This is a genomic window from Nocardia sp. SYP-A9097 (genome assembly GCF_009649815.1).
Lineage (GTDB): Bacteria > Actinomycetota > Actinomycetes > Mycobacteriales > Mycobacteriaceae > Nocardia.
Map to the genome: position 1 here is coordinate 228,438 of NZ_WJIC01000009.1, position 57,047 is coordinate 285,484.

The 57,047-nt window shown below is 66.5% G+C and carries 55 protein-coding genes and 1 tRNA gene (2 of these 56 cut by a window edge); 20 read left to right on the forward strand and 36 right to left on the reverse strand.

The features are described from left to right. Both GFY24_RS20400 and GFY24_RS20405 read right to left on the reverse strand, forming a co-directional pair. On the reverse strand, positions 1–33 hold the 5' end (the start) of the coding sequence (locus tag GFY24_RS20400; protein ID WP_309231100.1) for a pyridoxamine 5'-phosphate oxidase family protein. It extends 849 nt beyond the left edge of the window; 33 of the gene's 882 nt are visible here — the first part of the coding sequence; the start codon lies at positions 31–33; its stop codon lies off the left edge, out of view. A gap of 75 nt (positions 34–108) precedes the next feature. After that, on the reverse strand, positions 109–561 hold the full coding sequence (locus tag GFY24_RS20405) for a VOC family protein (RefSeq protein ID WP_153806649.1): 453 nt from the start codon (positions 559–561) through the stop codon (positions 109–111). Positions 562–715: 154 nt separating this feature from the next. Here GFY24_RS20405 and GFY24_RS20410 point away from each other — a divergent pair, with 154 nt between their 5' ends. Further along, positions 716–1,240: a CGNR zinc finger domain-containing protein gene (locus tag GFY24_RS20410; protein ID WP_309231089.1), complete on the forward strand. Its 525-nt coding sequence runs from the start codon at positions 716–718 to the stop codon at positions 1,238–1,240. A 4-nt stretch (positions 1,241–1,244) separates the two neighbouring features. Here the strand turns inward: GFY24_RS20410 and GFY24_RS20415 are convergent, their stop codons facing one another. The 15 genes from GFY24_RS20415 to pgsA all read right to left on the reverse strand — a co-directional run bounded on the left by GFY24_RS20415 (position 1,245) and on the right by pgsA (position 14,909). Beyond that, complete coding sequence (locus GFY24_RS20415; protein WP_309231090.1) at positions 1,245–1,436, reverse strand: DUF3046 domain-containing protein; 192 nt, start codon at positions 1,434–1,436, stop codon at positions 1,245–1,247. A gap of 144 nt (positions 1,437–1,580) precedes the next feature. Continuing rightward, positions 1,581–2,741 carry a nucleotide disphospho-sugar-binding domain-containing protein gene (locus GFY24_RS20420; protein WP_309231091.1) on the reverse strand — a complete coding sequence of 387 codons (1,161 nt, stop codon included), beginning with the start codon at positions 2,739–2,741 and terminating at the stop codon, positions 1,581–1,583. A 280-nt stretch (positions 2,742–3,021) separates the two neighbouring features. Then, a complete protein-coding gene (locus GFY24_RS20425; RefSeq protein WP_153806651.1) occupies positions 3,022–3,729 on the reverse strand; it encodes a PIG-L deacetylase family protein in 708 nt (235 codons plus the stop codon). Positions 3,730–3,751: 22 nt separating this feature from the next. After that, entirely contained in the window at positions 3,752–4,903 is a 1,152-nt protein-coding gene (locus GFY24_RS20430; protein WP_153806652.1) for an ROK family transcriptional regulator, read from the reverse strand. 139 nt (positions 4,904–5,042) lie between these two features. Continuing rightward, positions 5,043–6,455, reverse strand: a complete 1,413-nt coding sequence (locus GFY24_RS20435) for a sugar ABC transporter permease (protein WP_153806653.1) — start codon at positions 6,453–6,455, stop codon at positions 5,043–5,045. Between the two features lie 17 nt (positions 6,456–6,472). Continuing rightward, positions 6,473–7,246, reverse strand: coding sequence for an ATP-binding cassette domain-containing protein (locus GFY24_RS20440; protein WP_153806654.1), 774 nt, complete (start codon positions 7,244–7,246; stop codon positions 6,473–6,475). A gap of 30 nt (positions 7,247–7,276) precedes the next feature. Then, on the reverse strand, positions 7,277–8,434 hold the full coding sequence (locus GFY24_RS20445; RefSeq protein ID WP_228566473.1) for a sugar ABC transporter substrate-binding protein: 1,158 nt from the start codon (positions 8,432–8,434) through the stop codon (positions 7,277–7,279). A gap of 108 nt (positions 8,435–8,542) precedes the next feature. Next, complete coding sequence (locus tag GFY24_RS20450; protein ID WP_153806655.1) at positions 8,543–9,490, reverse strand: NADP-dependent oxidoreductase; 948 nt, start codon at positions 9,488–9,490, stop codon at positions 8,543–8,545. Between the two features lie 120 nt (positions 9,491–9,610). Then, complete coding sequence (locus GFY24_RS41145; RefSeq protein ID WP_169812638.1) at positions 9,611–9,784, reverse strand: hypothetical protein; 174 nt, start codon at positions 9,782–9,784, stop codon at positions 9,611–9,613. 128 nt (positions 9,785–9,912) lie between these two features. After that, positions 9,913–10,869, reverse strand: coding sequence for an NADP-dependent oxidoreductase (locus GFY24_RS20455; RefSeq protein WP_228566474.1), 957 nt, complete (start codon positions 10,867–10,869; stop codon positions 9,913–9,915). Positions 10,870–10,905: 36 nt separating this feature from the next. Continuing rightward, the gene (locus GFY24_RS20460) at positions 10,906–11,727 is read right to left on the reverse strand and encodes a hypothetical protein (RefSeq protein WP_309231092.1); all 822 of its coding nucleotides are present in this window, start codon (positions 11,725–11,727) and stop codon (positions 10,906–10,908) included. 459 nt (positions 11,728–12,186) lie between these two features. Then, entirely contained in the window at positions 12,187–13,005 is an 819-nt protein-coding gene (locus GFY24_RS20465; protein ID WP_153806656.1) for a PspA/IM30 family protein, read from the reverse strand. A gap of 205 nt (positions 13,006–13,210) precedes the next feature. Beyond that, the gene (locus tag GFY24_RS20470; protein WP_153806657.1) at positions 13,211–13,624 is read right to left on the reverse strand and encodes a helix-turn-helix domain-containing protein; all 414 of its coding nucleotides are present in this window, start codon (positions 13,622–13,624) and stop codon (positions 13,211–13,213) included. Between the two features lie 81 nt (positions 13,625–13,705). Further along, positions 13,706–14,251, reverse strand: coding sequence for a CinA family protein (locus GFY24_RS20475; protein WP_375336068.1), 546 nt, complete (start codon positions 14,249–14,251; stop codon positions 13,706–13,708). Beyond that, on the reverse strand, positions 14,241–14,909 hold the full coding sequence (pgsA, locus tag GFY24_RS20480) for a CDP-diacylglycerol--glycerol-3-phosphate 3-phosphatidyltransferase (protein ID WP_375336072.1): 669 nt from the start codon (positions 14,907–14,909) through the stop codon (positions 14,241–14,243). The genes GFY24_RS20475 and pgsA overlap by 11 nt, the downstream gene beginning before the upstream one ends. A 119-nt stretch (positions 14,910–15,028) precedes the next feature. On the opposite strand from pgsA, the gene GFY24_RS20485 reads away from it, so the two are divergent. Beyond that, a complete protein-coding gene (locus GFY24_RS20485) occupies positions 15,029–15,571 on the forward strand; it encodes an amino-acid N-acetyltransferase (RefSeq protein ID WP_153806660.1) in 543 nt (180 codons plus the stop codon). A 29-nt stretch (positions 15,572–15,600) separates the two neighbouring features. Beyond that, positions 15,601–15,885 (forward strand): YciI family protein, encoded by a 285-nt coding sequence (locus GFY24_RS20490; RefSeq protein WP_309231093.1) that lies wholly within the window; start codon positions 15,601–15,603, stop codon positions 15,883–15,885. A gap of 3 nt (positions 15,886–15,888) precedes the next feature. Here the strand turns inward: GFY24_RS20490 and GFY24_RS20495 are convergent, their stop codons facing one another. The 3 genes from GFY24_RS20495 to GFY24_RS20505 all read right to left on the reverse strand — a co-directional run bounded on the left by GFY24_RS20495 (position 15,889) and on the right by GFY24_RS20505 (position 18,108). Continuing rightward, positions 15,889–16,389, reverse strand: coding sequence for a Gfo/Idh/MocA family oxidoreductase (locus tag GFY24_RS20495; protein WP_153806661.1), 501 nt, complete (start codon positions 16,387–16,389; stop codon positions 15,889–15,891). A gap of 133 nt (positions 16,390–16,522) precedes the next feature. Continuing rightward, positions 16,523–17,434 (reverse strand): NAD-dependent epimerase/dehydratase family protein, encoded by a 912-nt coding sequence (locus GFY24_RS20500; protein ID WP_153806662.1) that lies wholly within the window; start codon positions 17,432–17,434, stop codon positions 16,523–16,525. An 83-nt stretch (positions 17,435–17,517) separates the two neighbouring features. Next, positions 17,518–18,108, reverse strand: a complete 591-nt coding sequence (locus GFY24_RS20505) for a dihydrofolate reductase family protein (protein ID WP_153806663.1) — start codon at positions 18,106–18,108, stop codon at positions 17,518–17,520. 152 nt (positions 18,109–18,260) lie between these two features. On the opposite strand from GFY24_RS20505, the gene GFY24_RS20510 reads away from it, so the two are divergent. Genes GFY24_RS20510 through GFY24_RS20520 form a run of 3 tightly spaced genes read left to right on the forward strand, consistent with a single transcriptional unit; the run spans position 18,261 to position 21,003 of the window. Further along, the gene (locus GFY24_RS20510; RefSeq protein ID WP_153806739.1) at positions 18,261–19,271 is read left to right on the forward strand and encodes a sigma-70 family RNA polymerase sigma factor; all 1,011 of its coding nucleotides are present in this window, start codon (positions 18,261–18,263) and stop codon (positions 19,269–19,271) included. A gap of 18 nt (positions 19,272–19,289) precedes the next feature. After that, positions 19,290–19,889 (forward strand): NUDIX hydrolase, encoded by a 600-nt coding sequence (locus GFY24_RS20515; protein WP_153806664.1) that lies wholly within the window; start codon positions 19,290–19,292, stop codon positions 19,887–19,889. 40 nt (positions 19,890–19,929) lie between these two features. After that, entirely contained in the window at positions 19,930–21,003 is a 1,074-nt protein-coding gene (locus GFY24_RS20520; RefSeq protein ID WP_153806665.1) for a serine/threonine-protein kinase, read from the forward strand. Positions 21,004–21,033: 30 nt separating this feature from the next. Here GFY24_RS20520 and GFY24_RS20525 read toward each other — a convergent pair whose 3' ends face one another. Then, positions 21,034–23,967, reverse strand: a complete 2,934-nt coding sequence (locus GFY24_RS20525; protein WP_153806666.1) for a LuxR C-terminal-related transcriptional regulator — start codon at positions 23,965–23,967, stop codon at positions 21,034–21,036. Between the two features lie 179 nt (positions 23,968–24,146). Here GFY24_RS20525 and GFY24_RS20530 point away from each other — a divergent pair, with 179 nt between their 5' ends. Beyond that, a complete protein-coding gene (locus GFY24_RS20530) occupies positions 24,147–24,497 on the forward strand; it encodes a VOC family protein (RefSeq protein WP_153806667.1) in 351 nt (116 codons plus the stop codon). A gap of 41 nt (positions 24,498–24,538) precedes the next feature. After that, positions 24,539–24,982, forward strand: coding sequence for an iron chaperone (locus GFY24_RS20535; RefSeq protein WP_153806668.1), 444 nt, complete (start codon positions 24,539–24,541; stop codon positions 24,980–24,982). A gap of 258 nt (positions 24,983–25,240) precedes the next feature. On the opposite strand, the gene GFY24_RS20540 is transcribed toward GFY24_RS20535, so the two are convergent. Beyond that, positions 25,241–25,990 (reverse strand): ketopantoate reductase family protein, encoded by a 750-nt coding sequence (locus GFY24_RS20540; protein WP_153806669.1) that lies wholly within the window; start codon positions 25,988–25,990, stop codon positions 25,241–25,243. A 78-nt stretch (positions 25,991–26,068) separates the two neighbouring features. Between GFY24_RS20540 and GFY24_RS20545 the strand changes: the two genes are divergently transcribed. The 3 genes from GFY24_RS20545 (at position 26,069) to GFY24_RS20555 (ending at position 29,396) form a co-directional block, all read left to right on the forward strand. Beyond that, on the forward strand, positions 26,069–26,764 hold the full coding sequence (locus GFY24_RS20545) for a hypothetical protein (protein ID WP_153806670.1): 696 nt from the start codon (positions 26,069–26,071) through the stop codon (positions 26,762–26,764). Positions 26,765–26,910: 146 nt separating this feature from the next. Continuing rightward, positions 26,911–27,894: a glycosyltransferase family 2 protein gene (locus GFY24_RS20550; protein ID WP_153806671.1), complete on the forward strand. Its 984-nt coding sequence runs from the start codon at positions 26,911–26,913 to the stop codon at positions 27,892–27,894. A gap of 158 nt (positions 27,895–28,052) precedes the next feature. Further along, positions 28,053–29,396, forward strand: a complete 1,344-nt coding sequence (locus tag GFY24_RS20555) for an FAD-dependent oxidoreductase (protein ID WP_153806672.1) — start codon at positions 28,053–28,055, stop codon at positions 29,394–29,396. 33 nt (positions 29,397–29,429) lie between these two features. On the opposite strand, the gene GFY24_RS20560 is transcribed toward GFY24_RS20555, so the two are convergent. Both GFY24_RS20560 and GFY24_RS20565 read right to left on the reverse strand, forming a co-directional pair. Beyond that, the gene (locus GFY24_RS20560; protein WP_153806673.1) at positions 29,430–30,104 is read right to left on the reverse strand and encodes an MspA family porin; all 675 of its coding nucleotides are present in this window, start codon (positions 30,102–30,104) and stop codon (positions 29,430–29,432) included. Positions 30,105–30,145: 41 nt separating this feature from the next. Further along, positions 30,146–30,823: an MspA family porin gene (locus GFY24_RS20565; RefSeq protein ID WP_153806674.1), complete on the reverse strand. Its 678-nt coding sequence runs from the start codon at positions 30,821–30,823 to the stop codon at positions 30,146–30,148. A 247-nt stretch (positions 30,824–31,070) separates the two neighbouring features. Here GFY24_RS20565 and GFY24_RS20570 point away from each other — a divergent pair, with 247 nt between their 5' ends. The 3 genes from GFY24_RS20570 (at position 31,071) to GFY24_RS20580 (ending at position 33,020) form a co-directional block, all read left to right on the forward strand. Beyond that, positions 31,071–31,724 (forward strand): GntR family transcriptional regulator, encoded by a 654-nt coding sequence (locus tag GFY24_RS20570; RefSeq protein WP_194852947.1) that lies wholly within the window; start codon positions 31,071–31,073, stop codon positions 31,722–31,724. 52 nt (positions 31,725–31,776) lie between these two features. Beyond that, a complete protein-coding gene (locus GFY24_RS42135) occupies positions 31,777–32,580 on the forward strand; it encodes a HEAT repeat domain-containing protein (RefSeq protein WP_153806676.1) in 804 nt (267 codons plus the stop codon). A 363-nt stretch (positions 32,581–32,943) separates the two neighbouring features. Further along, a tRNA-Arg gene (locus GFY24_RS20580) sits at positions 32,944–33,020 on the forward strand. Here GFY24_RS20580 and GFY24_RS20585 read toward each other — a convergent pair. Both GFY24_RS20585 and GFY24_RS20590 read right to left on the reverse strand, forming a co-directional pair. Then, on the reverse strand, positions 32,999–33,925 hold the full coding sequence (locus tag GFY24_RS20585) for a circularly permuted type 2 ATP-grasp protein (protein WP_194852948.1): 927 nt from the start codon (positions 33,923–33,925) through the stop codon (positions 32,999–33,001). The genes GFY24_RS20580 and GFY24_RS20585 overlap by 22 nt on opposite strands. A 237-nt stretch (positions 33,926–34,162) precedes the next feature. Next, the gene (locus GFY24_RS20590; RefSeq protein ID WP_153806678.1) at positions 34,163–34,789 is read right to left on the reverse strand and encodes a hypothetical protein; all 627 of its coding nucleotides are present in this window, start codon (positions 34,787–34,789) and stop codon (positions 34,163–34,165) included. Between the two features lie 192 nt (positions 34,790–34,981). On the opposite strand from GFY24_RS20590, the gene GFY24_RS43375 reads away from it, so the two are divergent. Together GFY24_RS43375 and GFY24_RS20600 are read left to right on the forward strand one after the other, a co-directional pair. Continuing rightward, positions 34,982–37,474, forward strand: a complete 2,493-nt coding sequence (locus tag GFY24_RS43375) for a hypothetical protein (RefSeq protein WP_194852949.1) — start codon at positions 34,982–34,984, stop codon at positions 37,472–37,474. A 182-nt stretch (positions 37,475–37,656) separates the two neighbouring features. Then, positions 37,657–38,574: a triacylglycerol lipase gene (locus GFY24_RS20600; protein WP_153806680.1), complete on the forward strand. Its 918-nt coding sequence runs from the start codon at positions 37,657–37,659 to the stop codon at positions 38,572–38,574. A gap of 40 nt (positions 38,575–38,614) precedes the next feature. On the opposite strand, the gene GFY24_RS20605 is transcribed toward GFY24_RS20600, so the two are convergent. After that, entirely contained in the window at positions 38,615–41,125 is a 2,511-nt protein-coding gene (locus GFY24_RS20605) for an arylsulfatase (protein WP_228566475.1), read from the reverse strand. Between the two features lie 88 nt (positions 41,126–41,213). Beyond that, a complete protein-coding gene (locus tag GFY24_RS20610) occupies positions 41,214–42,143 on the reverse strand; it encodes a formylglycine-generating enzyme family protein (RefSeq protein WP_228566476.1) in 930 nt (309 codons plus the stop codon). Positions 42,144–42,225: 82 nt separating this feature from the next. Here GFY24_RS20610 and GFY24_RS43380 point away from each other — a divergent pair, with 82 nt between their 5' ends. Beyond that, positions 42,226–42,831, forward strand: coding sequence for a GNAT family N-acetyltransferase (locus GFY24_RS43380; protein ID WP_153806681.1), 606 nt, complete (start codon positions 42,226–42,228; stop codon positions 42,829–42,831). A gap of 16 nt (positions 42,832–42,847) precedes the next feature. On the opposite strand, the gene GFY24_RS20620 is transcribed toward GFY24_RS43380, so the two are convergent. From GFY24_RS20620 to GFY24_RS20630, 3 genes are all read right to left on the reverse strand, one after another. Beyond that, positions 42,848–45,466: a DNA translocase FtsK gene (locus GFY24_RS20620; protein WP_153806682.1), complete on the reverse strand. Its 2,619-nt coding sequence runs from the start codon at positions 45,464–45,466 to the stop codon at positions 42,848–42,850. Positions 45,467–45,612: 146 nt separating this feature from the next. After that, positions 45,613–48,573 (reverse strand): AfsR/SARP family transcriptional regulator, encoded by a 2,961-nt coding sequence (locus tag GFY24_RS20625; RefSeq protein WP_153806683.1) that lies wholly within the window; start codon positions 48,571–48,573, stop codon positions 45,613–45,615. Between the two features lie 127 nt (positions 48,574–48,700). Then, positions 48,701–49,318, reverse strand: a complete 618-nt coding sequence (locus tag GFY24_RS20630) for a TIGR03085 family metal-binding protein (protein WP_153806684.1) — start codon at positions 49,316–49,318, stop codon at positions 48,701–48,703. A gap of 128 nt (positions 49,319–49,446) precedes the next feature. On the opposite strand from GFY24_RS20630, the gene GFY24_RS20635 reads away from it, so the two are divergent. Further along, the gene (locus GFY24_RS20635) at positions 49,447–49,854 is read left to right on the forward strand and encodes a DUF4189 domain-containing protein (protein WP_194852950.1); all 408 of its coding nucleotides are present in this window, start codon (positions 49,447–49,449) and stop codon (positions 49,852–49,854) included. A gap of 24 nt (positions 49,855–49,878) precedes the next feature. Then, on the forward strand, positions 49,879–50,439 hold the full coding sequence (locus GFY24_RS20640; protein ID WP_153806686.1) for a hypothetical protein: 561 nt from the start codon (positions 49,879–49,881) through the stop codon (positions 50,437–50,439). 209 nt (positions 50,440–50,648) lie between these two features. Here the strand turns inward: GFY24_RS20640 and GFY24_RS20645 are convergent, their stop codons facing one another. Together GFY24_RS20645 and dapA are read right to left on the reverse strand one after the other, a co-directional pair. Next, positions 50,649–52,751 (reverse strand): ribonuclease J, encoded by a 2,103-nt coding sequence (locus GFY24_RS20645; protein ID WP_153806687.1) that lies wholly within the window; start codon positions 52,749–52,751, stop codon positions 50,649–50,651. Further along, entirely contained in the window at positions 52,748–53,656 is a 909-nt protein-coding gene (dapA, locus tag GFY24_RS20650) for a 4-hydroxy-tetrahydrodipicolinate synthase (RefSeq protein ID WP_153806688.1), read from the reverse strand. The genes GFY24_RS20645 and dapA overlap by 4 nt, the downstream gene beginning before the upstream one ends. 145 nt (positions 53,657–53,801) lie before the next feature. Here dapA and GFY24_RS20655 point away from each other — a divergent pair, with 145 nt between their 5' ends. Further along, positions 53,802–54,290, forward strand: a complete 489-nt coding sequence (locus GFY24_RS20655; RefSeq protein WP_153806689.1) for a hypothetical protein — start codon at positions 53,802–53,804, stop codon at positions 54,288–54,290. Positions 54,291–54,298: 8 nt separating this feature from the next. Here the strand turns inward: GFY24_RS20655 and GFY24_RS20660 are convergent, their stop codons facing one another. The 3 genes in view from GFY24_RS20660 to GFY24_RS20670 are tightly spaced (each overlapping or abutting the next) and all read right to left on the reverse strand, a layout consistent with a single transcriptional unit that may run on beyond the window. Further along, complete coding sequence (locus GFY24_RS20660) at positions 54,299–55,342, reverse strand: hypothetical protein (protein ID WP_153806690.1); 1,044 nt, start codon at positions 55,340–55,342, stop codon at positions 54,299–54,301. Next, positions 55,329–56,621 (reverse strand): sensor histidine kinase, encoded by a 1,293-nt coding sequence (locus GFY24_RS20665; protein ID WP_153806691.1) that lies wholly within the window; start codon positions 56,619–56,621, stop codon positions 55,329–55,331. Before GFY24_RS20665 ends, GFY24_RS20660 begins: the two co-directional genes overlap by 14 nt. Next, positions 56,618–57,047, reverse strand: partial view of a response regulator transcription factor gene (locus tag GFY24_RS20670; RefSeq protein ID WP_309231094.1) — the 3' portion only. The gene runs 239 nt beyond the window's last position; 430 of the gene's 669 nt are visible here — the last part of the coding sequence; the start codon falls outside the window, past its right edge; the stop codon is at positions 56,618–56,620. The genes GFY24_RS20665 and GFY24_RS20670 overlap by 4 nt, the downstream gene beginning before the upstream one ends.

Below are 57,047 nucleotides of genomic sequence, written 5' to 3' on the forward strand. Positions count from 1 at the left end.
CTGCACGGCCAGCTCACCGGGGTGATAGGCGATGGTCATGGTGCGCTCCTGTCGGCGGGCCGATCGACCCGATCTAGCGAATTCCGAGGCGGTCCCGGATATTCCGGTTCAGAAGAAGCCGCAGGTGGGAGCCGCGCCGCTCGGAGCCGGGGCGTGTTCGGCACCGGTGGGCGCGTACACCTCCAGGCGAATCCCGTCCGGATCGGTGAAGAAGATGCCGCCGGAGGCCACGCCCTCGCCGTGCGCCACCACGCCGTCGTGCGCGAAGGTCACCCGCAGTTCCTTCAGCACCGACTCGACCGCACGCACCTGCTCGATGCTGTCGACCTGGAATGAAAGATGGTGCAGCCCCGGGGTTTTCGCGGAGAACTCGCCGTCGCTCTGCTGCCACAGGGTTACCTGTAGCTTGCCTTGCGCGCCGAAAAAGGCGAAGCGCTGCCCGCCCTCACCGCCCGCGCCGAGTTCTTCGAGGCCGAGTGCGCGGCGGTAGAAGTCGACCGAGCGGTCGAGGTCGGTGACATTGAGGCCGATGTGGCCGGTGGCGAGCGCGGGTGCGGTCATGATGAGCCCTCCGGGAAGATTTAACTATTAATTATTGTTTGACTGGTTAGAAAATAGCGGCGCAGCGATCCTGCTGTCAACCTTCAAAATGATTAACACCGGTTAGAGAGGAGGCGTTCCCGCAATGACAGAACTCCGGCAGTTACTCTCAAGCGTGCCTGTTCCACGCCCCCACCTCGGCGAACCGATCGCGCTGGACCTGCTCAACACCCGCTGGATCGACGCGGGCGGACCGCAGGATCTGCTCACCGATGTCGCGGGACTGCGTCGATGGCTGGCCGAGAACGACCTCGCCGTCGAGGCCGACGCGCCCATGCTGCGCGCCGTCGTCGCCGCTCGCGAGGCGATTCTGCGCACGGTTCGCGGTGAGTCCGCCGATGATCTCAATAGGGTGCTCGAGCACGGCCGCATCCGCCGCACCCTCACCCCCGCCGGCCCTACCGCCGAACCCGATGTCCGGCACGCCGAATGGTTCCCCGCCTGGCTGGCCGCCGACAATCTACTGAATCTGCTGGCCGCGGCCCCCGACCGCGTCAAACAGTGCGCGCACCCCAATTGCGTGCTCTGGTTCCACGACACCTCGAAGAACGGCACCCGCCGCTGGCATTCGATGGCGACCTGCGGTAATCGCGCCAAGGCCACCCGGCACTACGCGAAGAAGACCCACCCGGACGAGTAGATCCTCACCACCGGGTCTTCGGCACATCGAATTCCGAGCACAACGCCCGCCACACATCACGCGGATCGATTCCCGAGTCGATGGCCTGCGCCCCCGTCTTCCCGATCCGCGGCAGCACATGATCGCTGAGCAGCGCATCACCACGCGCCGTACCGAATTCGGTATGCAACAGCTCCTGGAACTCCATCAATCGCACGGCCGCGAGCCTACGCCACGGCCGGGAAGCTCCGAAACCAGCTGGAGCCGACGCCACAGTGGATCCCGGCCAAAAGCACGCCGGGATGACGAGAGGCGGCATCTCGAGGAGCGCACGCCGCTCGAAATGCGCGCGCCCGGCAGCCTAGGCGTGGGCGGCGTCGCGGATGTCGTGGCAGATCTGGACCGGGTCGGAGACGACTGTCGCTCCGGCCGCGGCGGATTGGGCGGCGGTGGTGTAGGCGGGATCGTCGAGGATCTGCTTGACCGCGTCGCGGACGGCTTCGGGGGTGAGAGGGCGGACCAGGATCGAACTGCCTTGGCGGACTGCGCGATTCGCGAGTTCCCATTGGTCGCCGCCACCGGGGATGGTGACGACGGGGACGCCCGCGAGGAGGGATTTGGCGAGCAGGCCGTGGCCGCCGCCGCCGATTACCACCGCGGCGTGGCGGAGCAGTTCGTCCTGACGGCCCAAACCGGCTGTGGCCCAGGAGGGTAGCGTCGTGGGCGGGGTGTCCAGGGTGGAGACGGCGACTCGGACGCCCGCGCCTTCGAGTCCGGCCAGCACGGTTTCGACCATGTCCGCGACACCGGTGTGTGCGGTGGAGGGAGCGACCATGACCAAGGGTTCGTCGCCGGGCGGCAGGTCCAGGATGCGGTCGGTCGGTTCCCAGAGCAGCGGTCCGACCAGGTGCGCGTTCTCCGGCCAGTCCGGACGGGGCATCTCGAGCGCGGGCAGGGTGGCGATCAGGCGCGCGGCCGGGCCCGGATCATGTTCCGGCAGACCGATACTCGCGCGTGCCGCGCTGCGCTGCAGTTCACCGCGACGAATATCGCGGGCGGTGAAGGTGCGAAGCACCGAATCCCGGGCACGTCCACGCATCCCCTCCCCCGGCGCGAGCCCACTTCCGATGGGCGGCAAGCCCTTCGACGGCAGGTACAGCGGATGCGGTGACAACTCCACCCACGGCACCCCGAGCCGATCGGCCGCCATTCCGCCGCCGGCGGTGAGCACATCCGACACCACCAGCTCCGGCAGCATGGCGCTCAACTCGGGCAGGATCTCGGTCGAAATAAATGCCGCCCGTTGATGGATGCGCGCTCCGGCGTCCGAATCGTCATCCTCGGCGCGCGGGGCCAGCCCCTTCAATCGCCGCACCCCGATGCCGGCCCGCTGCGCCGCATCGAACCAGCGCGGACTGGTGAACAGCACCGGCTCATCACCCGCCGCCAGCATCCGCAGGCACAGGGCGATCGCCGGAAACGCATGTCCCGGATCAGGCCCGGAAACCACAGCTACTCGCACATGCGAAGCTTCCCACACCCTCCCGCCGAACCTCGCACCTCGGCCCACCAACACCGCCGCGCACAGCCCATTCCACTGCCCGGCATCGGAGCTCTCCGCCGTCCCGGCGCGTTTTTGGCCGGGATCCACGAATCTCGACGACACACGGCCGGTGCGGATCCCTGCCGAAAGCCTGCCGGGATGACGAGGGCTGATCGAGCGCGAGGGGCCGGCGCGACTTGGATGTAATGGCGCAGGGCGCTACTCGGCGTTTACCAGCGCCATTACATCGAAGTTGGGGCTAGCCGAAGTGGTAGAGCTCGAAGGAGAGGGCTCGGGGGGCGGGGAAGCCTGCTTTGGGGCCTGCGGTCATGTCGATTACGGCTCGGGCTTGGTCGGCTACCGGTTGATCGCTCAATGCGGCGAGGTAGCGGTGGTGGGCGGAGAGGGATTCGACGGCGATTTCGATGGTGTCGGTGACGTCCAGGCCGTGGCTGCCGTCGGCTACGCCGTAGACGGCGGCCCAGCGTGGAGAGTGCGGGGGCAGGTTCAGTTCGGTGTGGATCCATTCGTTGCCTGCGTCGGAGACAGCGTCGAGACCGGCGCGGCCGACGGCGCGGTGATCGGCGCTGTTGGCGTAGCCGCGCGCCCAGACATCGCCGAAGTTGAAGAGCACCACCAACTCCGGTTGATGGCGGCGAATCGCGCCGGCCAGGTCGCGGCGCAGGGCGAGGCTCTCCTGGATCTGCCCGTCCGGATATCCGAGGAACTCGACCTGGCTGACGCCGACGATCTTGGCGCCGGCCCGCTCCTCATCCTCGCGGAGTGGACCGGCTTCTGCGGGCGGCAGTCCCGCAATCCCGGCCTCACCACTGCTGACCAGGACATAGCGAATGTCCTTGCCCTGCCTCGTCCATCGCGCCACGGCGGCGGCCGCACCGTACTCGATGTCATCGGGGTGCGCGACGATCACCAGACCGCGCTGCCAGTCCTCGGGAAGCTGCTCCATGCCTGAATTCAACACCACGGATCTACAGCGCGGCCAGGACTCCGGCGAAGGCGGCCTCAGCTGCTCCCAGGAGTTTCAGATCGGCTCCCAGGCGGGACTTTTCGACGCGGACGCCGCCGAGGGCACGGCTGACCATGCTGCGGCGGCGGACCTGTTCGCCGACCTCGGCGACCGTCGCGTCGGGCAGGGCGGTGAAGAGGTCGCCGAGGACCACCAGTTCGGGGCCGAGGATATTGACCACATTGACCAGGCCGAGGATGAGCCAGTTCAGGTATTCGGCGAGGCGGGTGTCGCAATCGTCTTGCAGGGCACGGAGTTCGGCGACGATCGCGCCGCGCGGGCCGTGTTCGGGCAGACCGAGGGCGCGGCAGAGGGCGGCCTCGCCGACCTCGGTTTCCCAGCAGCCCTCATTGCCGCAGTGGCAGGGGCGGCCGCCGGGTCGCACTGTCATATGGCCGATTTCGCCGAGGTAGCCCGCCGAGCCGCGCAGTAGTGCGCCCTGTGCGATGAGGCCGCCGCCGACCCCGACATCGGCGGAGACGAAGACCGCGTCGCTCGCGCCTTTGCCCGCACCGCGCACATGCTCTGCGAGCGCACCGAATTCGGCATCATTGCCGACCACGACCGGTAGTTCCAGCACCGCGCCCAGCCGCTGACCGAGCGCCACTTCGGTCCAGTGCAGGTTCTCCGAGGCGCGCACCAGCCCGTCGGCGCGGCGCACCACGCCCGGCACCGAAACCCCCGCGGACAAGGGTCGCAGCCCGAGATCATCGGCGAGCAGGGCCGCGGATTCGGCGACGTGGGTGATCACCTCTTCCGGTTCCCGTTGCCGCCCATGCAGATTCCAGCTGTTGCGCCCGAGCACCTGCCCGCCGAAGCCGACCAGCGCGATTCCGGCGTGCTCGGCACGCACATCCACCGCCAGCACCACCGCGGCCTGCGGTTGCGGCAGCACGAGCAGCGACGGCCGCCCGGCACCACCGGCCAGGCGCGGGACTCGCTCCTCCACCAGTCCGGCCTCGGCCAAGCCGTCGACCAGCATCTTTATTGTGGATCGATTGAGTCCCAACGCGGTGGCGAGTGCCGCCCGGGTGGTGGGGCCTCCGGTATGCAGCAGCCGTAGGAGGCTGGACCGGTTGAAGCGGCGCACCTCGTCCGGGCGGGCGACGGTCATGGACTTAGCAATACCATTGCCGCGCCCGGGGACCTTCCTGCGCTATGCGTGTTCGCCGCTCCGCCGCGCGTCTTCCGGCCCGCGCCGCAGGTGATCCGGCTGTGCGCGGAGGCATTGCACGCATGGGCGGGTGTCGGGCTCATCGCTGTGCCACCGCTCGGCGCCGGGACAGCGCGTCGACGGTCGCCGCGAGCAGCAGCACGAGGCCGGTGACGATGGAGACCACGGCCGCCGGTTGCTGCAGCAGGCCCAGACCATTGGAGACGACGGCCAGCACCGCACCGCCGATGACCGCATCGGCCACTCGGCCCTTGCCACCGAAGAGGGAGGTACCGCCGATGACGGCCGCGCCGACCGCGAACAGCAGGGTATTGAGGCCACCCGCCTGCGGATCGACCGAACCGACCTTGGAGGAGTACACGATCGCGCCGACCGCCGCACACGACGAGCAGATCACGAAAACGCTTGCGCGCAACTGGGTTACGTTGATGCCCGCACGGCGGGCCGCCTCGGCATTACCACCCACGGCGTAGATGTGACGGCCGTATCGGGTGCGATTGAGTACGAAGGTTCCCGCCACCAGCAGTGCCAGCACAATCGGCACCACATACGGAATACCGGAGATGACGATCAGGTTGCTCGGGGACCGGTTGACGGTGAGACATGCGGTCACCACCGCCGCGAATACGGTGAGCGCCAACACTTTCGCCACCACCAGTGGGGTCGGCTGGGTCACCAGTCCCCGTCGACGGCGCATCACATGCCCGCCCAGCGTGACCGCCGCGTACCCGCCGGCCGCCACCACGAACAGCACCCAACTGCCCACCGTGGACAGATTCCCGTTCGCCACTTGATCGAGCACATGCGATGAGCTGATGCCGAGCACACCGCCCTCACCGATGAGCTGCAGAATCACGCCCTGCCAGGCCAGGAACAGCGCGAGCGTCACCACGAACGACGGCATACCGATCTTGGCGATCAGGAATCCGGTAATGCATCCGATGGCCGCGCCCACACACACCGCGAGCAGTATCTCCACCCAAGGATTCGCTTTGAACCCGATCACGGTGATCAGCACACCCAGCAGCGACATGGCCACGCCCGGCCAGATCCGAAGCAGCCCAGCCAATATCGCCGCCAGCACCAGCAGACCGTTGAACAGGAAGAACACCGTCGACCCCATACCCGTCAACAGATTCCCGTCGTGCACGTAGTGCATGGCCAGCACGGCGCCCGCCACTCCGGACGCCGTACCCGCCGACAGGTCGATCTCCCCGATCAACAGCACATAGACGATGCCGATGGCGATGATGGTCTGCCCCGCGCCCTGCGCGAGCAGATTGGCGATATTGTTCAGCGAGAAGAACACATCCGACATCACCGAGAACAACACCACCAGCGCGACCAGCCCCAATAACGCTGGGAGGGAGCCGATCTCGCCTCCCCTCAATCGGGCGAGGTACTCCCCCACCGCTTCTCGGGTTGATCGTGTGGTGGTGTCGATCCCGAAGTCGGTGATCGCGGTATCGGACTGCTCCGAAACCTGGTTCATATCAGTGACTTTCTCGCTCACAGCACCGCTGCTTCCGGTCGGGCCAGGCCGAGGTCACCCGAGCGACCGGCGGTGATCAACTCCACCACCTGACTGTGCGTGACATCGGCGGTGCGCACCTGGGCGGCCATGCGGCCGAGGTAGAGCACGGCGATGCGGTCGGCGACCTCGAAGACGTCGGCCAGGTTATGGCTGATCAGTACGACGCCCAGACCCTGTTCGGCCAGGCGGCGCACCAGATCGAGTACCTGCCGGGTCTGTGCCACGCCGAGTGCCGCGGTGGGTTCGTCCAGCAGTACCAGATTGCTGTTCCACAGCACGGCCTTGGCAATGGCAACGGTCTGGCGTTGCCCGCCCGAGAGCGAAGCGACCGGTGTGCGAACGGATTTCACCGTTCGCACCCCCAGTGAGGCGAGCGTCGAGCGGGCCGCCTCCTCCATACTCGCCTCGTCCAGCAGCCAGGGTTTGCCGCGTTCGCGACCGAGGAACATATTGGCCACGATGTCGAGATTGTCGGCCAGGGCGAGATCCTGGTAGACGACCTCGATCCCGAGCGCCGCCGCATCCTTGGGACCGCGCAGGTGCACGGTCTCACCCCGGAACTTCACCTCTCCGGAGTCCGAAGGATGAATTCCGGCAACGCATTTCACCAATGTGGTCTTGCCGGCACCGTTATCGCCGACCAGCGCGGTAACCTCGCCGGCGGGCACGGTCAAATCCACATCGTGCAGTACGTGCACCGGTCCGAAACTCTTGTTCAGGCCGGTGATTTGGAGTAGCGGCTCACTCATCGCAGTTCTCTCTGGCTCTCTACGGCACCGTCAGGAGATACCGAGTTCGGTGCAGGCGGCCTTGAGCTCGCCGCCGCAGATATCGGATGCCTTGACGAATCCGGCGTCGGTCACCTGCTTCACGTCCGCGCGGGTGATCGTCTGCGGTGTCAGCAGTACGGATTTCACGTCACGCTTACCCTTGGGATCCTGACTTACGCCCTGCGCCAGCGCATCCGCTGCGGCGGTATCTCCCTTGGCAAGTGCCGCAGCGAGTTTCGCGGCGGATTCGGCCTCGTCCTTGATCGGCTTGAAGACCGTCATGTACTGGTCGCCGCGCAGCACCGCTTTGAGGCCGTCGGCGGTGGCGTCCTGGCCGGTCACCGGCACTTTGCCATTGAGCCCGTTCTTCTTCAGCACGGTGATGACCGCGCCCGCGAGCCCGTCGTTGGCGGCGACCACACCGTCGACCTTGCCACCGTTGCCGGTGAGGATCTGCTCGAAGGTGCTGCCGCCCTTCTGATTATCCCAGCCGTCGATGGCCTGACTGCGCACCAGCTTCAAGACGCCCGAATCATAAAGCGGCTGAAGGGCTTTGAGCTGTCCCTGATGGAACAGGGTGGCATTGTTGTCGGTGGGCGCGCCCTCGATCTCGACGACCTGCGCGGCGGGCTTGTCCTTGAGCGCGGTGATCAGCGCCTGGCCCTGGAGTTCACCGACTCGCACATTGTCGAAAGAGACGTAGTAGTCCGAGGATCCGCCGAGATTGAGCCGGTCGTAGTCGATGGTCGGAATACCGGCCTTCTTCGCCTTGGCGGCGACCGCGCTGCCGACCTCGCTATTGATGGAGGCGACGATGAGCACCTTGACGCCCTTGGCGATCATACCGTCGGCGAGGGTGGTGAACTTCTGCACATCGCCCTGCGCGTTCTGCACATCGGCGTCGAATCCCTGTGCGCGCAAGGCTTGTTGGAGCATGGGTTTGTCGAAGGATTCCCAGCGCGCCGAGGTGGCGGTCTCGGGGAGAATGACCCCGACGGTGCCATTGCCGCCGCCACCCGAGGGTGCGGAGGACGATTCGGTGGTGCTGGTGGAGTTGGATCCGCACGCGGTGAACGTGAGCAGACCCGAGAGTGCCACGGCGACAGCGATGGTCCCGGACCGCATGCGGCGGGAATGCTGACGCGGCAGCGCGTTTTTCGTCCTCATCAGGGTGACCCTTTCCGGCGGCGGCCACCGGATTGCGGCCGCGCGGGCATATGTTGTGGGCAACAACATATGCCAAGCGGGTCACCCCGAAGGGACAATTCGCCGAAATCAGGGCAGCAGGACAACCTTTCCACCCGCATGGCCCGCGATCACGAACTCATGCGCGGCCCTGGCCTCGGTGAGCGGATAGGTCGCGGCGATCACCAGGTCCAGCTTTCCGGCGGCCACCAGCGGCAGCAACTCCCGCCACGCGGCATCGCGAATCTCGGTACCGGGATCAGCGCCGGGACCGCCACCGAGCACCTGAAAGCCCTCCTGGAAGCCGCGCGCGAAGGCGGCGATCGTGGCGATGCGCCGCTTGTCCGCGACCAGCTCCAGCGAAACATCCACGGCCTCATCGGATCCGATGGTGTCGATCGCCACGTCCACACCCTGCGGGGCCAAAGCCTTTACGCGGTCGATCAATCCGGGACCGTACTCGACCGGGTCGACGCCGTAACCACGCAGCCGCTCATGCCGGGCGGGCGCGGCCGTGCCGATCACCCGCGCACCCCGCGCCACCGCGAGCTGCGCCACCAGCGCGCCCACACTTCCGGCCGCGCTGTGCACCAGTACGGTATCGCCGGGTCCGACACCGGTCGCGGCGACGAGATGCACCGCGGTGCCGCCGACGGCGAGCAATCCGGCGGCGACCTCCCAGCTCACCTCGGCGGGCTTGGGAATGACCGCGGTGGCGGGCACCGTGAGCGCGGTCGCGTAGCCCTCGCGGGTACGCACGATCACCTCATCACCGACCCGAACCGGACCGACCGGTCCTACCGCATCGGCACCGACCGCCGTCACGACCCCCGCCGATTCCAGCCCCAGCCGGATCGGCAGCGCCGCCGGATCTTTGCCGAACGCACCGCTGTAGAGCTTGTAGTCGATCGGATTGACCCCGGCGGCGCGGACCTCGACGGTCACCTCGCCTGGACCAGGTGCGGGCAGCTCCACCTCGAGCGGAGCGAGTACTTCGGGACCACCGTAATTGGTGGCGACGATCGCAGTAGCAGCCATAGCGCATGGAACGTACCGCCGCGCCGATGGATTCCCCTGCGACACAATGCCCCTGCCCGAATACGACTGTGGGCCACTCGGATGCTCTCCGAATGGCCCACGTGCGAGCTTCCGATACCGCTACAGCTTGCTCATCGGGGACTTGTTCGAACCCGATACCGCCTTGTACACCAGGTACAGGCCGAAAACCACCAAGCTGATCATGAGGATCGGGAACAGCCCTTTGATCAGCGCGCCGATAATGGCGAGCGCGATCCAGACAACCGCGACGATGCCGATGATCTTCCAAAGCATTCCGTGCCTCCCGTAGTTCCCGAACCGCGATCAGCGCGATCCGTTACTTCGATTCTGAGGGTTCCAGCTCAGAAAATCACCAGGTCAGCGCCGAAATCGGGGAAAGTTCAGGGTTGTCCCCGAGGGTGCTATCCGGGCAGGATCACCGTCTTGCCGCGCGCGTGCGCGGTCCGCAGAGCCGCTGCGCCCGCGGCGACCTCGGACAATGGGACCGCCGCGTCGATACGCACCTTCAGCGTACCGGCGGCGGCCATGGCGACGATGGTGGTGAGGAGTTCGGTGCTCGACTTGTTCTGGAAGTTCACGCCGAGCACGCCCATTTTCGCGAGGGCGTCCTGGTCGAGGCCGCCGACGGTGCTGACGAGAGTACCGCCGGTATCGAGCAATTCGGCGACGCGCAGGGCATCGGCGGGGCGGCTCACCAGATCCAGGACGGCATTCAGGCCCTCGGGGTGGGCGGCGCGAACCTGATCGACGGTATCGCCCTGCGCGCGGTCGACAATCTCGGTCGCGCCGAGTTCGCCGAGGTAGTCGGCCATATCGGGACCGGCCGTGGCGATTACCCGCAGGCCGCGATGAGCGGCGAACTGGACCGCGAATTGGCCGACGCCGCCTGTCGCACCATTGATCAGAATCGTCTGGTCGGATGCTCCGCAGGCGGCATCGATGGCGTTGTAGGCCGACATTCCGGCGGTCGGCAGCGCGGCGGCCACATCGAACGATAGGCCCGCCGGAATGACGACCACATAGCTCTGCTCCGAGATCACCGCGTACTCGGCGAAGCCGCCGCGCCCGTGCCGCACACTCATGAACTGCCCGCACACCCGATCGCCCGGCCGGAACCGGACCACATCCGCGCCGACCTGCTCGACCACTCCGGCGGCATCATTGCCGAGAACCAGCGGAAACTGGTGTGGCACAAACTCTTTCAGCGCACCGTCGATGACTTTCCAGTCGAAGGGATTGACCGCGGCCGCCTCGATCCGAACCAGAATCTCATCCGCCCCGGGAGTGGGAACCGGCAGTTCGACCAACTCGGGCCGCGCACCGAAATCGGAGATCGTCACCGCTCGCATGGTGTCCATGCGCCCAACGCTAGACGGCCGCCGCCACACGCCTGATCAGGGGTTGGCGCGGAACCGTTCGTCGGCCAACTCGGTGAGCGCCTGCGCCCAGCCGTCCAGGCGATCGGCGGCATCACGCAGATTCACCATGGCCCAGCCGAGATCATCGGCGACGGCGGCGCTCTCCGGCACGGCCAGCACGCGAGCGGCGGCAGCCACCATGCCCTCGAATTCGACCACACCACCATCCAGGCGCACCGAGACGGCCCGAACATGCTCTGTCAGTGGCGAATTCTGCGATCCGAGCACGCCCGCGGCCTGCTCCATCGCGACCACATCGGCGGCCAGCGCGTGCAGCGCGGCAGCACCCGATGAAGCCGTCTCCAACGTATCGCTAAAATCCTCCACCGGTAGTCGCCCCGACCGTGCGATCTGCGCTCCCAGCCCATGCAGCGCACGCTCGGCCCTGACCAAACGCGCAACCGATGCCCGCGCGGCCGACCGCAAGGGCGGCAACTTCCGAGGCGTGAACGCCGCCGACGGCAGCGGTTCCTTCCGCAACTGCAAATACTTCTTCGCGGTGACCGCGGTCCCGGTGACCAATGCCACCGCACCCCCACCCACGACTATGACCGCCCAAGCTGGTGCCGAAATCAGCACCAGCCCAACAGTTCCCGCGGTGGTCAACCCACCCGCGGTCCCCAATCGCAGACTCCGCCGCCGAGCCCGCCGCCGCTTACGCAACTCCCGCTCCCGAGGATCAGCCCACTTCCGCACGGCAACCAACGCCTGCTCCCCCACACCCCGCAGGGTGTCGGGCAGTCGCTGCGCCAACTCCTCCGGCCCAACCCCGGTGGGCGCCAACATCTCCCGAGCCACCCGAGCAGCCTTCCCCCGCTTCCCCCGCCCAGCCGAACTCTCGGTCACCCGCGGCGGCTCCTGAACCCGGGTAGTCGCAAAGCCATCGGTGGCCGCGTAATCGCCTCTGGCCGCACCGTTTCCGGGGCGGTCCCACTGCGTCACGTGGTCGCTCATCCCCGGTGCGGGTGCTCGTCCGGACATCGGCGTTGGCGATGTGGTTTCGGGCTGGTGCGGCGGCTTGGTGTTGTAGCCGACTGGCGAGCCCTGAAAGTTATTGGGCGCGACCGGATCAGGGGTCGGCTGGGTACTCTGCGGCGCTGCGCCTGTACCGGCGGGGCCGAAAGGTGAGGGGAAGCCGGGGATCGGGGCGGTGGGTTCGGGGCGGGAGCGGCGCAGGAAACGGGCAGGGGAGGTCGCGGGGTTGTCTGCCCGCGATCTCCCCATCGTGTAATGCCTTTCGCTACAGCTGCCGAACGCCTACTGCTGGGCGGCCTGGCCCTTGTTGGTGTTGATCTGCGGGGCGGCCGCGGGGTTGGGGACGGCCTGGTTGTTGCCGCCGGCGGGGAGGGCGTCGCCGCGCATGGAGGCGCGGATCTGCTCGAGGCGGCTGTGGCCGGCCATCTGGATGCTGGCCTGCTGGACCTCCATCATGCGACCCTGCACCGTGTTCCCGGCCAGCTCGGCGGCGCCGAGGGCATTGGCGTAACGGCGTTCGATCTTCTCGCGCACCGCATCCAGGCTGGGGGTGGTGCCGGGCGCCGAGAGGGTGGAGTCCATCTGCTGCAGCGAGGCCGAAACCTGCTCCTGCATCTTGGCCTGCTCCAGCTGGGACAGCAGCTTGGTGCGCTCGGCGACCTTCTGCTGCAACAGCATGGCGTTCTGCTCGACGGCCTTCTTGGCCTGCGCGGCGGCCTGCAGCGACTGGTCGTGCAGCACCTTCAGGTCCTCAACCGCCTGCTCGGCGGTGACCAGCTGCGCGGCGAAAGCCTCAGCGGCATTGGTGTATTGGATCGCCTTCTCGGTGTCACCCGCACCGGCGGCCTGATCTGCCAGCATGACCGCCTGGCGCGCATTGGCATTGAGCTTCTCGACCTCGTCGAGCGAACGGTTCAGCTTCATCTCCAGCTGACGCTGGTTGCCGATCACCGACGCCGCCTGCTGCGACAGCGCCTGGTGCTGCCGCTGGGCCTCCTCGATGGCCTGCTGGATCTGGACCTTCGGATCCGCATGCTCCTCGATCTTGGAATCGAAGAGGGCCATCATGTACTTCCAGGCCTTCACGAACGGATTAGCCATCGATTGATCCCGCCTCCATCTGACGTGCCGCGCGCCTTCGCGCGACATAGTGCGCGACCGTCACGCACCCGGTTGTCCCTATCCTCCACTGCGCGGCAGCGGACCGGAATCCGCACCTTGCACGGCGCCTCCGGCACGAAGCCTACAGAGAATTTATCCCTTTCGGCTGCTGCGCACTGTAATCACATGGTGCTCCGCACAGCGATCACTTGGCGGCGACCAAAACCAAGCGATCCGATTTGGGGGCGGGAATGACGATGCGCGGCCCGAAACCCGCGTCCCCGGCACGCGGCACATCGCCGTCCCCACCCCGTGGCCGAACCCCGGCACCGGCACTCGCCAGTGCGGGATTCGCTGTGGCCACAGCCTTTTTCGCGGCGGCCCGATCGGCATCGGCCATGGCCGCGCTGACATCGACGAGCACCTGCGCCAGCGGCACATCCAGGGCTTGGCAGATGGCGGCCAGCAGCTCGCTGGATGCCTCCTTGCGCCCCCGCTCCACCTCGGATAGGTACCCCAGGCTCACGCGCGCGGAGGTCGAGACCTCACGCAGCGTCCGGCTCTGGGCGACGCGAGCGCGCCGCAGACTCTCCCCGATCGCTTCCCGCAGCAGCGTCATCCCGTTCTCCTCACACTCGTCTCGCCGGACCCAGCGTTCGACTGGACAACGTCCGGCGTCGGCCGCGCGTTCCCGGCCACTTCACCCGCCTCGAATACTCCGGACGAGTTCGGCGACCGCGGCACGGACCGAGCCCACTCTGATCGTCCACCGGTCACCCGACAGTTTCAACCGGACAACCTCCGTGCCCTCGGCACCGGCGATGCCGAGGAACACCGTTCCGACCTCGCGGCCGTCCTGTGGATCGGGTCCGGCGACACCGGTGAGCCCGATACCCCAGTCCGCTCCGCAGGTGGTTCGCGCGCCCACTGCCAGCTGTTCCGCGGTGCTCGCGGCGACCGGGCCGTCGGTGGCGAGGGTGTCCGCGCTCACACCGGCCAAATCGTGTTTGAGGTCGGTGGCGTAGACGATCAGTCCACCCCGTAACACGGCGCTGGCACCGGGAATTCCCGCGATGGTGGCGGCGAGCAGGCCGGCGGTCAGGGATTCGGCGGTCGCGACGGTTTGACCTGCGGCCTTCAGGGCTTCGACGAGTTCACCGGCGGGTACGAGGGCGGTGAGTGGATCGGTCGAAGCGGGCAGAGATGTCTCGAAAACGGGTGTGGCCGAGTCGAGATCAGGCGGCACGGCCGCCGCCGGGCGAACCGAACCAGAGCCGGCCCGCCTGCACCACATAATCCAAACCGGTCACCACCGTGAGCACGACGGCGACATACATCAAAGCCATTCCGGCACTGGCGAATCCACCGGAAAGCGGAAGCAACAGCACAGCAATCGCCACGGATTGCACCAGCGTCTTGAGCTTGCCGCCCCGTCCGGCCGGGATCACACCGCGGCGGACCACCGCCAGACGCAGCAGTGTCACACCGAGTTCGCGGGCCACGATCACGATCGTCATCCACCACGGCAGATCGCCCAGCATGGACAGCCCGATCAGCGCGGCACCGATGAGCGCCTTGTCCGCGATCGGATCCGCGAGCTTGCCGAAGTCGGTGACCAGGCCGTATTTCCGCGCCAACTGACCGTCGATGCGATCGGTGATGGCGGCGATACCGAACAGTGCCGCGGCACCCCAGCGCCACCGCGGGTCATGGCCGTCGCCGGCGAACAGCGCGGCCAGAAACAGCGGAACGATCGCGATTCGCAGCACCGTCAGCACATTCGCGATATTCATCAGCGGCACCGCCGCCGGTTCGACCACGCCCGGAGTCGCGGGAGCGAATCCGGATCGCGGGGGACCGGCATCGGCCCAGCGACCTTCCAACTCATCACGCTGCACCGTCACCAGCGCCCCCACCGGCCGCGACACCGGCCATGGTTCCCGGACCATTCCGGCATGAGGGGAGGCTGGATGTACGACACACCCCAAGCCTATCGGTACCGAGGCCGACTACTGTGCACCCCATGACAACACGGGCACCCCACAGCGGTTCGGTAGACGGCGTGACGGCGACTTCGCCGATCATTCGCCGCGCCCGAACCACTGATGTGCCCCGCATAAAACGCCTCATCGACTACTACGCGGGCAAGATTCTGCTGGAAAAGAACCTCGTCACGCTGTACGAGTCGATTCAGGAATTCTGGGTCGCCGAACTGGACGGGGAACTCGTCGGCTGCGGGGCACTGCACGTGCTGTGGGCGGACCTCGGGGAGATTCGCACGGTCGCCGTGCACCCGGACATCAAAGGCACCGGGGCCGGGCACAAGCTGGTGCAGCAGCTCATCACCGTGGCACGCGAACTCTCGCTGGGCCGGGTGTTCGTACTGACCTTCGAGGTCGACTTCTTCGCCCGGCACGGCTTCGTGGAGATCGAGGGCACGCCCGTCACCGCCGAGGTGTACGCCGAGATGTGCCGCTCCTACGACACCGGTGTCGCCGAATTCCTCGACCTGAGCTATGTGAAGCCCAATACCCTCGGCAATACCCGAATGCTGTTGACGCTCTGAATCATTCGAACCGTTAGAAAGCGATAACCGTGCCGATCTTCGCCGTCCACTACACCTACTCCGACGCCACCGTCCCCGGCCGCGACGCGATCCGCCCCGTACACCGGGAGTACCTGGGCGGCCTCGCCGCCGCAGGCACGCTGCTGGCACGCGGGCCGTACCCGGACGGGTCCGGCGCACTGCTCATCTTCGAGACCGCGGACGCGGACGAGGTGCGTAAACTGCTGGCCGCCGACCCGTTCCAGGTGGAAAAGCTGGTCGACAACACCCGGATCGTGGAGTGGCTGCCGACCGACGGGTTCCCGTCCAAGTAGCTCCTACCGGTCGGCGGGTGCGTCCGTTCGCACCCGCCGACCTGTTTCGGCGGAGTGCCGGATCGCATCGAGCAGTCGGTGCATACGCAGGCCGGTCTCGAAGTCCGGGACGGTGCAGGTGCCGTTGCGAAAATCCTCGGCCAGTCGGGCGTAGAACCGCGCTACATTGCGGGCCTCGGGGGTCAGGTCGGAGAAGTGACCCGGATCCGCGACCACGAGGTCCGCGAGCACGCGACCGGGACCACGCGAGCCGCGCAGGCGCAATTCGTTCATCTGAATGACACCGGGTTCGTTCCGCTCAGAGACGATCACCAAATCGCCTTCGGTGCCGGCGATTTCGATTCGAGTGCGGCCGTCCGCATGCGGGGTGTCCTGAATGTGGACCGACAGCACCGCACCGCTGTCCACGGTCGCGGTCAGCAACAGTTGATCCGGGCTCGAGACTTTCAGTGTCTCGCCGGTCTCGGGGCTGGTCCGGCGAGACGGCGCGATACGTGACGACATCCCCTGGGAGGACGCGGATTTCGTGCTCGCCGGCGGCGCCACCTATGCACAAACCATCGGCTTGTACGCCGCACCCGATCAGTGGACTCGCAATCTGCGAATCATCCTGGACGGCTTGGCAATCCCGCGCTGATCAGTCCGCGGAGACGGCCCGCCAGGTATCCGACACGATTTCGTTGAGACCGGAATGTGCAGGTGCCCAACCGAGTTCGACCAGCGCCTTGCCCGGATCGCCGATCAACCGGGCAGGCTCCGGAGCCGCCGGCCCGTGCACTCGCCGCACCGGACGCCCTGTGACCCGCTCCACCGCCGCGACCACATCGAGAATACTTGTCCCGCAACCACTTCCGATGATGTAGCGGACACTCACGCCGGGCGCCGGACACTGTTCCACACCCGCGACGAACGCCGCCGCCGCATCCCTGACATGCAGGTAGTCCCGTACAGCGGTCCCGTCCCCATTGATATGCAACACCGACTCCCCCGCCGATGCCGCCAGCACCCGCGGAATCAACCGTGTCGTCTCCGGATCCGCTCCCCCGGCGACATTCATCAACCGCACCACCACGGCACCGATCGCCCCCGCCCGCGCCTGCGCCTCGACCGCGAACTCCGCCGCGAGCTTGCTACTCGCGTACGAATGCGGCGGTGCATCGGGCGTTCCCTCATCCATCGGCTGCCGCTGGGGCGATCCGTAAATCGCACCGGTGGAGGCGAATACGATCCGTGGCACCCCCTCGCGCGCCATGGCCTCCAGCAATGCCACGGTTCCACCCGTATTCACCCGAAAGAACGGCAGCGGATCATCAACCGACTCCCGCGCCCGCCCCAGCCCCGCGAGATGACACACCGCCCCGACACCCGACACCGCATCGCGCAGGGCGACCGGGTCCGACAGCTCGGCAACCCGAATCTGCGCGGCTCCGGGAATCTCGCCGCTCCCTACATCGCGCACCATCGCGATCGGCTCATGCCCCGCTGCCCGCAAAGCCTGCACGACAGCTCGCCCGAGATAACCTGCCGCACCCGTTACCAGCACCTTCATATCCACACTCTCCCAGTGGGTAGTCGGTGACGGAGACCAAGGTCCCGGATATGGCAGCACAGCGAGCGGCGGGGCTACAGCCGTCAGACTTGCACGAATTCGTAGGCGTAGGACACCAGGCCGTCACCGATCTTTCGGGTGTTGACCAGGTGCAGCGGCTTCTTGTCGCTGGTCTCGTCGAAGATACGCAGGCCGGTTCCCAGCACGACCGGGAAAACAACCAGCCGCAGTTCATCGGCCAGGTTCTGTTCCATCATTGTGCGCACGAGCTGATAGCTGCCGTAGACCAGGATTTCCCCGTCCACGCTCCGCTTCAGCTCCGAAATCTCCTTTGCCGCATCGCCATTGAGGATCGTGGTGTTGCTCCACTGCGGATTTTCGAGAGTCGACGACACGACGTACTTGGGGAGGCTGTTCATTCTGTCCGCCCACTCGCGGCCTACCCGGACGTCCATTGCCGGCGTCCGGGACGCGAACCACTCGAAGCTCCGCCTGCCCAGCAGCAGCGCCTCGGCACCGAGTACTTCCTCCGTCTCGTTGGCGGTCCAGTCTTCGAGGTCCCTGGCCCCCACGAACTGGTGGAACCAGCCGCCCAGCTCGAAGCCTTCCTGACCGTCCGGGTCTTGGACCACTCCATCGAGGGTGACATTTGTGCTGATGACGATCTTTCCCATTTCCGTGCTCCTCTGACAATGTTGTCGGCTAGCACTGGTCTAGACGCCGCGGCATCGGAAAAGGAGGCGCTGCGCGACCGCCCCGTTCGCGCCTCGGCCGTCGTCCATACAGCATGGAACTGCACACAAGGAATGAGGTGGCGGTCGTGGAGTTGGCGAGAGCGGACCTGATGTCGAGGGCGCAGGCCGGCGACGGCGAGGCATTCCGAGCGCTCACCGAGCCACACCGTCGCGAGCTGCAGGTGCACTGCTACCGGATGCTCGGATCGTTTCAGGATGCCGAGGACGCTCTCCAGGACACGATGCTCGCCGCCTGGCGAGGTCTCGAACGATTCGACGGGCGCGCCTCACTTCGCACCTGGCTCTACCGCATCGCCACCAACCGGTGCCTCGACGCGCTGCGCTCCGCGCGCCGACGTCCTGCCAAGCAGTGGGACATCCCGGGAAGCGAACCACCGGAACCCACTCGACTCGGCGAAATCCATTGGCTCGAGCCCTATCCCGACGCCCTGCTGGACGGTGCGGTCAGTGTGCCGCTCGGTCCGGAGGCGCGCTACGAGCAAACCGAATCCATATCCCTGGCCTTTGTGACCGCCCTGCAGATCTTGCCGCCGCGCCAGCTCGCCGTCCTCATCCTGCGCGATGTCCTCGGATTCCACGCCAACGAAGTAGCCGAAATGCTGGACACGACAGTCGAATCGGTCAAAAGCGCCCTCAAACGCGCGCGTGCGGGAATGCAGCGCCGACTGCCGGTGACTACGGCCCGAGAGCAGCCGCCGGCCGGCGACTCACCTGCCGAGGACGCGATCGTGGCGAAGTTCGTCAGCGCCTACGAATCTGCCGATATCGACGCGTTGGTGGCTCTGCTGACCGACGACGTCTTCATGTCGATGCCACCGATTCCGCTGGAATACCAGGGCCGAGACAGCGTGGCCCGCTTCTGCGCATTCATTTTCGGCTCGGTACCGAGATTCGAACTGTTGCCGACGCGAGCCAACGGTCAGCCGGCATTCGGGGTCTACCAGCACACCCCCACCGGCATCCACGCAAGCGGCCTCTTCGTCCTCACCCTCGCCGGCGACCGAATCGACGCCATGACCGCCTTCGAAAACACCGTCCTCCCCAAATTCGGCCTGCCGCAATCCCTCCCGAGTGCACGGTAGGGATTAGGGTTCCCCGGCATGGAAGCCGCCACGGCCACCGTCGCCGAGATCGTGCGAGACCTGACCCCATGGGATGCCCTCGAGCGGCAACATGTCGAGGAGACACTGAGCTGGCTGGCGAAGACCGATGACATTTTCCGGAGGGTCAAACCGGCCACACCGCCACGGCATCTCGTCAGCTACGTGGCGCTGATCGATCCCGACGAGCGCGCGGTCCTGCTGGGCATGCATCGCAAAGCCGGCCTGTGGCTCCCCACCGGCGGGCATGTGGATCCGGGCGAGCATCCCCTGGCCACGGCCCGCCGGGAAACCCGCGAGGAGATCGCGATCGAGCCGGAGTTCACCGTGGTGGGCGAATCACCACTGTTCCTGACGATCACCACAACGGTCGGAATCGGCGGCGGCCATGAGGACGTCTCACTCTGGTACGTCATTCGAGGCAGCCGCCACCACGACTACACCCTGGACCCAACCGAATTCACCGACCACCGCTGGTTTCCACTCGAAGCTCCAGCACCACCCGCCACCGACCCCCACCTCGAACGCTTCCTCGCCAAACTCACTGCAGCCCTGGACGCCTCGCCGAGCGAACCGGACGGCCACTCAATGATCGAGTAGCATTTCCAGCGCTCAATGGCTGGATCGTAAGGGGGAGGGCTTGACTCGATCGACAGCGCATGAATCGTTCGCCGGATATTCCATCGAGAGCGTGCTGGGGCGCGGGGGTATGGGTACCGTTTATCTGGCGCGCCATCCGCGGTTGCCCCGGCGGGTCGCACTCAAACTGCTCAATGCCGATATCTCCGCACATGCCGATCTGCGGCGCAGATTCGAGCTGGAATCCGATATCGTCGCCCGCCTCGAGCATCCGGGAATCGTCGGAATCTACGATCGCGGGACGCACGACGGTCATCTATGGATCGCCATGCAGTACATCGAGGGCACTGACGCCTCCCGCATCGAATCCCGTTCCGCCACAGTCGAACGCGCGCTGCGGATCACCGCCGACACCGGTGCGGCACTGGACTACGCGCACAGCCGCAATATCCTGCATCGCGATATCAAACCCGCGAACATACTGTTATCCGCGCCGGAGCCCGGCCGCGCGGAACGCGCCATCCTCACGGACTTCGGTATCGCCCGATTGCTGGACGCGACCAGTACACCCACTGCCACAGGCACTTTCGCCGCCACTCTCGGGTACGCGTCCCCGGAGCAGTTGTGCGGACAACCGGTCGATGCGCGAACCGATCAATACTCGCTGGCCTGCACACTTTTCACCATTCTCGCGGGCAGATCGCCGTTCCAGGCCGACAATCCGGGACAGGTGGTCGCGGCACATCTCAGCCAGCCTGCCCCCAGACTCAGCGAGCTGCGCGGGGACGTCCCGACGGCATTGGACAACGTGATCATCCGTGCCATGGCGAAGCAGCCCGGCGAACGTTATGCCAGCTGTGGTGAATTCGCCGAGGCGGCCGCGAATGCCCTTGCACACCAGGGAAAGACGAATGTCTATCGCACAGCACCGACTGTGGTCGGACCTGCGTCCGCGCTGCGGACTGCCCGGCCGAAGGTCGAGCCTTCCAACGCGCCTGCGCCGTTCGCGCCGCGTCCACGTCCCGCGCCGGAACCCACGCCGCCCAGCAGTGTGGTCCAGGTTGTTGTCACGGCGATCATGGTTGTCATCGTGCTCACCGTCATCGTTCTGGCTTACTGGAGGTTGTTCCAATAGCGCGGCCGCTGACCCGGGTTGGGGTCCGAGTCAGCGGCGCGAAAGCATTGGGGACAGGCCGAGTTCGGCTAGGTCGGATGTGGCGTGGGTGGCGTGGTCGCCGCCGGCCAGGATTCGGCTGCGGGCCGACTGGTAGCGGGAACCGGCGGCGTCGAAGGCGGCGGCTGTGGCAAGAATTCGGTTCGGATCGTGGGCTAGAAGGGCTTCGGCGCGGTTGACCATGGCGACGGCGTAGGGATTGCCGTTTACGACGGCCTTAGCTTCGGACACGCGGTCTGCGGCGTCCGGAACACGTTCCAGTGCAAAGGTTTCGGCTCGCAGGGCGACGTACCAGTGCAGCCAGATCGACGCGGCTCCCTGCCATAGGTCGGCGGGGTCGGGTAGTAGCTGGTCGTATGCCTCGTCGGTGCGGCCGTGGTGGAGTAGGTGCAGTGTTTCGAAGATGACGCGGTAGCCGTTGCAGTGGCCCGGTGGGGTGCCGAGCCGGTCCAGGACTTCGTGCCATTCATCGCGGGCGGTGTGGTCGGCGCGGAGGCCGTGGATCATTTGCACGCCGGCCGCTGCCGCTGCCAGATCGGGTCCGGTCGGGGTGCCGTCTCGCTGCCATGCCTCCAGGAAGCGGACGCTGCGGGTGAGGACGTCGGTGACGTTGCCCGCCAAGGCATCCGCGATCAGTAGGCGGCTGGTGGCGCGGTGTCCTACTTCGGCCAGCATGGGGTGATCGGCGAGTTGGCGAGCCCAGCGGCGTGCGCCTCGCAGGTCGCCAGCGCCCAGACCGGCCTCGGTGACCTGGCCGAGTGCCTCGATCAACTCATGGGTGCCGTCCGGAGTGGTCGGCGCGGAGGCGAGCAGCGTGATTCGACGTCGAGCCGTGGCCGCTGCCGCGAAAGCGGCGCCGGTCCGGCCCTGCGCCCCGCTGAGCGCGTCGAGGGCGGCGGACTCGGCGAGCCGGTCACCGGTGTGGTGCGCCAGCTCGACCGCCCGTTCGGCGCGCACGACAACGTCCGCAACATCCGGGCCGACGGCGCTGCCCGCTACCCCGAACTCATTGCTGGACATGCGATTCAACGTGCCATAGCTACCCTCGGACGGGCCGGACGAGGCATCCGATGCACCGAAGGCGTTGGCGAGTACGCCGGCCTCGGCTAGGGCGATCGCGGCCCGTGCGGTCGCGTTGTCCCCGGCCAGGGCTCGCGCCTCGGCGATCAGGCCGAATAGCTCCTCCCGCACGGGGATTCGCTCGAAGGTGCTCCAGAAGCGGTAGGCGCTCGTGGCGGCGGTGGCCAGGTCCGCGGCTGCTGCGGCGGGGTCTCCGGCGCGCTGGGCGGCGTCGGCTGCCGCGCGGTGCAGGCGGTACATGTTGTCGCCGCTGAGTTGGCATCCGGCGGCGGCCGCGGCTTGGCGGAGCAGGGCCGCAGATTCGGCGGGATCCTCGGCGAGGGCGGCGGCTTGTTCGTAGCGCCATTGGGATTCGCCGGTGAGGTGGCGGGTGAAGGTGAGATCCGCGAAGTGGCGGGCGAGGTGGTAGGCGTCGGCGCGACGGCCTGGTTGGTCGCACACCCAGGCCAGGGCTACGCGGAGGTCGTCGGCGACCGCATCGAATTGGGGTCGCCAATCCGCAACGGCCACTGGACGATACGAACCGAACGATGCCAATTCGGCACCAGCGGGCCGGGATCGATTGTCGGGGCGCGCCAGGGCGGCGGCTTCGGCCACGCACCAGGCCAGATGCCGGGATCGGGTATCGTCGAGTTCGCCTGCCTCGGTGAGTTGTTCGAGGCCGTATTGGCGGATGGTTTCCAGGGCACGATATTCGGTACCGGTGGGGGTGGCGGTCACCACGAGCAGGCTTTGTTCGACCAGGCGCGCCAATCCGGTTGCGACAAAGCCTTTTTCGTAGTCGGTGACCTGCGCCGCCGCCGCGACGGTGAAGGATTTCATGAAGACCGAGATCCGGCGGAGCAGGGCCCGGTCCTCCGGTCCGAGGAGGGCGTGACTCCAGTCCAGGGCGGCGCGGACCGAGCGGTGCCGGTCGTCGGCGCGGGCGCCACCGGCGAGCATGCGGAGTTGATCGGACAGGCCCTCGGTGAGACCGTCGAGACCGAGGGTGGTCCAGCGCGCGGCGGCCAGCTCGATGGCCAGCGCCACGCCGTCCAGGCGCTGCACGAACGCGGAAACCTGGTCGCGCAGTGCGTGATTCGGCGGCCAGCCGCCCGCCGCCGCGCGATCCATGAACAGTTCCACCGCATCGGATTCGCCATCGCCCGCCAGCGACATCGGCGGCACCGGATAAACGTGCTCGAACGGCACCATGAGCCGGGCGCGGCTGGTGGCCAGCACCGAGACTCCGGGACAACCGGCCAGCAGTCGTTCGATGAAGGGCGCCACGCCATCTCGCACGTGTTCGCAATTGTCGAGCACCAGCAGGGCCCGCCGGTCGGCGAGTGCGGCGAGTACCGATTCGTCCATACCGCGGCCGGGCTGTTCGCCGAGTCCCAGTGCCAGAGCGGCGGTTCCGGCGACCACGCAGATATCGGGGCTGGTGATGGGCACCAGGTCGACGAACCAGACGCCGTCCGGGAATTCCCCCGCCAGCTCGGCGGCGACGGTCAGCGCGAGGCGGGTTTTACCGACACCGCCGGGGCCGACGGCGGTCACCTGGCGTTGTCTCTTCATCAGGTCGGTGAGCTCGGCGCGCTCCCGGCTCCGGCCGATGAACGAGGTCAGGGGCGTGGGCAGGATCGGCGCGGACTGCGGCCGGTCCGCGCGCACCGACCGGGCGGCGTGCTGGGCCAGCGCGCGCCGATCGGCGACCTCCAATTTGCGCAGTAGCGAGGAGACGTGACTCTCGACGGTGCGCACCGAGATGAACAGCCGCGCACCGATTTCGGCATTGCTGAGGTGCTCCCCCACCAGCGTCAGCACTTCGGTTTCGCGCGCCGAGATCTCCGCTGTCGCCACCATATGGGTCATTCTGCCGCATCCGATACGTGATCAAACTGTTCGGTCGTTTCCACCCAGCGAAGGCACGGACAGCACTCAGTGGTGGATCCCGTGGTGAGCACGGATGTGGCCGACCCCCCTCGGAGGCGAAGCTCTAGACACAACCGGAACAGCCGAGAAACACCACGTCAGGAGCGAAAATGAGCACCACACAGGGCATCAGGACGGTACTGCACCCGGTCTCCGACCTGGCCACCGCGAAGGCCGTCTACACCGCCCTGCTCGGTATCGAACCGCAGACCGACTCGCCCTACTACGTCGGCTTCGAAGCCGAGGGCCAGCACATCGGCCTGGTGCCTAACGGCGGCAGGCAGCAGATGACCGCCCCGGTCGCCTACTGGCACGTCCCGGATATCGCGGCCAAGGTGGCCGAGCTGACCGCCGCCGGAGCCACCATCCGGGAGGCCGCGAACAACGTGGGCGGGGGCCGGTTGGTCGCCACCCTCACCGATACCGACGGCAATCTCCTGGGCCTGATCCAGGACCGCTGAACCCGCCCGTCCCCCACCAACTCTCACGTAAGGAAACTCTCATGGCCACCACCAAGTCCACCGTCGCCTTCTCCGCCGAAGAGCGCGCCGCGATGAAAGAGCATGCCCGGGAGCTGAAGACGACTGCCCGCCGCAGCCCGCGCAATGCCAAGGCGGACGGCGAGCAGGACGTCCTCGCCAAGATCGCGGAAATGGACGAGTCCGATCGCATACTCGGCGAGCGCATCCACGCCATCGTGCGGGCCAACGCCCCGCATCTGACCGCCAAGCTCTGGTACGGCATGCCCGCCTATGCCCGCGACGGCAAGATCGTCGTCCACTTCCAGTGCGCCGCCAAGTTCAAATCCCGTTACGCCACACTCGGTTTCAGCGATCCCGCGCAGCTGGACGACGGCACCGTATGGCCCGTGGCGTTCGCATTGACCACTCTCACCGCCGACGACGAGGCGCGGATCGGCGCGCTCGTGAAGAAGGCCGCGGGCTGAGCACGCCGGGGCTTCCGATCCAGCGGCCTTGCGCTGTACCTACGTCAACCATCACGCGGCAGGCACCCGCTGCGGCGGGGACGAACGACCTCGATCACCGATCCGAGGTCACCGCTCCGCCCGGTGGCGTTCAATTCCTCAGTCCAGCAGATGCGCGAGATCGGATCGCAGAGCCGCCATTTCGGTATCGCGAGTGGCTCGGGCGTGCGGCAGGATCGCCACCTGTCCGAGCGGGCCGCGCAGGGTCCGGCTCCAGTATCAGGTTGCCGCCGGCAGCGGAACCCTGGTGAATATGGTGCGCAGCGCGGGCGGTTGGATGGTGATACCGCGGCGCTCCAAGGCGGTGAATCCGTCGCGAACCGTATGCACCATCGCGCGCACGGCAGCCTTGTCTCCGGTGAGGCGCGAGAGGGAGTAATCGGCGTGTTCGAGCGCGGCGGACAGCGCCACCACGAAGACCGCATGGGTGGCGAGCCAGGCATCCATATCGGAGGTGAGCGCGACCGGGAAACCGGCAGCGCGAAATGCGCGGACCAACCTTTGCTCGCGCCCCTCGTTGCGGCCGACCGTGGTCGGCTGACGCCGGATCCGCAGATAGCGCACCGTGCCGTCGGCTGCACGATATCCACCCACCCCAGGGAAGGCTCCGACCACCCGATCCGCGCCGAACCGTTCCCGCAGGCCACCCAGACCCAGCGGGTTGTTGAACATGGGGACGATGAGACCGCCGGTCGCCGTGGCGGCCACATCGATCGCGCCCGGACTCTGATCCCGGCGTACAGCGATGACAATGAGGTCATAGCGCTCGCCCGCCGCCGTATCGACCACGCGGGGTCGCACGGTTTCGACGACCGCGCCATCACACAGGGTAATGCCTTCAGCGGCAAGGCAAACCGCCGTCTGCCCGCGCGCCAGCACGGTCACATCGTGTCCGGAGCGGATCAGCCCGCCCACATAGATCCGCCCGATGACACCGGCACCGATGACGAGGACGCTGTCTCCGGCCATTCACTCATTGTGCCGGCGAACCGGCGTCCGGTTGCCTCCGCTCTGCCCGACAATTCAGCCCCCCGGCATGATGGGCTCATGCTTCCCACCGACCAGCTCGCCCAGGCGGACCGTCGCCCAGCCGTGATCGATACGCCCCTGGGCACCGTCGCATTCTCCGTCACGCTCGGCTCGGACGTTCTCCCGGCCGGTCCCGATACCGTGTGGCGCTTGCCGAATGGGTCGCATCTGCATCGGTGGCGGCATCGTGGTGCGACGGTCGATCTGCTGATCGGGAGCATCGAGGTGCCCGCGTGGGATGGTGGCGCGCCGGTGCCGATGTGGGCGGCGATCTGGCAGGTGCAGGCGAAGAGCGGGGTATCTGGGCTGGTCGTCTCCGCCGAGCTGACCGATCTGCCCGCCGATGCCTACGGCGGGGAGGATTCCGGCGAATGCCTCGCGGCCGTGAGCGTCCAGAACGATCACTTCACGGTATCGATCGGCGGCCCGGACGCCGAACTGCTCGCCATGCAGGCCGCGGACGCCCGGCTGATGCCGTACAGCTGGGCGCATCTGCTGCCCGCCGACGAGCACGAAACCTCCGAATACGGTGTGCGCTATACGGATCCGGCTCGAATCGCCTGGCACCTGCCCGGCCTGGCCACCACCGAAGTGGCCCGCCTGTGTATCGCCACCGCCTGGTGCCCCCGCGATGACGACCGCCCCGCCGCCTGGTTCGCCGTGGATATCCCCCTCGACACCGCCTATCATCACCTCACCGTCGATCGGTCCTGACGGATCATGTTTCGGCACAAGGTCTTTCGGACAAACACCGCAGATCGCTTGCAGCCTTTCGCTTGACCGCCGAAGGTGGGTATGGTGGGCTGAGACCACTGGTTCCGGGCGATCATGAAGTCGCCCAACCGATTCGGGGCGGCGTCATGTCACAGCCTGTCTTCAGCATTCTCTCCGCGGCGCATCTGGCCGAACCGTATCTGGCGGAGATGATCGATTCGGTCGTCGCACAGACGATGACGGAGTGGGAGTTGATTGTCGTCGACAACGGGATGTCCGAGGAGGTGGTGCGGATTGTCGGGCGGTATGCCGACGATCCGCGGATTCGGTTGTCGCGCAGGGAGTTCGACGGGCTCGGGGGCGGGGTCGATGCGGCCGCGGGGCTGGCGCGGGGCAGGTACTTCGCCGTGGTGCACGGCGACGACGTATTGCTACCGGACTTCTGTGCACGCACGGCCGAGCTGCTCGATGCCAACCCCGGCGTCGATGTCGTCGGCGTGGAAGCCTTCGGATTCACCGACGATCATGTGACCGCGCCGATCGGGTATCGCGCGCTCGCCGGGGTCACGGTGGAGCGCGGATTCGATCACCGGGTGACCCTGGAAGAGGTCGCCGACGGCCAAGTGCTGTATTACACGGCGGCGATTCGCGCACAGGCGTGGAAGATCGGCGTCGGCTACACCTGCGATACACCGCAGGTCGAGGACCTGGCCATGTTCATCCGAATGCTGGCCGCTGGGTGCGATATTCGCGTGCTGCCGGAGCATCTCGCGGGATATCGACTCCACGACCAAGGCCCGGCCCCGGCCGATCGAGAGGTCTACGAGGACAGCGTCGAGCGGGTATACGAGCTGGCGGGAACGCTCTCCGATGCCGCGAATGTACAAGCGGCGGTGGACCGGACCCTGCGCAAGGTCAAATTCGAGCATGCCGTGCGCCGCGCCCGGGAATCACTACTGCGATCCGACACCACCACTGCCCGCGACAATGCCCGACTCGCCCTGCGGCAACGCCGTGCACTACGCCCCATGGTGATTTACGCCGGACTCACAGTCGCGCCGGGCATTCTGCGCCGCATTCATCCGATGAAGCAGCGGATCTCCGCACTCGTCGGCCGGGTGCGGCACTGACCGCACCGGGATTCATTGCGCCAGTGTGGTTCCAGCACGGGGCATCTGAGAAGCAAATCCGTCACTTTTGATACATCTCTGTACCATTAGAGGTCGATGCATACTGGAAGCGCGCAGTGCATTCGCGGCCTTCCCACCCGAAACGGAAGGACAAGGTCGTGGCGCATCTGAACCGCAGGTCTGTACTGATAGGGGCCGCGCTCACCGCGAGCGCCTGCGGATCCACCTCGACCACAAAGGGTTCGGTGCTGGTAATCGGGGCCGGAATGGCCGGCCTCACCGCGGCGAACGATTTGGCCCGGGCCGGATATCAGGTCACGGTGCTCGAGGCCCGCGACCGGACGGGTGGACGGCTCTGTACCGATCGCAGCTGGCCCGATGCCCCGCTCGATCTGGGCGCGTCCTGGATCCACGGCATCGACGGCAATCCCGTCGCCGAGCTGCGCGACAAGTTCGGCGTCTCCACGGTGGTGTTCAATCAGGACGTCGTCACCGCCTACAGCGGTGGACAGCGGATAGATCCGGAAGCCATGCAGGCCGACCTCATGGCGACCATGACCGCCGCGGCCGACCTCGCCACCCGGCCCGAATACGCGCACACCTCGGTGGCCGCCGGGACCGATCTGGCCCTGGACCGCGCGCACCTGCCCGCCGACGCCGCCGACCGAATGCGAAACACCATGCGGCACTTGACCCAGGACGGTTTCGGCGCCGACGCCGAGCAGATCCCGCTGTGGATCTTCGGCACCGACCATGCCGAGGCGGGCGACCAAGTGGTCTTCCCCGGCGGCTACGACCAACTCACCACCCGGCTCGCGACAGAGCTGGACGTGCGCCTGCGACATGTCGTCCGCCATATCGCAATTCACGAGTCCAGCGTCCGTGTCGAGACCGATCAGGGCTCGTTCAGTGCCGATCGGGTGCTGGTCACGGTGCCGCTGGGGGTGTTGAAAACCGATGCGATCACCTTCGACCCGCCGCTTCCCGCAGCCAAGCAGCAGGCCATCCGCACCCTGGGCATGGGTCTCTACAACAAGCTGTTCCTGCGCTTCGACCACCGGTTCTGGGACGACGCCGACATGATTCTGGAGTACGGCCTGGCGCAGGAGCCGGTCGCCGCGTGGTTCCCACTACACAGGGTGAGCGGCGTCCCGATGATCGTGGCCCTGCGCGGCGGCTCGGTCGCCCGCCGCATCGAAACCCTCGACGACACAGCCACGGTCACCGAAGCGATGACCGCCCTGCGCGCCATCTGGGGCGATCGCGTCCCGGAACCGCTGGCGCACAAGGTGACCCGCTGGTCCACCGACCCCTACGCGCTCGGCTCCTACTCCTACCCCGGCATCGACTCCGTCCCCGGCGATCGTGACGCTCTCGCCGCACCGGTCGCCGATCGAATCTTCTTCGCCGGCGAGGCAACCCATGACACCGCCGCCGCCACCGTCCACGGCGCGCTGCTCTCCGGCCGCCGCGAAGCCACCCGGATCACGGCGCTCGGCTGAACTCCGGTCGCCGCGATACCGCGCGGATCGGACTCAGCCGAGCGAGAAGGGCTGACCCCACAGGGTGACCCAGGTGGTGACGGTCGGGGTGATCACTTCGACGCTGACGAAGGACCGGGCCTGGGCGTACCCGGCGCAGCCGTTCAATCCGATCGTCTCATCGGTCCAGGTGACCGAACCATTGCTGCCGGCGAACCAGTTGTAGGGATTGTGCATCTCGGCCCCGTACATGTCGGGGGCTTCCAGGTCGAGCACGTAGAACGAAGTCGCCTGTCCCGGACCGAGAGTCAGGTTCGCGCCACTGTCCACTCCACCGGTCGGCGATGCCTCGCCGCTGCTCCAGTCCGCCCCGCCGTTGGCGCCGCCATTGACCCCGCCACCGGAAATGCTGACCTGGCAGCCGACGACGTAACCGGGGTAGATGCTGCCGCCCACATCAGTGTTGGTGCCGGAGATCTCGACCTGCGCGCTGGCGGAGACCCAGGCATTGCGGTGCAGCGGGGTCGAGCCCATGGACGGATTGATATTGGCGGATTCACCCACCAGATTGACCGTGACCACGGTGCCGTCGACGAGGGTTCGGGACAATGTGCCGCCGGGCAGCGGGACGACGGTATCCGCTTGCGCGCCGGTCGAGGTGAAAGCGAGGGAAGCGGCGGAAATCGCTGTGACAGTACCGATTCGGGTGACAGTGGCAAGGATCTTCATTGCGGGGTCCTAAGAATCAAGAAATGAATATTGTGAGCGGGTCAGCCGATGCTGAAAGGCGCGCCGTACAGCGTGGTCTTCGAATAGTGGTCGCCGACGATCTCCACCACGGAATAGGCGCGGGCCTGCGCGAAACCGCCACAGCCTTGAATTTCGATCTCGGCGTCCTGATATTCCACGGCATACGTGCCGGGGGTCGTGATGTCCTTGTAGTCGATCTGAACGAACTTGACCTCACCCGGGCTGACCTGAACCCCCAGTGCGCCACCGATACCCGCACTGCTCAGGTTCACCGAACCGGACAAGCCCAGGCTCACCGCATCCTCGCCGAGGGCTACCTGGCAGCCGACAATGTAACCGGTGCTGAGCTGCGAGGATCCGTGCGTGGACGAATTATTCGTGCCCGGATTGTCGGTCGGGAAGTTGTGCGGTCCGGGTTCGGTCTCCGGAGTGTCCGGGATCTCGGCGACGACGGTTCCGGTCATCCACACCACCCGACCCGCACCATTGGCGGCCAGCGACGGCGAAATCATCGCGTGCTCACCGGTGCGAATGAGCGTGACGTCGTGCGCACCCTGATGCTGGCCGTCGGGCAGCGGCACCAGGGTGTCCGCGGCGGCCGATCCGGCCGTCAATGTGCCCGCGAGTAGACCGCACAGGGCGAGTGAACTCGCCGAACTCAGGGCTTTGATACCGGCCTTGGCTGAATAGCCGACCATTGTTGTCCTCCAACTGCTTTCGTGCTTCTTGAATTCGATGGGTGCGAGTGGAATCAGGTACGGCCGATCAACCCCAGTCGATACGACTGTGGCAGTGCGGAATTGAATTTCTGAATGGAATTACGGACTGGGAAGGTCCGTCCGGTCTCCTCTTGTCGGCGAGTTGGGCTTATCTTGCATGGAAGTTGCCAGCAAGGCAACCGCTAGCGCTGTTGATCCCCCGACAGCATCCGAGTATCTTCCATACATGCCGCCGACAAGATCCGACATCGATACGGTCACCGCCGCCGAACGGGCCTACTCGTACATCCGCCAGCGCCTGTTCGACGGCACCTACGAGGGCGGCGCGATGCTGAGCGAGGGCGAGATCGCCGCGGCCCTGAAGATCAGTCGCACCCCCGTCCACGAGGCGCTGCTGCGCTGCGAGTTCGAGGGCCACGTCCGCATGTACCCCAAGCGGGGCGCGCTCGTCCTGCCGGTCAGCGCCAAGGAGATCCAGGACGTCCTGGTCACCAGGCGGCTCATCGAAACCTATGCGATCGAAAAGGCTTGCGAGACAGGATTTCTGGGACCCGGACTACTGGCCCTGGTCGAGAAGCAGGCCGAATTGATCGCCGCCGGAAAGGATGACGTCTTCTCCGACTCGGACAGCGAATTCCACCACCGCATCGTGACCGCCACCGGCAACACCCTCCTGACCAAGGCCTACGGCCTCGCCAGAGATGTCCCGCTACGCGTCGGCAACGGCGATATCGGCAATGACCCGGACCGCGCCGCCCACATCATCGAGGAACACGCCGTCATCGCACAGGCCGTCGTCGACCGCGATCCGATCGCCGCCCGCGCCGCCGTGGAACTCCACCTCGACCACGCCCTGCAGAGCCTGCTGCGCGCCATCTGAGGTCCCGACGGCATGGGCGTAGGTCGGGATCATCGCCGGGTACCGTTGGGCGGTGATCCCAGCTGATGTGCGACGCCTCAAAGACGCCGATCTCGAGACCCGCAAGGAAAACCTGCGGCGCCTGCTCGAGCGGGCCGCCGACGGCGACACATCCGCCAAGGAGGCACTGCGGGCGCTCGTCCGCGACTATCCCGACTACCACCGGTCGATTTACAGCCTGGCGTTGAACCAGGCGGCGGTCTTCGGCGACGACACGCTGAGGGCACCGCTGCTCGCCTCCCTCGCCGACACCCGGTACAACTGCCAGGCCTGGGCCGCGATGGGCTGCGCCGCACTCGGATTCCGCGAAGCGGTCCCCGGCCTGGTCGCGATGCTGGACCACCCACAGGAGATGGCTCGCGAGCAAGCGGTCATCGCCCTGGGCACGCTCGGCGACGAATCGGTCGTCCCTGCGCTCACGCCCGTGCTGCGAGACCCGATCGCGGGTATGCGTGAACGTGCCGCCGAGGCTCTCGGCATGATCGGCGGTAATGCGGCCCTGGCCGCCCTTTGGGACGAGTTCGAGAACCGCCGGTATTACCGCATCGGCTACATCGCCAGCGCACTGGCCAAATTCGCGCCGGACATCATCCCAAGGCTGTGCGAGGCGGCCGACAGCGCTGACCCGGACCAGCGCTACTGGGCGGCCGTCGCGCTCGGTTCGACCGGCGACAATCGTGCCGTTCCGACGCTGGAACGGCTGATGGCCCAGGACCGCGGCTCAACCGTCTTCGACGGCATGGTGAGCGTCGCCGCGAAGAAGGGTCTCCGCACCCTACGAAGAATCCAAGCCGCGATCGCGGCCCGCGAATCTTGAAAATGCAGATGCCCCAGGCCACCGCTGACGTCACCGCATCTCCTCCCAGGCTCGAAAATCGTTTTACCGCTTCGGAACCCGCTGCTAACGTTGTTCCATCACCTCGACCGACGACAGGAAAGGCGGCTCCATGACCGAGCGGATTCAACGTCCGAACGTATTCGGCTACGCCCGCCGCGTCGGCGCATGGAGCATCCTTTAACGATCTCGGCCGGCCCCGGAATCTCGCCGGGTCACTCCCGCGCAGACCGACGCGAGCGCCGAAACACCTTGATATCAGCGGATATCTGTAGTCCACCCACTACATCCCCCGCGCACCTCAGCGTCGAGTAGATGTCAATGCCGACATCCGCACGGGGCCATATGCCCGTAGCTCAAACGGATAGAGCGCTTCGCTTCGAACGAAGAGGTCGGGGGTTCAAATCCTCCCGGGCATACCAACTTTCGATGGGGCATTGAAAACGAATCCATCCATGCCGAGCTGTAATCCGTTGTGGCCTGGCAGCTGTGGTAGCGGGCAGTATTCCTGGACCACATGCGCACCGGAGACCGCGGCGCGTCTCAGCGCGGTTCGCCAGGCCGCCGGGGTGGTCCCGGGGCCGATAACCACGCCCTCTCCGCAGAGCCGATTCGCCGGTTTGAGGACCAGCCGGTCGCGGGCGCGCTCCAGCAGATCGAGCAGGTCCCGATCGCGGAGTACCAGGCGCGTGGCTGGAATGAACTCCGTGATCAGCGCACGTTCGGCCGCGTTGAAATAGTCGGCGAATCTTGGGTCCCACATGATCGCGAGCGCTCGCTTGTCGCCGATAATGCATTGGGACAGCAACGGATTCACGAAACATGCCACACCCGACACGGCGGCGTCGAGATAGCTGGTGAGGTCCGGATCGGTGATGAGATCGAGCTGATCCACGTTGGCGTACACCAGATCCACTCGCCGGCCGCGCTGGTCCACCACCCGGTCTTCGCGCAGCCGAATCGTGCGGGCATCGGCGGTGGACGCGTCCACGCCGAGTGCCTGCAGGTCCTCGATCATCTCCGAGACCTCCTGGTGGTAGCGGGAACTCAGAGTCACGATCACGGCCGTGGTCGGGTCCCTGCCGAACTGCTCACGGTGGCAGTCCACCAGGGAACGAGCGAACAACCGTGGATCGGTGAGCAGCGGTTGTGCACGTTCGGACACACCATCGGGCAATCCGACGACGGCACGCCAGATCTCGTGTGCACGAGGGGCGAACGCGATCCCACCCGGGCAGACCGCATTCGCCTCCAGCACCCGAAACCGCCCGGCCGAATCCAGGATGCCGTCGATTCGGCAGATTCGGTTGAGGGGTGAGAGCGGCACGGGCCCGCGCGGTCCAGCGCGCCAAGGGTTCGTACTCGGTGAAACAGCCCCGCACAGCCGAATCGGCCAGGTACAGCTGCGCGACCTTCTCCAGTACGGTGTGCAGCCGCGGCAGCATCGCTCGGATCCGCGCACCGGCATCGGGCGGGATCAGCAGTGGTTCGCTCAGGCATGGCAGCGACCCACCGCCGAATGCAAACCGGAAGGTGCAAGTCGCCGATTTAGTTCCAGGCTTCCTCACTCGCCATCGGGGCATCCGATTCCGTTGCGCGGCAGCATGATCACGCCGTCGGCGGCGGTTACGCGCCAGTTCTTCAGGGGACGGGTGGGCGTATCGGCGATTCCCGCGGTGCGGGCGGCGGCGGCCAGTGGACTGATATCGGGTAGCACCACCCAGTGGCTCTCCCGGAAGTTCGGGTGATCACGTTCGACGAGAAAGGCTGCGATATCGACGATCGTCCGATACTTGGTGCCGGAGAAGCGTAGTGGCGATATCGGCAAATCCTCGCTGTCGGTGGTGGCCAGCGTGACTCTGGCGATGATGAATCTGGAGAACAGCGCTGTCTCGAAAACCCTTCGAGTCGTGTCGATATCGTCGTCGGCCGGTACGGCTGTGCCCCATGCGCCGCGCGAATGCCATACGCCGAGATATCGCATTCCGTATCGCGCCGCGATTTCGCGTCGGTCCGCTCGGCCGGGGCCGAGCACCAATTGCACTGCCGCTGAACCGTTGTCCGTCCAAATACCGAACAGTTCTCCGCCCACTTCGCGGAAGCGGTTCTCGACGGCCCAACCGGCCAGGTTGTCCAGTTCCCCGGCGTGGATGAGCATCTCGAACGGCTCGCCATTGCCCAGATCATTCATACCCGGACATGCTGCAGGCCGAATCCGCCATGGTCTGGCACCGTCCGCGTTCGGCGACTATTCGGCCTGGTCAGCACCCTGCGGCGGGGATTCCGTTCCGGAACGGATGCCACCCAACGGCCGAAGAGGTTGTGGTGCAGCGGGGTTCGGCGGACCATGGAGAGGCTCGCCGGCAGATTTGAGGGGGCGACGGTGGCAGCATCGGGTGACGCCGAACCACGCATTTCACCGAGAATTGTTTTCCTGCAACGTTTCAGCCGGTTGTATGAGGCCGCCGGAAATCCCAAGTTGGAGGCGTTGTCGCGGGCGACCGGCCGGCTACCGGGGCACGGCGAGGCGGTTCCCATTCAGCGGATCAGCGATTGGCGGACCGGCCGCGCGATACCGGCCAGGTGGGAGACGTTCGAGCCGGTGCTGTCGGTATTGCGCAGATATGTTCGCGAATCCGGGCGTCCCGCCGCGCCTGAGTTGATGAACGAACAACAGTGGAAATGGCTGTGGGACAGGTGTATCCGGGAGAGGCGGGATGCGACGGCATCGACGCGCTGCCCGTATCCGGGGTTGACCGAATATCGGCAGACGGATTTCGAACTGTTCTCCGGTCGTGAACAGGCCACGACGGAGCTGCTCACACTCATCGATTCCAATGAAGGCCAACTGGTCGCGCTGGTTGGTGCGTCCGACGCGGGAAAGTCGTCACTGGTTGCCGCGGGAGTGGCCGCAGCGCTGGAAACCCGGAACTGGAGTATTCGCACGGTGACGCCGAGCCGAACCTCGGCGCACGATCTCACGAACATCGTCTGGGGCGAAGAAGAACACCGGCTGCTCGTCGTAGATCAGTTCGAGGAATTGTTCACCAGCCGCGAATCCGACAGGGAGCGAACAGAATTCCTGGCAACCTTGGATTCGCTGCGCGCGCAGGACGGACCGCCGACCACCGTCATCATCGCCGTCCGCGCCGACTTCTACGCACGCTGCATGGAATACCCCGCACTGTTGGACACCCTGGCCGAGCGCAGTTATCTGCTGGGCCCGATGAACCGCGGTGAACTCACCCGAGCCGTGACGCGCCCCGCCGAGGTCGCGGGCTGCACACTGGAAAACGGCCTGCTCGAACTGATCATCAATGACCTGTGCGGTATGGGTGAGGGCGCCGACGCGACCGAGCGGCGCACCTACGATCCGAGCCTGCTGCCGCTGCTCTCACATGTGATGGCGGCGACCTGGCGACATCGCAAGGGCCGCAAGCCGACTCTCGCCGGATATCGCGAGGCGGGCGGCGTCCGCGGTTCGGTCACCACCACCGCCGAGACCGCGTGGGCCGAGCTGACCGAGACACAGCGAGCCGCCGCGAAGAACATTCTGCTGGCGCTGGTCAATGCGGGCCGCGATACCAAGGACACCCGCCGCATCGCCTCGCGCGACGAAATCGCCTCGACTACAACCGAAGCCGATGTCGTCTTGGATGTACTCGCCACCAGTCGCCTGGTCACCCTGGAGAAGGACACCGCCTACCTGACGCATGAGATCGTGCTCGACGATTGGCGGCGGTTACGCGATTGGATCGATGAGGATCGAGTCGGCGTGCTCGAGCGTCAACGCGTGAACACGGACGCCGCGGACTGGTCGCGGGCGGGCCGCCCGGCATCACGCCTGTACTCCACGTCCCGATTGGTCGAGATACGAAACCAAGTGGGCGACAGTGGATCCGGGACACCGGCGGCGGAATTCCCGGCCGCCGCCGAGGCCGAGCGGGACCGCCGCGACCGCCGGGCACACCGATTGAAGGTGGCCGCCGCGCTGACCGCGGTGGTCGTGCTCATATTGGCGGGCCTGTTCTATTGGAAATCGAATCAGGCCGGGCAGAACAGCGCACTCGCGGCCCAGCGCAGTACCGATGAGCTCGTGGCTTCGCTGCTGTCCAAGGCCGAGGGTATGGAGGGCTCGGATCCGTCCCTGTCCGCGCAGCTGGTCATGGCCGCGTACCGCCTGCGCGCCGCCGATCCGGATATCGCTTCCCGACTGCTCCGCTTCCAAACCCTGCCGCTGGCAACGACATTGAGCGGCCATGGCAATCGGGTCAACCAGGTCGCCATATCGCCCGATGGGGTGCTGCTGGCATCGGCCGGCTCCGATGCGAAGGTGCTGCTGCGTGAGATCGCGGATCCCGCGCATGCCGCCGCGATCCCCGAGAGCTTTTCCGCGCCGATCTCATCGGTCGCCTTCAGCCCGCAGGGGCGAATTCTCGCCGTCGGCACCGAGGGCAGGCTGCGACTGTGGGATGTCTCGAACCCATTGCATCCCAATGCTTTCGGTCCAGCCGTCGAGAGCGGCACGAAGGCGGTCCATCTCGCGTTCAGCCCGGATGGGCGGACCCTCGCCCGAACGCACCCGAACCCCTCGGCTCACCCCTGCGCGATGGCCCAGCCAGGTGCGTCAACCCGATGGGCACCTGCTTCACCGGAACCCTGCCGACCTCGACCACCTCAAACCCTTCGGACCGTCGATCGTGGCGGCGGGCGCGGTGGACCGCAATGGCGCTGTCACCTTCGTGCCCGTAACCGGGTACCTGCTCGCCACCGGCATCAAGGGCCTGATGCTGGTCCTGGACTTGGATGTGACACACGCCGAGCGCCGCATCTGCGACCTCACCACCACCGCCCTGACCCCCGCACTCTGGCATGACTATGCCGGGAACCGGCCGTTCACTCCGCCCTGCCAACGGCACTGAGAATCCCATCGAGACTGCGCTGTCACTGTTGCGTGAACACAGTTGGCACGCAATTGCTGTCGCGGCGCGACAGTGACGATGTGCGACGAGATCCCTACGCTGCCTGTGATCGACGCCATCCAAGCAAAGAGGCAGTATGTGCGCAGCAGTCGTAAGCAAGGATTCCACTTCAACTCCTCTCGGGGTGCGCCGACAGCTTGGAACGGATATCGCACAACGGGTTTCGGTCTCGATGCGGCGGGCCGGGCTGGCCACCGCGGCGGCGGTGATGGCGCTTACCGGACTCGCGGTGGCCGCTCCGGCCCCGGCGAGTGCCGCTGAGCCCGGCACCATCACACCCTGCACGCCGTCCGCGGCGCATCCGCGACCGGTGATCCTGATTCACGGCACCATGTCCATGGCGGAATCGTGGAAGTCGTTGGCCGCCAAGCTTTCCGACAACGGATACTGCTCGTACTCGCTGACCTTCGGAACCGCGCCGGGAATGCCGATGGGTGGCGTCGCACCCATCGCCGACTCCGCAGTCGAGGTCGCCGGCTTCATCGAGCGTGTGCGAACGGCGACGGGCGCGACCACGGTGGATCTGGTCGGCCATTCCCAGGGCGGCTCCATCGCGGAGTACTACGCCAAGAATCTGGGCCACGCCGCCACCGTGCATTCGGAGATCCTGCTCTCCCCCGTCACCCACGGCACCACCATGTCCGGCCTGGTCAATCTGGTGAGTCAGGTTCCGCTGCTTCGGGATATCGTCAACTCCGTGGTACTGCCGCTCTTCTGCGGCGCCTGCGTCGACCTGCAAACCGGATCGAACTTCATGCGCGGGCTGAACAACGGTCCGATCGCCCAGCCCGGGGTCCGCTACGCGGTACTGGCGTCCCGCGATGACTTCATCGCCACCCCGGCCGGACCCGCCTCCTTCATCACCGAGCCCGGAGTCACCAACCAATACATCCAGGACCTGCACCCGGGCTCGGTAGACCACATAGGGATCGTCAGCAACCCGGCCGCGATCGGTTGGGTCATCGACCAACTCGCCGCAGCCGAGCACAGCTGAGGCGTATCCAGGACGCCGATGCCGGTCGAGCTGGGAACGCCTAGTTGGTCTCCATCGTGGCGGCGGCGTCCTTCTGCAGGTCGGTGAAGGATTTACTGCTGGTGTCGATCGTGACGCTCGCTATGGTGCCACCGGTGAAGGTGCCGGGGGTTCGATATTGGTGGGACACCGCGTCGCCGCTGTCGAATCCGACGCATAATCCATCTCCGGTGAGAGAGAAATTGCCGCTCTGGGCACGCATGGCATTCTTGTTGACCGGTTGGCCATCCACGTAAAGGGTTGTGGTGCCCAGGGATTCACCGTGTTGCCCGGCGTTCTCACGGGTGAATTCCATACCGAGGGTGTGTTTGCCCGGTGTCAGCGGCGGGGATACGAAGTCCTGCTCCGGCGCGATGCCGAGGAAGTTGTAGACATAGTGCAGGGCACCGTCCTTGACGAACAGGGTGTGCCCGCCGAATCTGGAGCCGTGCGCGAAGAGGACTCCCTGTGCCTCCGGCGTGATTTCGACGGTGGCGAGGACCTTGTAGGACTTACCGCGGATATTGACCGCGACACTCTCCGGAACCGGCGCGGCGTCGGGGTAGTAGACGTAGTGGTCCCGAGGCGGTTCGGACTGCGGGCGCTCGGTACCGATCAGGTCCACCGCGGAACGATCATCCAACGGCAGCACGAAATTGTCCTTGGCCTCCTCGTTCCACGTGTCGATCAGTTCCTGGAGTTTGTCGGGATGCTCGGCGGCGAGATTCTTGGATTCGGAACGATCCTCATCGACGTGGTACAGCTCCCACTTGTCATCACCGAAGTGGCCCTTATTGCTGAGCGGCGCATGCAGGACGGAGGCTTTCCAGCCGTCCACCCACATACCGCGGGTGCCCAACATGGCGTAGTACTGGCGCTTTTTGGTGGTAGCGGCGCCCGCGTCGTTGAAGCTGTATCGCATCGAAACACCATTGAGCGGATACTGTTTAATGCCACGGTATTCCTCCGGCATCGACACTCCGGCCACGTCGAGAATGGTCGGCACGATATCCGTCGCGTGGTGGTACTGGTGCCGTATCTGTCCTTTGTCCTTGATTCCCTTGGGCCAGTGGACAACCAGCGGGTCGCAGGTTCCGCCGGAGAACTGCGAGTAGCGCTTGAACATCTGGAACGGTGTGGAAAACGCTGCGGCCCAACCGGTCGGGTAGTGGTTGTAGGTGTCGGGGGTGCCCAATCGGTCGAGATAACGCATGTTCTCGGCGAGGTCGTCCGGGTAGCCGTTGAAGAATTTGTTCTCGTTGACCGAACCGTTCGGGGTTCCTTCGCCGGAGGCTCCGTTGTCGGCACAGTAGAAAATCACGGTATTGTCCATTTGGCCGGTCTGTTCCAGGAAGTCGACAATCCGCCCGACCTGCGCGTCGGTGTACTCGGAGAATCCCGCGAACACCTCGGCCATCCGCGAGAACAACCGCTTCTCATCGGGATTGAGAGAATTCCACGGCCGCACGGCATCCGCCGGGTTTGCCATATCCGCGGGCATCGGGTTCAGCGGAGTCAGGGCAGTGCCTTTCGGCATCACACCCTTGTCGATCATGCGGGCCAGCACCCAGTCCCGATACGCCTCATAGCCGTCGTCGAACTTGCCCTTGTACTTGTCGGCGTATTCGGTCGGTCCCTGGTGCGGTGCATGATTGGCCCCCGGACAAAACCACATGTACCAGGGCTTGGACGGATTGGTGGACCGCTGGTCACGCAGCATCCGAATAGCGTTGTCGGCGAGGTCTTTCGACAGGTGGTAGCCCTGCTCCGGGCTGTAGGGCTGTTCGATGAACCTGTTGTCCTCCACCAGGTCCGGGTACCACTGACTGGTTTCGCCGCCGAGGAATCCGTAGAAGCGGTCGAAGCCTTTCGACAGTGGCCACTCCGATTTCGCGCCACCGCTGGAGACATCCTCCACGGGCACATTGTGATTCTTGCCCAACCAGAATGTGCTGTAGCCATTGCTCTGCAGTACTTGTCCGACCGTCATGCACTCCGCGGGCAGACGGCCTGCCGCACCGGGATATCCGGTGGTGCCCTCGGTAATCGACGCGAAACGGTTCACATGATGATTGCGGCCGGTCAGCATGCAGGACCGAGTGGGCGAACACAATGCTGCGGTATGCCACTGGGTGTACATGAGGCCGTTGTCGGCGAGCCGCTGCATGACCGGCATTTCGATCCGGCCGCCGTAGGGCGACCACGACGCCAAGCCGGTGTCGTCGTAGAGCACCACCAGGACATTGGGCGCGCCCTCGGGGGCCTTCTTGACTTCGAAGGGACCCCAGTCGGGCGTGGAGTCACGCACATCGAGTTCGACCTTGCCGTCGAACCCGTCATCGATCCCGGTGCCGTATCCGGGCGGACCGTCGCTCTTGGAGTCGCCGCACGCGGCGATCAGCGGGATCGCTGCGGCTCCCATGCCCGCGGCCGCGAAGCCGCCCAGCATCGACCGCCTGGAAAACCCGCCCCGCTTGGAGTGCTGATCGGACCCGGAATGCTCGGAAGAGGACTGCTCGTCATCGACACCCATTGAGGCAGACTATGCAGTCGCATTTGCTCTTCCGCAGAATGTTGCCGAGTTGATAGCAAATCTCCCGTTACGGCGAATCGCAATGCGATCAGTCGCGCGAAACGCAGCGGAACCCGATATGGCAGGTGGCGGTGTCCTCGGATTGACTCTGCCTGGCGGCGGGGCGGTACCGCAGGCAATAGTTCGGCGCGCACAGATACGACCCGCCCTTGATCACCCGGCGCTCGAACCGCTCACCATCGGCTATCGCGTCCGGATTGTTGCTCGGCGCGCAGCACGAGCCCGCCGGTTTTCGATGATCGGGGCGAAAGTGATCAGTGGTCCATTCCCACACATTGCCGGCCACATCGAACAACCCGTACCCGTTGGGTGGATAGGTGCCGACCTTGGTCGTGCCCGGCTGTCCGGTTTGGCCTTTGCCGGGCAGGAACTCCCACGGGAACCGGCCCATCCAGGTGTTGGCCATCCGCCTGCCGCGCGGCGCGAATTCCTCACCCCACGAAAAAGTTGCCGCATTCAGACCGCCGCGGGCGGCGAACTCCCACTGTGCTTCGCTCGGCAGGGTTTTGCCCGCCCACCCGGCATACGCGACGGCGTCGGCATACGAAACCTGGGTCACCGGGTGCCGGGTGCGCCCATCCAGATTCGTGCCCGGCCCACCGGGATGGCGCCAGCTCGCCCCCGGGACATAACTCCACCACCGCCGCCAATCATCAAGGGGCACCGGGCCACTCGTGCGACGGAACACCAGTGCGCCCGGCACCAGCTCCGCGGGATCGGCTCCGGGGAAGTCAGCCGGGTCGAGTTCCCGCTCGGCCACCGTCACATACCCGGTCTCGCGAACGAACCGGCGAAACGCCGCATTCGTCACCGGGTGAATATCGATCCAGAACGGCTCGACCGACACCTCGCATACGGGCTGCTCCTCGGGAAAGAAATCCAGCGAACCCATCGCGAACTCACCGCCCCGAACCAGCGTCATATCCTTGCGCGCCGCCGCCGCACCACCCGTGACCATCCCAGCCTCCTGCCCGGTAACCAGCACCCCAGCTCGAGTCTCGCGCAGTAACGAGTAAATCCGCTGCATTAGCATCACGCGGGTGGGAGTTTCGCGTGGGACGGTGCGGTATGGGAGTCCGGGGGATATTCCGGTGGTGAGCCGGGTGTTGGGGCGGGCGCTGGCGGATGATCCGTTGATGCCGTGGTTGTATCCGAAGATCAAGTCACGGGCGGCGAAGGCGCAGCGGGGGTTCGAGTCGCAGGCTTGGCTGGCTTATTCGCTGAGCAATGGGATCGAGGTCGCGGTGGATGGGGCCGGGGTGGTGGCGGGGTGTGCGCTGTGGTTCGGGTCGCATCAGGTGGCGAATATGACCGTCACCGATCACGTGCGGAGTTGGCGGCTCAACGGCTGGCGTAGCCGGCCGCCGACGCTGTACTCGCAGATGCATTCCGCCGCGCAGATCGCCGAGCACCATTGGCATTTGAATGCGATCGGCACGCGGGCGGATATGCGCGGCCGCGGGTTCGGGCGGGATTTGGTGGAGTCGGGGCTGGCGCGGTGTCATGCCGACGGGCTGCCCGCCCATTTGGAGACCACTGCGCCCGAGAATGTTTCGTTCTACGAGCAGTTCGGATTCGAAGTCACCAGCGTGCTCGATGAGCCGCGAGTCGGCCCGCGGACCTGGCTGATGCGGTATCAGCCGTAGTCGCGCGGGCCGGGCCTCAGTCGTCGGAGTCTGTTGAATCCGAGTCCGGGGGTGTGCCGTCGCCGCCTCGGATGGTCCACAGCAGGCCGTCGAGTTCGTCCGGTTTGATGAGGACGTCTCGGGCTTTGGAGCCTTCCGAGGGGCCGACCACTCCCCTGGTCTCCATCAGGTCCATGAGGCGGCCGGCCTTGGCGAAGCCGACTCGGAGTTTGCGTTGCAGCATTGAGGTGGAACCGAATTGGGAGGTGACGACCAGTTCGGTGGCTTGCAGCAGGAGGTCGAGATCGTCGCCGATGTCGGCGTCGACGTCCTTCTTCTCGCCGGGCTTGGCGGCGGTGATGCCCTCTTGGTAGTCGGGCTCGGCTTGGGTTTTGGCGAAATCGACTACGGCTTGGATTTCCTCATCGGAGATGAAGGCACCCTGGAGACGGGTCGGCTTGCTGGCGCCCATGGGGAGGAACAGGCCGTCGCCCATGCCGATGAGTTTTTCCGCGCCGGGCTGGTCGAGGATTACTCGGGAGTCGGTCAAAGATGAAGTGGCGAAGGCCAATCGGGACGGCACGTTGGTCTTGATCAAGCCGGTGACCACGTCGACGGAGGGGCGCTGGGTGGCCAGGACCAGGTGAATGCCCGCGGCACGGGCCTTTTGGGTGATGCGGACGATGGCGTCCTCCACATCGCGGGGCGCGGTCATCATGAGGTCGGCGAGCTCGTCGACGATCGCCAGGATGTACGGGTACGGCCGGTAGACGCGTTCACTGCCGAGCGGAGTGGTGATCTGGCCGGACTTGACCTTGCGGTTGAAGTCGTCGATATGGCGAACCTTGTTGGCCTGCATGTCCTGATACCGCTGCTCCATCTCCTCCACCAGCCAGGCCAGCGCGGCGGCGGCCTTCTTCGGCTGGGTGATGATGGGGGTGATCAGATGCGGAATGCCCTCGTACGGTGTGAGTTCCACCATTTTGGGGTCGATGAGGATCATGCGGACCTCATCGGGGGTCGCCCGGTGCAGCAGCGAAATCAGCATGGAGTTCACGAAACTGGACTTACCGGAGCCGGTGGAGCCCGCCACCAGCAGGTGCGGCATCTTCGCCAGGTTCGCCGACAGGTACTCGCCCTCGATGTTCTTGCCCAGGCCGATCACCAAGGGGTGGTGGTCATTTCGGGTCGAGGGCGCCTTGAGCACATCGGCCAGGCGCACCAATTCCCTATCGGCATTGGGGACTTCGATACCGACCGCCGACTTGCCCGGAATAGGCGCGAGCAGGCGCACATTCTCGGTCGCCACCGCGTAGGCGATATTGCGGGCCAGCGCGGTGATCTTCTCGACCTTCACACCGGGACCGAGCTCCACCTCGTAGCGGGTAACCGTCGGGCCCCGCACGAAACCCGTTACGGCGGCATCGATTTTGAACTGGACCAGTACCTCGGTAATGGCCTCGATCATGGATTCGTTTGCGGCGCTGCGCTTCTTGGGCGGTTCGCCATCGGTGAGCAGGGACAGCGGTGGCAGGTTGTAGTCGCCGTCCACCTCCCGCTCGGTGACGAACTCCAACTGCTGCGGCGGCGGAGGCGGCGGGGTCTGGTCGACGACCTTCGGCGGAGCCTTGCGCGGCTTGGCTTTCGGCTTCTCCTCGGCCGCGATCTCCTTGGCGTCCTGCAGCGGCGGCTCACCGATGATCTCGGTGACCGCGTCCGAACCGCCGAACTCGTCGGGCGGATAGTTCTCCGCCGGGCTGCGACCGCGACGACGCGACTTCACACCCTCATGGCGCGGGAAACCGTCCTCGTCATAGTCGGCGGGATCGTAGAGGCCGGGTTCGTCGGAGTAGCTTTCGTACTCGTCACCGCGACTATCGGTGCCGAAGATCTCGCGGAGCGCGTCCGGGACCTCGCGCACGGTGGTGCCGGTGAGCAGCAGCAGCCCGAATCCGATGGCCAGCAACAGCAGTGGCACCGCCAGCCAGCCACTGAGACCGTCCCGCAGCGGACCGCCCATGACATAGCCGACGAATCCGGCCCCATGTGCGCGACCATGCGAATCCGTCGGCGCACCCGACGCCAGATGCCACAGGCCCAGCACCGGAAGCCCGGTCAGCAAGCCGCCCAGCACAAGTCGCGGCCGAATCTCCGGATGTGCCTCGGTGCGCATGAGAATCACCGCGATACCGATGGTCACGAACGGCAATGCCGCCGAAGCGGATCCGGCGATCGCGCGAACCGCGGCATCGACCCCGTGCCCGACCGGCCCGCCCGCCGACAACCACACCGCCGCCGCGATGATGATCCCGAAACCGACCAGCCCCAGCGCGATTCCGTCGCGCCGATGCCCGTGCTCGATCTCCCCCGCCCGGCTCAAGGCCCGTGTACTCGCGCCGAGCCCGCGCGCCAGCATGTTCCAGCCTCTGCTCACACTGCGGGTGACCACCGCCAGCGGAGCGGTATCGGATCTGCGCCGCGGCGCGGGCCGCCGGGCCGGAGCGGGGCGTTTGGGGCTGCGAACGCGACCGGCGGACGCGGTGCGACCGCCCGCGGCGGCACGCGGAGTACGCGCCCGGGATCGTGCAGGAGTCTGCCCCCGCGTCGATCCCGCTCGCGAACGTGACGTTGCGGTACCGCGGGACTTACCTGGCATGACCCCCAGGCTAGCCGTAAACGCACCACCCGGACCATCCGCAACACTCGACCCACCCACAACAACCATGTGGGATAGGCAACGTCAATGGCCGCCCCGGGCCTCATGCCGGCACCTGAGTCACCTGGGGACGGCGACGGATCAGGTCAACTGGCGGCGGGGACCGCTTCCTGTCTGGCGGGGAGTGGGGTGGGGGTCGCGACGGCGCCCCAGCGGGTCAGGGCTTGCTCGAAGTCGGGGATCTGGGTGGCGGCGGTGCGATAGCACTCGGCGGCATCGACATTGCGGCCCATGCGGCGCAGGGCCGTATAGCGGACCAGCAGGTTGTAGGTGTGCAGGACGTCCAGGTGGTGCGAGTCGCGGGTGGCTTCGGCGCGTTCGGCGTGCTCGGCGGCCTGCGGGAGACGGCCCGCGCTGAAGTGCACCAGGGCGGCGCGGGAGTGGACGGCGGATTCGAAACGGGTGGACCCGGCGCGGCGGGCGGCACGCAGGGCGGCGTCGAACAGGTGCGTGCCGAGTTCGGCCTCACCCTGTTTGCTGATGATCGCGGCGGCTTCGGTCAAGGCCCACATGACATTCCGGCGCGCGCCCGGGTGACTGTCACACACGACCGCGCGCGCGGCCGCGGCCAGCGAGTCGCGATCGCGTCCGGCGGCCGAATACGCCCGGGAGAGCGCCGAATACGCCACGCGCACGCATTCCGGGCTGGAGCCGAACCGGTAGAGGCGCAGTGCGGTGGCGAAGTGGCCGACCGCGCTCATGGGATCCTGCCGATGCATACCGAGCATGCCCGCGAAGATATGCGAGGTGCCGGCGACCCACGGTTCGGTCTCGGCGTCGACGTCCTCGGAGAGCCTGCGCACATGCTCCGCGGCGCGCTCGGGTTCACCGAATTCCGAGACCAGTGCGAAGACCAGAGCCAACCGGGCGCGACTGGCGGAGACCCGATTACCGTCGGTCTCGCAGACCCGGATCAACTCTTCGAGCGCCTTCTCGATATCGACGGTGGCATCGCTGGCGAGCATGGTCTCGGCCACCGCCAACGCCAGATCCGCGGCCACCACCCGATGCTCGCGCGTACCCGCGGTCGCCAGCCGGTACAGCGCGATCAGATTGCGGCGCTCCACATTCAGGAAATCGCGCGTGGTATCGAGACCGGCGAGCCGGGTGCCCGGATGCCCGGTCGGGGCCAGCCCGAGCCGCAACCCCGGATGCCGAACGCGCAGCACGGTTTTCATGGTCGCCAGGTAGTAATCGAGCAGCCGCGCGGTGGCATCCACCGCGGTATCGGCGCGCTGGCCTGCGAGCGGAAGTTCGGCGGCCGCCACCGCGGACCCGAGCGGGCGCTCTCCCACCGGCGAATGCGCGCGCTGGAAACCGCTGGCGTACAACCGCATCAGGTCGTGATAGTGGTAGCGACCACGGCCGACGCTTTCGAGCATGCCGCGGTCGACGAGCTCCTCACACAGGTCTTCGGCGAGGGATTCGGTGGTGTCCAGCACCGCGGCGGTGGCGGCCAGGGGCAGGTCGGGAAGTTCGGCGACGGCGAGCAGTCGGAAGGCACGCGCGGCCTCGACCGGAAGTTGCTCGTATCCGGCACGGAAGGCCGCCGTCAGCGCCAGGTCCCCGGCCCGGAAACGGTCCAGGTCATGGCGTTCGGCGGCGAGCCGGTCGGCCTCGGAGATGATTGTCCACTGCGGCCGGGCCGCAACCCGGGCCGCCACAATCCGCACCGCCATGGGCAGCCGCCCGCACAACTCGACAATCCGCCGGGTGGATTCGGCCTCGGCGGCCACCCGCGCCGATCCGACAATGCGGGCGAAAAGCGCGGCCGCCTCATCGGTTTCGAGCACCTTCAGCGCGGCCTGACGCACCCCGGGCAACGCGGTCAACGGCCGCCGGGCCGTCACCAGCACCGCGCACCCGGACTCGCCGGGCAGCAGCGGCATGACCTGCGCTGCGTCACAGGCATTGTCGAGTACCAGCAGCATGCGCCGCCCACTGACCACGGACCGGAACTGTGCCGCCCGCTCGGCCACTCCGGCGGGCACCTCCCGCTGCGGCACATTCAACGCGCGCAGGAACGCGCCCAGCACATGTTCGGGTTCGGCCGGATCCGTGCCCGCGCCGTGCAGGTCGACATAGAGCTGCCCATCCGGGTACCGGTCGCGAATCCGGTGTGCCACATGCAGAGCCAGCGCGGTCTTACCGACCCCGCCCATTCCGGAGATCGCGACAATCGGGGTGACGGCGTCACCGAGCACCGCGCACAGCTCGCGCACCAATTCCTGGCGACCGGTGAAATCGGCTGTATCCGGCGGCAATTGCGCCGGTTTCGGCGTGGCGGCATTGGCTGTCTCGACGGGAAGTTCGTCGACGAGGATCTGCCGATGCAGCTCCAATAGCGCCGGACCGGGTTCGATCCCCTGTTCGGAGACGAGCAGTCGCCGAATCCGCTGATACTCCTCCAGCGCCTCGGTGCGACGACCCGCGCGATAGAGCGCGGTCATCATGAGCCCGCGCAGCCGCTCACTGTGCGGATCACCGGTGATCAGCGCCTCCAGGTCGGCGACGGCGCGCGAATGATCGCCACGCAGCACGGTGATCTCGATGAGGTCCTCGCGCAGCACATGTCGCAGCCGCCGCAGTCGCGCCCGCTCGGCTCCGGCCCACGGACCCGGCACCCCGCTGAGCGGATCACCCCGCCACTGCCGCAGCAGTCCCCGCAGCGCGGCGTCGGCCTGCTCCAATTGCCCTTGCGCGCGGGCCTTCTCGGCTTCGGCGCGGCAGCGGTCGATGCGGTCGAGATCCAATTCGAGCAGACCTTCGAGCCGATACCCTCGCGACTCCGAGGAGAGTCGCACCGTGCCCGGTTCGGTCGCCAAATGCTTGCGTAATGCCCACGCGTAATTACGCAGCGCGCCGACCGCGGAGGAGGGCCGGTCCGCGCCCCAGATGCCGTCGACCAATTCCTCGATCGAGACCGTGCGCCCGCGGGCGAAGGCGAGCATGACCAGGGCGGCCTGCTGCTTGGGTGGCATGGTCGGGGTGGGGACACCATCCGACACCAACTCGACCGGTCCGAGAACCGCCAGTTGCCAAGACATTGCCTACCACCTCATCACACCACGGGCTTCTGCCGATCACAGAAATTACCGATCGACGCGTGATCGTTTCATGACCGGCGGTCCCGTTGCCACTCGGTCTGGGATCTCCGTCCCAGGTGGCGGGAGGTCAGACGCTGCGATCGAGGGCGTGCACGGCCTCCACATCGGCGGGTTCGCCGGTGGCCTCCAGCCGCACGGCATTTCGGCCGAAAGCGTGGAAGAGCAGTTCGGAAGGCTTGCCCGCCAACACCACGGTGCGATCCCCTTTTTGGTGCGCGATGGTGCGCCGGCCGTCCGGCGTCGCGAGCGCGACGGTAACCGTCGATTTGCGATATGCCATGCGCGCCAAGCCCGTCAGCACTTTCCAGACCCGGTCCTCATCGGCGGCGGCGAGTTCGCGTGGCTCCCAACCGGGTTCGGCGCGGCGCACGTCCTCATGGTGGACATACATTTCGGTGAGGTTCATCAGCGAGTCGACCGGGCGCAGGAACCACGGCGGGCCGCCCGCTATCTTGGCGAGCAGCTCCGGGAAGGGGCGTTGCGCCACCTTGTGCTGCACCCGGTCGAGGTAGGGGGCGAAGGGCTTCAGCATGATGCCGGGGGCGGCGTCGGGGCGGGATTCGCGAACGATCAAGTGCGCGGCCAGATCTCGCACCGTCCACGTACCGCACAGGGTGGGCGCGTCCGGACCGGCGGCGGTCATGGTCTGCACCAGGGCCTGGCGTTCGCGTTGGGCCATACTCATAAAGGCAACCCTAACCGGATGGCGGGCGCATTGCATGGCGCCTCCGAGATGCACCGCCGCGAAGCGGGTTGGCGTCGGCGAATCCGGGTCGGTAGCTTGATCACTCGGTCCATAGGGGAATGGATCCCATGTACAAGAAGGGCAACACCTTGAAAAAGATCGTCAGTGGCGCCGCCGTGATGGTCGCGGCCGTCGGCTCCCTGCTGGTGGGCACCGCGGCTCCGGCTGGGGCCTATACCGACAATTTCGGCGCCATCGCACTGTCGCCGTCGACCGGTCGGATCGGCTACTCCTACGACTACTCCGACCGCGATTCGGCGAAGGACGGCGCGATGCAGTCGTGCACCTTCGACGACTGCCGGGTCGTGGCCAGCTTCGCGAACGGTTGCGGTGCGGTTGCCTACTCCCGTCGTGCCGGTCTCTACACCTATGGTGCGGCGTACTCGCGCTCCACGGCGCGCACGCAGGCGCTGAATCGGAACAGCTCCGACGCCACCATCATTCACTGGAACTGCACCACGGGCTACGAGCTCTAATATTCCATTCAGGGGAGAAATTCGTTGAAGCACAGCATCTTCCGCGCCACCGCCGCCATGGCGCTGGCCGCGACGGCGTTCGGACTGGTCGCCTGCAGCAGCAGTGAGACCAAATCGGACAGCCCGGCCACCACCACGAGTGCGGCCGCGTCCAACAACAAGTTCCAGGGCACCACCGACGACACCAAGGAGACCGGCGCACCGCCGTCCACCACCCCGGCGCCCGATCTGCCCAAGCCGACCGTCGCCGAGCTGAACGACAAGCTCACCAAGGCGTTCGATCCGGCCATCGACGCCAAGACCAAGATCAACTGGATCGAAAACGCCGGCCAGGACCCGCAATTGGTCGCCAAGCTGGTCGACGCCGCCAAGAAGAACGACGTCAAGGTCGAGATCACCAACGTCCCCGACCCGGTCGCCGGGAAGATCAAGGCCGACGCCAAGGTCACCATCGGTGGCTCCCCCGTCGACAAGGCCACCGTCTCCTTCGTCGCCGACGGCAACGACTGGAAGGTCGACCACGCCTTCGCCTGCAGCATTGTGAAGGCCGCCAAGCTCGATTCGGCTGCCTGCCAGGACAACTAAGTAACGCTTGCGGTTCCGCCCCGACAGCCGGTCTGTCGGGGCGGATTTGTTTGCAGCGCGAGGGTTGTCGAGGCCCGCATGCCGACCATGCCCGAATTCAATGTTTAAATGCGCATATTTCAATGTAAGTATGTTAGTAGGCGAATGCAAAAGAGCCCGGCAGCACCAGCTGCCGGGCTCTCTTACGTTGTGGCTCTTGGCTATTCGGCTCAGACACCCATGACGGTCGGAACGATCATCGGACGGCGGCGGTACTTGTCCGCCACCCACTTGCCGACCACGCGGCGCACGCTCTGGGCGATGCGGTGGGTGTCGGTGACACCCTCGCTGGCCAGGCGACGGAGTTCGGCCTCGACGAGTTCGTGCGCGTCGACGAGGGCATCCGGGTCATCGGAGAAGCCACGGCCGGTGACGTCCGGTGCGCTGATGGCCTTTCCTGTGGTGGAGTCGACGGCGACGGTGATGGAGATGAAGCCGCCCTCCCCCAGCACGAGGCGATCCGAGAGGGTGGACTCACCGACGTCACCGACGGAGAGGCCGTCCACGTACACCTGACCGACCGGCACGCGACCGGTGATGCTGGCGATACCGTCCACCAGGTCCACCACGACGCCGTTCTCGGCGAGCATGACGCGCTCTTCCGGAACACCGGTCGCCACCGCGAGCGCGGCATTGGCGCGCAGGTGCCGCCATTCGCCGTGCACGGGCATGGCATTGGTGGGTCGCACCGCGTTGTACAGGTACAGCAGCTCACCGGCCGAAGCATGCCCGGAGACATGGACTTTCGCGTTCTGCTGGGTGATGACGGTCGCGCCGATCCGGGTCAGCCCGTTCACCACGGTGAAGACGGCGTTCTCATTACCGGGGATCAGCGAGGACGCCAGCACGACGAGATCATCGGGGCGGATATTGATCTGCCGGTGATCGCCGCGCGCCATCCGCGACAGCGCCGACAGCGGTTCGCCCTGCGAGCCGGTCGAGATGAGCACCAGCTTGTGCACCGGCAGATTCGCCGCCTGATCGATATCCACGACCAGACCGTCCGGCACATTCAGGTAGCCGAGGTCCTGCGCGATCTGCATATTGCGGACCATGGAGCGCCCGACGAAGCAGATGCGGCGGTCGTAGCGCTGGGCCACCTCCACCACCTGCTGGATGCGGTGCACGTGAGAGGCGAAGGAGGCCACGATGACTCGGCCCTTGGCCTTGCCGATCACATTGTCCAGCACCGGGCCGATCTCACGCTCGGGCGTGACGAATCCGGGCACCTCGGCATTGGTGGAGTCCACCAGGAACAGGTCGACACCCTCATCACCTAGGCGCGAGAAACCCGCGAGGTCGGTGAGGCGGCCGTCCAGGGGCAGCTGATCCAGCTTGATATCGCCGGTGTGCAGCACCATGCCGGCGGGTGTGCGCACCGCGACGGCGATGGCATCCGGGATCGAGTGGTTGACCGCGAAGTACTCGCAATCGAACGACCCGTGCTGGGTGCGCTGACCCTCGGTGACCTCGATCAGCTTGGGCTGCAACCGATGCTCACGGCACTTGGCCGCCACCAGCGCGAGGGTGAACTTCGCACTGATAACCGGAATGTCGCGCCGCAGACGCAGCAGGAACGGCACCGCGCCGATGTGATCCTCATGCCCGTGCGTGAGGATGACGGCCTCGACATCCTCGATGCGATCCTCGATGGGACCGAAGTCGGGCAGGATCAGGTCGACGCCGGGCTGCTGGTCCTCGGGGAACAGCACGCCGCAGTCGATGATGAGCAGCTTGCCGTTGTACTCGAAAACGGTCATATTGCGGCCGATTTCACCGATGCCGCCGAGCGCGAATACGCGCAGGCCGCCCTTGGCGAGCTTCGGCGGCGGGTTCAGCTTCTGCCGCTCGACGCGCGGCTGCGCGGTGGTCTCGGAGCGGTCGCTGCGGCCGCCACCCTGGCGAGAACGCCCGCCCGGCTTGCGATTCCGCTCACCCTGACGCGAACGCGGCGCGGACTCGTCCTGCCGGGCCCGTGCGGGCGCGGCGGTCTCTGCCTTGGCCGGTGCGGCCTCGGCGACGGCACCGTTGCGCGCACCCCGGGCACTGCCACTGCGGCCGCGTGCGCGAGTCTCCTGCGGTGCGGCGCTTTCAGCGGCGGGCGCTACGCCCTGATCACCGGCGGTCTTGGGCTCGGCGGCAGCAGCGCTCGCGCCGCCGGCCTTGGATTCCACCGCCTTCGGCTGTGCGGCAACGGTTTCCGGCACCGGAGCCGGAGCCCCGGCGGCGCGGGATGCGGTGCGACGCGGTCGACGTCCCTCGGGGCTGCTCATGCAAGCACCCCCGCGGCTCGCAGATCAACCGCGAGTTCCGCGAGCTGCTCGCTGGTGGGCATGATTTGTGGCAAACGTGGCTCCCCTGTTTCGACCCCGAGCAGCCGCAGCGCGCCCTTGGTCATGGCGACTCCACCCAGGCGGGCCATGGCCCGGTTGAGCGGAATCATGCTGACATTGATTTCACGAGCCCGCTGCACGTCACCGGCCGCGTAAGCGGTGGCGAGCGCACGCAGACGATCGGGCACCAGATGCCCGATGACGCTGATGAATCCGGTGGCGCCGACGGACAACCAGGGCAGGTTGAGGCCGTCGTCGCCGGAGTAGAAGGACAGTCCGGTCTCGGCGATCAGCTCAGCGCCCGCGTTCAGGTCGCCCTTGGCGTCCTTCACCGCGACGATGCGCGGGTGCTCGGCGAGCCGCCGAATGGTGTCCGGTGCGATGGCCACGACCGAGCGCGGCGGAATGTCGTACAGCGTGACCGGCAGGTCGGTGCTGTCCGCGATGGCGGTGAAGTGCGCGATCAACCCGTCCTGGGTGGGACGCGAGTAGTACGGGGTGACGACGAGCAGCCCGTGCGCGCCCGCGCGCTGGGCGGCGCGTGCCAGCTCGATGCTGTGGGCGGTGTCGTAGGTGCCCACACCGGCGATAACGGTGGCGCGATCACCGACCGAGTCGACGACGGCGTGCAGCAGATCGAACTTCTCGGACTCGGTGGTGGTGGGCGATTCGCCGGTGGTTCCGGAGATCGCGAGCAGGTCGACACCGCCGTCGACCAGGCGAGCGGCGAGCGCTGCACCGGCATCGACATCGAGCTTGCCTTCGGCGGTAAAGGGGGTCACCATCGCGACACCGACTGTGCCGGACGCGCGCAGCTCGATTCGCGTCGATTCACCGTTCGTCATAGCCAGAAGGCTACCCGGTCATCGAAACACCTTTTGCATCGTTATACCCGAACCGGCCGGGCGGCGACGGTGATTCGCCTCGCCCACCCTCGGTGACGCCAGATGTTTCCTTGCGTGACGTCATTCTTGACAGCACACTGGTGTCATGAACCTCGATAAGTACACCGCCCAGCTGCGCGAGAACCTCATAGCGGCCGCCGCACTCGGCGATGAGAAGACACAATCCACCGCGGCGGCACTGGCGGCAGCCACCGAGAATTCGGCCAGATTGGTACTGCTCGCGGCACTCTCCGAACTTGCGAACGAGGTGAGCGCGGCCGTCGGCGATCGCACCGTGCACATCTCGATCGACGGCACCGACGCGCATGTCGATGTACGCAAGGCCGCGGCCGCCGAGGAAGAACACCAGCCCACCTTCGAGGAGATGACCGGCGATATCAGCCGCGTCACCCTGCGCCTGGTCGAACAGATCAAATCCCGCGCCGAGGAAGCCGCGGCCCAGAGCGGCCAATCCCTCAACTCCTGGATGGCCACCGCCGTCCAAGGCGCACTCCGCGACCAGATGAAGAAGGGCGGCCCGGGCCGCTGGGACATGCCCCGCGAGCCGCGCGAACCCAAGAACCCCGAGGAGTGAGCCCCTCGTCAGTCGGTGACGCAGACCTTGCCGTCCGTATCTATCTCGGTCCGCCGATCTTGATCGGGCGCGTACGCGAGCACGGTGGCGAGCACGCTACGCCCGAGGGGCAGTACTCGCACCGTCACCGATCCGGCATTGGCCGCATCCAATTCCCTTGTGGCGGCATCGATTACCCGCCGACGCACCCACTCGGGAACCCCCGCGAAACCGCCGTCGTCCAGCAGTACGACCTCCACGCCCCGAGTACGCGCACCGCGCGCCGCGCCACTGAGTTCATCGGTGACCAGCTGTGGCGCGCGCAGCCCGTCGCGAAGTTCGGCCTCGAGCAGCCGGCACTCTTCCCGTTCTGCCGCAGTGAGTTCCGCGCCATCGGCAATGCGCTCGAGGATCGGCCGCGCCACCCGATCCAGCCGCGAGAGCTGCCGCGTCCGCTCACCGTCGGCGGCTGCCATGGTGGCCTCGGCGGCGGCGCGAATCATGGCGTCCTCACGCAACAGCAGCAGCGAACGCTGCATGGGCCGCATGACCGCCGCGAATACCGAGATGGCCGCCACGGTCCCGATCGGCACGAGAGTGCCTACGACAGTGCGTGATTCGAGTTGATCGCCGAGCCCGGCCAGCAGAATCACGCCGGCGACGGCCGCGACACCGGCCCATGCCAGCCGCGCCCGGCCGCGTAGTATCAGCACAGTCAATACATATGACGACGCGAACGCCGACCACACCGATTGATGCGCCCGATCCGGTGAGGGCAATAGAACGGTCAGCGCGGTCGCCAATGGTCCCGCCGCCGCCGCGTACAGGGACACCGGCAATGGCAGCGGATCCACCGGCATGACGATCACCAGCGCACCCGCGCTCAAGATGATCATCATGCTGAGCAGCGCCGCCCACTGCGGCGATTCACCGAAATTGCGCAGCATGTACAGCCCGATGGTGGCTTCCAGAATGAGCAGGAAGAGCCAGGCGGTGCGCCCGCGCAGGCCGAGCAGATCGCGCAATCCGAAGCGCGCGTCCAATTCGGCTACGTGGTAATCAACGGGAACCATCGCCACCCCACACCAGTGTCACGGTCGTGCCCTCCCCCGGCTGTGACTCGACGAACGCGGAGCCACCGGCCAGTTGGCGCATGCGCCCGAGAATGCTCATGGAGATACCGAGCCGGTCGGCGGAGACCCGTGCCAGGTCGAAACCCGCTCCGTCATCGGTGAATACGATGCGGATACTGCCCGCGCTGACGGTCGCGGTGACGATTCGCCGCACATCGCGTCCGGCTATCTGGGCGTGCCGCAGGCTATTGCGCACCGCCTCGGTGAGCGCGGCGGCAATGGTGCTGGCGGAGTGCACCGGCATGCGCAGATCGTCGTAGCCGGGCCAGGTGCGGGTGGCGAAGCGAATGCCCGGATTCACCTCGTGCACGGCGGCGCGCAGGAACAGTACGGCCGAGCGGGCGTCCAGGAGATCGGGATCGCGGTCGTTGCCCCGGCATTCGTCGAGTTGTTCGAGGGTGCGTTCGGCTTGCCGGCGCAGTACCGAGGATTGGGTGCCGGCGCGGGACGCCTCGAGCAGGGTGGAGAGCACGGCATCGTGGATGAGCGCGGCGAACCGCGCGCGTTCGCGGTCCCGGCCCTGCGCGGCCGCCGCGGCAGCCGCGCGGCGACTGGCGATGGCCGACTCCCGGTCGACTCTGGCGGCGGCTCCGGTGGCCGCGGTACCGCACCAGACGAACAGTGCCGCCAATCCCGCTGCGCGCAGGAAGTTTTCGACCACACCGAGCGAGGTGACGGTGCTGACCGTGTACACCGAGGCCAGCGCCGCCGAGGTGGAGGCGATCAGCAGATAGCTGACCGCCCAGCGCGCGGGCCAGGCCAGCACGCCCGCCGTCACCGCCAGCGCGGTGACCCGATACGGCCATACCGTGCTGGCGTCCACCGAGTGCACATCCAGCGCGAATGGAATGGTGGCGAACGCGCCGAGGAAACTCAGTGCGGCACAACCGGAGACAATGCGAATGGCACGCGGACCGGCCAGCGCGGAGACCACCGCGAGCACCGGATACCAGCCGAAGGCCAGTATTACGGCGGTGATCGTCCACCAGGTCGCGGCGACCCGCCCCTGTTCGGCGATCTCCGGTAATTCCATGCCGCCCACAATGATTCCGGCGACACCGACCGAGATGCCGAGCCGACGCATAATGCGGTCGTAGGCGGCGGTGGCCGGATCCTCCTGCGGCACGGTCAATCCGCCCCGCAGTCGCTGTATGAACCCGGTGAAGGCGGACATCGAAGGCGTCGCGGGCGGGGAGTCCAGCGTGCCCGACGCGGTCATGCGCGCGGGTGCCGCTCGGGCACGGGCAACCATCCGTCCTCGACGGCCCGCTTGTAGAGATCGGTTTTCGTCGGGGCCGGACGGCCCGCGTCGGCATACTTCTGCCGGATACGGCCGAGGTAGTCATTGACGGTCTGTTCGGACAAACTGGTCATGCGCGCGACCCGGGAAGCCTTCTCACCCGAGGCGTACAGCTGCAACACCTGCTGCTGCCGCGGGCTCAAGCCGACATTGGACAGCTGCGGATCACCGTCGATGGCGGCGGCCCAATCCGTGGTCACCACCTGTTCGCCCTGGGCGGCGCGGCGCACCGCGGCCACCACGGTCGGCACATCCTCGGATTTGCGGACCACCCCGAGCACACCCGCCCGCGCGGCCTCGCGTACCAGGAACGGATTGTCCGCACCGGTGAACACCAGCACCTCG

What these genes read in the sequence shown, in the direction of transcription:
- GFY24_RS20505 (WP_153806663.1), bottom strand. Translation starts at nt 18,108, where the DNA reads ATGGGAAAGATCGTCATCAGCACAAATGTCACCCTCGATGGAGTGGTC.
- dapA (WP_153806688.1), bottom strand. Translation starts at nt 53,656, where the DNA reads ATGACGAACGGTGAATCGACGCGAATCGAGCTGCGCGCGTCCGGCACA.
- GFY24_RS20665 (WP_153806691.1), bottom strand. Translation starts at nt 56,621, where the DNA reads ATGACCGCGTCGGGCACGCTGGACTCCCCGCCCGCGACGCCTTCGATG.
- GFY24_RS20535 (WP_153806668.1), top strand. Translation starts at nt 24,539, where the DNA reads ATGGCCACCACCAAGTCCACCGTCGCCTTCTCCGCCGAAGAGCGCGCC.
- GFY24_RS20450 (WP_153806655.1), bottom strand. Translation starts at nt 9,490, where the DNA reads ATGGCTGCTACTGCGATCGTCGCCACCAATTACGGTGGTCCCGAAGTA.
- GFY24_RS20570 (WP_194852947.1), top strand. Translation starts at nt 31,071, where the DNA reads ATGCCGCCGACAAGATCCGACATCGATACGGTCACCGCCGCCGAACGG.
- GFY24_RS20645 (WP_153806687.1), bottom strand. Translation starts at nt 52,751, where the DNA reads ATGAGCAGCCCCGAGGGACGTCGACCGCGTCGCACCGCATCCCGCGCC.
- GFY24_RS20565 (WP_153806674.1), bottom strand. Translation starts at nt 30,823, where the DNA reads ATGGTCGGCTATTCAGCCAAGGCCGGTATCAAAGCCCTGAGTTCGGCG.
- GFY24_RS20540 (WP_153806669.1), bottom strand. Translation starts at nt 25,990, where the DNA reads ATGGCCGGAGACAGCGTCCTCGTCATCGGTGCCGGTGTCATCGGGCGG.
- GFY24_RS20625 (WP_153806683.1), bottom strand. Translation starts at nt 48,573, where the DNA reads ATGTCTTGGCAACTGGCGGTTCTCGGACCGGTCGAGTTGGTGTCGGAT.
- GFY24_RS20500 (WP_153806662.1), bottom strand. Translation starts at nt 17,434, where the DNA reads ATGAAGGTGCTGGTAACGGGTGCGGCAGGTTATCTCGGGCGAGCTGTC.
- GFY24_RS20660 (WP_153806690.1), bottom strand. Translation starts at nt 55,342, where the DNA reads ATGGTTCCCGTTGATTACCACGTAGCCGAATTGGACGCGCGCTTCGGA.
- GFY24_RS20435 (WP_153806653.1), bottom strand. Translation starts at nt 6,455, where the DNA reads ATGAACCAGGTTTCGGAGCAGTCCGATACCGCGATCACCGACTTCGGG.
- GFY24_RS20610 (WP_228566476.1), bottom strand. Translation starts at nt 42,143, where the DNA reads ATGGTCACGGGTGGTGCGGCGGCGGCGCGCAAGGATATGACGCTGGTT.
- GFY24_RS20630 (WP_153806684.1), bottom strand. Translation starts at nt 49,318, where the DNA reads ATGAGTATGGCCCAACGCGAACGCCAGGCCCTGGTGCAGACCATGACC.
- GFY24_RS20635 (WP_194852950.1), top strand. Translation starts at nt 49,447, where the DNA reads ATGTACAAGAAGGGCAACACCTTGAAAAAGATCGTCAGTGGCGCCGCC.
- GFY24_RS20495 (WP_153806661.1), bottom strand. Translation starts at nt 16,389, where the DNA reads ATGTCGTCACGTATCGCGCCGTCTCGCCGGACCAGCCCCGAGACCGGC.
- GFY24_RS20525 (WP_153806666.1), bottom strand. Translation starts at nt 23,967, where the DNA reads ATGGTGGCGACAGCGGAGATCTCGGCGCGCGAAACCGAAGTGCTGACG.
- GFY24_RS20550 (WP_153806671.1), top strand. Translation starts at nt 26,911, where the DNA reads ATGTCACAGCCTGTCTTCAGCATTCTCTCCGCGGCGCATCTGGCCGAA.
- GFY24_RS20465 (WP_153806656.1), bottom strand. Translation starts at nt 13,005, where the DNA reads ATGGCTAATCCGTTCGTGAAGGCCTGGAAGTACATGATGGCCCTCTTC.
- GFY24_RS20620 (WP_153806682.1), bottom strand. Translation starts at nt 45,466, where the DNA reads ATGCCAGGTAAGTCCCGCGGTACCGCAACGTCACGTTCGCGAGCGGGA.
- GFY24_RS20545 (WP_153806670.1), top strand. Translation starts at nt 26,069, where the DNA reads ATGCTTCCCACCGACCAGCTCGCCCAGGCGGACCGTCGCCCAGCCGTG.
- GFY24_RS20590 (WP_153806678.1), bottom strand. Translation starts at nt 34,789, where the DNA reads ATGAATGATCTGGGCAATGGCGAGCCGTTCGAGATGCTCATCCACGCC.
- GFY24_RS20655 (WP_153806689.1), top strand. Translation starts at nt 53,802, where the DNA reads ATGAACCTCGATAAGTACACCGCCCAGCTGCGCGAGAACCTCATAGCG.
- GFY24_RS20530 (WP_153806667.1), top strand. Translation starts at nt 24,147, where the DNA reads ATGAGCACCACACAGGGCATCAGGACGGTACTGCACCCGGTCTCCGAC.
- GFY24_RS20485 (WP_153806660.1), top strand. Translation starts at nt 15,029, where the DNA reads ATGACAACACGGGCACCCCACAGCGGTTCGGTAGACGGCGTGACGGCG.
- GFY24_RS20560 (WP_153806673.1), bottom strand. Translation starts at nt 30,104, where the DNA reads ATGAAGATCCTTGCCACTGTCACCCGAATCGGTACTGTCACAGCGATT.
- GFY24_RS20515 (WP_153806664.1), top strand. Translation starts at nt 19,290, where the DNA reads ATGGAAGCCGCCACGGCCACCGTCGCCGAGATCGTGCGAGACCTGACC.
- GFY24_RS20405 (WP_153806649.1), bottom strand. Translation starts at nt 561, where the DNA reads ATGACCGCACCCGCGCTCGCCACCGGCCACATCGGCCTCAATGTCACC.
- GFY24_RS20445 (WP_228566473.1), bottom strand. Translation starts at nt 8,434, where the DNA reads ATGAGGACGAAAAACGCGCTGCCGCGTCAGCATTCCCGCCGCATGCGG.
- GFY24_RS20430 (WP_153806652.1), bottom strand. Translation starts at nt 4,903, where the DNA reads ATGACCGTCGCCCGCCCGGACGAGGTGCGCCGCTTCAACCGGTCCAGC.
- GFY24_RS20605 (WP_228566475.1), bottom strand. Translation starts at nt 41,125, where the DNA reads ATGGGTGTCGATGACGAGCAGTCCTCTTCCGAGCATTCCGGGTCCGAT.
- GFY24_RS41145 (WP_169812638.1), bottom strand. Translation starts at nt 9,784, where the DNA reads ATGCTTTGGAAGATCATCGGCATCGTCGCGGTTGTCTGGATCGCGCTC.
- GFY24_RS20600 (WP_153806680.1), top strand. Translation starts at nt 37,657, where the DNA reads ATGTGCGCAGCAGTCGTAAGCAAGGATTCCACTTCAACTCCTCTCGGG.
- GFY24_RS20470 (WP_153806657.1), bottom strand. Translation starts at nt 13,624, where the DNA reads ATGACGCTGCTGCGGGAAGCGATCGGGGAGAGTCTGCGGCGCGCTCGC.
- GFY24_RS20425 (WP_153806651.1), bottom strand. Translation starts at nt 3,729, where the DNA reads ATGGAGCAGCTTCCCGAGGACTGGCAGCGCGGTCTGGTGATCGTCGCG.
- GFY24_RS20455 (WP_228566474.1), bottom strand. Translation starts at nt 10,869, where the DNA reads ATGGACACCATGCGAGCGGTGACGATCTCCGATTTCGGTGCGCGGCCC.
- GFY24_RS20440 (WP_153806654.1), bottom strand. Translation starts at nt 7,246, where the DNA reads ATGAGTGAGCCGCTACTCCAAATCACCGGCCTGAACAAGAGTTTCGGA.